The organism is Pseudomonas sp. HOU2, from assembly GCF_040729435.1.
Taxonomy (GTDB): domain Bacteria; phylum Pseudomonadota; class Gammaproteobacteria; order Pseudomonadales; family Pseudomonadaceae; genus Aquipseudomonas.
Window position 1 is genome coordinate 4,872,795 of the sequence record NZ_CP160398.1, and the last position, 55,774, is coordinate 4,928,568.

Sequence of the window (55,774 nt, forward strand, 5' to 3'; positions counted from 1 at the left end):
GACCGTCTGGGGCGTAACGCCATGGATGTACGCCAGACCGTTGAACATCTGGCTACCAATGGTATCCGTGTTCACTGCCTCGCCCTTGGTGGGGTAGATCTAACATCGCCAGCAGGCAAGATGACCATGCAAGTGTTGGGAGCTGTTGCGGAGTTTGAACGTGACTTACTGATTGAGCGCACTCAACAAGGTTTGATCCGTGCCAAGGCAGAAGGCAAGAAGCTGGGTAGGCCCGAGGCCATCAGCACCACAGTAGCAGTGCAACGACTCAAGGCTAAGGACATGACACAGGCTCAGGCGGCTACTGAGCTAGGTGTGGGAATTGCCACCATCAAGAGACATTGGAACAAGGTTTGAGTAGACCTGTAGATCCACATCAGCCCCGCCTTGAGCGGGCTTTGTTGTCTTTGCAGCCCGTGCATCATCGCTGAGGTTGCACGCCTCTGACAGCGCCTGAGTGCGCTACAGACTGACTGTCATTATTTACGAATCAATCCGCTTTGGCTGCTGCCGGTGTCTGACCTGTTCAATACCTCCAGCAAAACCGAGCCAATCTTATTTTTCCACGCCTGCATACAGACGACCCCCCACCCCTTGCAAAGTCTAAAACGGCGGGGGCAAGTGTCTAGAAATATCGCTCTTATGGTGCTGCTACTCGTAGGCCGTCTTCACTCGTAGTAATTCGGCGATCTTTATCAGTGAATCGTGGTTTCTGCGAACCGATAAAGGTTTTGGTATCTGTGCCATATGAGTGAAAGGTGGATTTGAATCTCTTGTCTCGTGGCCGATCCCGTTTAGCTCGCGTGATGCCTCTACAATGTTCTTCCTTGAAGGTAACCGAAACAGGAACGCTGCCAATCGGTAGCAGACAATCACCTCGGCCTTCGATACCAGCTCAGCGGCGTGGTCAAAGACCTTCGCCGATAGCTCCGCATCTTCCAGCCCGTTAGTGAGTTTTCCTCGGTGCCGAAGCAGCGTGTTGGCTGTCAGGCCAATAGCGCCCTTGAACTGTTGCACCGGCTCGATCACGAGTTTCAGCACAGCCTGACTGACAATGAATATGAGTATCCCGCCGAAAATCGTGAGAAGGAACTGTAGCCATTGAAACGCAACGCTTGAGGGCATAACACTCGGCCATGTCTTGGATGAGCTAGAAGATTACCCGGTAGCTTGGCACCGTGCCACTACGTCACAGGTTGGGCCAGGTACGTGGGTAGTTAGTTTAATGCACCGATATCCACCCATGATTCTGGTACGTGTCCCACACTTTTGTAGCGAGATAACACGCTAGGCCAGCAGCCAACAGGAGATTCCGTGCCATGTACCACCAGTGCGACTCTCGTCTTTCATTGAGCCTCATGATGCAGTAGGCACGCACTTGTGGGTCAGGCTCTTCCAGTGCAACAGCATTCATTCGAATCGCTGCAATCGTTGATTCAATCCTTTTGAAACCACAGATCGCGCTGGTGGCGAAGACCAACAGGCTACCAAGCAGGAACGTTTCCTTGTTGATACCTAGCTGGGCGTAGGGGTTGGTTTGGGCGAGGTAGGCACAGATCGCCAACGTCACGCCGAGAATGAAGTAATCCAGTTTGCTGGCCGCTTCGTTGTGAGCGACTTTCAACTGTAGGACTGGGCTGGGCTGTCCTGACATTTTGATTTTCCTAGTTATGGGGAATCACCAACCTGAACAAAGTTGGTGATTCTTCTTCATCGATTACAGATCAAGGACATATTGGAAAGGAGGGCTACGGAAGTGCTGCCTCACGTGCTCCCAGCGCCCGAAGCGCCAGCGAGGGTAATCGTGGACGAAAACACTTTTGGTACGTTGAGACGACGAGCGGTGACGAGGACGTCTGGCCATGAGAAATGGAGCCTCTAGAGAAATTGCAGTGGTGCAATCCTCTGGGCGTGACAACGTACACACAAAGTGTTGTTGACGTGACGGTCACGCTGTTGGCTTAATAACCGCCTGCCCAGATTCATGCGTTTTTCGAAACGTGTGTATCGGGGGTGGTGCGGGTGGATCACGTTCTGTCGCCAAACTTCGCGTGACCACTCGCAAGCATTTCCCTTCTACCGACCTATACGGTCTTCCATATACGACAAAACCCTACATGTAGGGCCTTTTTCGTGCCGTGCTACAAGATAATGCGTTTCAGGGGCGGATTGCAATGTACTGCCTGTGGATAAACCTATGCGTAAATTGTGTAAGAAACGCGGAATTCCCGTGTAGGCCGCGAACCTGCTGCGCTAGACCGTCTGTCACTGTTTTTTCACCGGGAAAAACCCTTCAGCGGATTTTTAAGGGCGCAAACCCTAATACAAAAAAATGGAGTTGCGATAGGGCTATTTGCCCACTAGTTTCCTTCAATGGTGATGTGACAGATGGTGACGCTTATGCACAAACCGTCTTAGGATTACGGTTTTAATGCTATGATCGAATAGCGTTGTATAATGTATAGGAGTAGCCCCAACTCTTGATTCTGTTCCCTACGTTGTAAGCGAAGCTTACGTGTTGACGCCCTCGACCTACGGTCGTCAGTGATCCAGCGATGCCGATGGCATCCGTTTGCACCTAAGCAGAAGAGCAAGGCAAAAGCTGATTTGTGTAGAAGGTGTATGTGGTCGAGGTAGACCGTTAGGTCTGAGGTGTTCCCATTGGTGGGAGTTAGCTCCGACCTTCGGTCAAAGGCATAACCCCGTCAGCGTGCGCTGACATTTAAACAGTACGAATGGTGGGTAGCTTAGCAACGGCGTCGAACTTCTGTTTCGGTGATGATCCATTCGAGTACACGTCGAACGTCACCGTTCCAGTTTCGTGACCTACAAGCTCCTTGATCAGCCTGTCAGGTATGTCTGCCCTCACCAGTGATGTGATAACCGTCGCCCTGATTGAGTGGAATACGCGGGTACGATCAAAGCCCAAGGTGGTTTTCAGCCTACCAAAAGCCTTGCTCAGTGCATCCGACCGAATCCCATATTTGTTATTGCTGCCTGTAGGCACCAGATAGTCGTCCGTAGATGATTCGCTGAGTCGTTCTACTAGTGCCGTTAGGTTGGGATGCACCGGCACCTGTCGAATACCTGCAACGGTTTTCGAGTCCACGATATCGAACATCTTCACACCGTCCACGGTAATCAGATGTTCCTTGCGGAGCTGGCACAGTTCCTCAATGCGAGCGCCGGTGTACCCACCCAGCAAAATCAAGTCTGGTAGCGCGCCGAGATTCTGTTCCTTCGCTGCTTTGTACAGGGTGCCGACTTCCTCAACGGTGAACGCCTTCCGTTTCGCGTCAAGCTTGGCCTTGCCTTTGAGTGTAGGTAGCGTGTGTTTCTCGAACGGGTTCACATGCCCTTTGAAAGCCTGTCGCCACTGTGGCTCATGCGTCATTGCCCATTGCCAGAACTGACTACCAGCGAGTAGGTATTGCTGCTTGGTCTTGCTGCTGAGCTTCATGCCCTGTAGCCAAGAACTCACCGAATCAAAGTCGAGCTTGGTGCCAGTGGTTTGCAGGTGCTCCGACAGATTCAACAGCTTCGATTCCTGCTGATTCACCGTCTTGAGTGCGACGTGATGCTCAAGCCTGTAGTTGCGGAATGAGGCTAGCCGTGCCTTCGTAATCGGCGAACGAGTCTTGTAGCTGGCCGGATCTTTCACCAGCGTTTCCAGTTCTTGGCCCTGCTCAGCAGTGAGCTTGTAGTCAGTGCCAAGACGCTTTTGCAGCATGCCTTTGAGTCCGCGATTCAGTTCGTCCTGAATCTGTACTTTTCCGCCGATTCCATCCTTGAGATGGTCGCTCACAAGCAGCCGTACAGCTTGCATAAAACGGGGGCTGTTCATGAGCCTCGCTCTGAGGGCTGGATCAACATCAGGCAGTGGCGGGGCGGTCTCACCGACAAGTGCTCGCTTTTGCCCTTGGGTGATTGCATCCAAATCTTCGAGGGTCTGCACTACGTCTTCTTGCCAGCCATCTCCCAGCAACTTGCCTTCACGTAAGGCTTTTATCTGACTCTTCCAAGCATGGAGGATGGGCAGACGGCGGAACATGGCCTCTTCTCGCGACCCAGTTCTCAAAGACAGCGAAAGAATACGACGACCGCCGAAAGCCTCTCGCACGTCCTTGGGAATATCCATCCTGACGTGATAGGTGCCGCCTTGTAGTTGCAGATTATTGGCCTTCGGCATAGAAGCACTCTCTGTTTTTCTACGTAGATATTCTACGTAATAGTACCGAGAAAGCCAGTAAATACGGCGTTTATTGGGTCTCTTAGTTGCGAATGGTGAGTCCCTATCTCTCCGCCATTACATAGAAAAAGCCCCGTAGCTGAAGAGCTACGGGGCTTTTTTTTCTGCTCGCTTGAGTGATCAGCAAATCCTGTCGCCGGAACCCGAGGTTGAAAAGTCGATAATCGGATGTGATTCGATTGATGCCGGTTCGTACGTAACTCTCGGAGTCTACCTACAGCTCTATTTCAAATCACTCCTTATCCTGACCTGCGTGCCCAATATTGACCGGAATTCGGATAAAAACACGCCGCTTTTAAAGCCTGGAGGGTGGCGTTGTCCGCTTGTTCAAAGGGGGGCGCTTCATCGATCAGCGATATGAATCGCGATTGTCAATTTTTCCTGCGCGGTATCATGGTGTAATACTATGAACAACAAACAGCTCGGTACGCTCGCAGCTATATTTTCACGACCCACACCCGCCACGTTGGAATGGGCGCGCATCGAGTCTCTTTTCAATGCGGTCGGGGCCAGAACCGTCGAAGGCAATGGTTCGCGAGTTCGGTTTGAATTAAGAGGTGTGGTCGCTACGTTCCACCGACCTCACCCGGATAAAGAAGCAAAGCCCTATCAGGTTCGTGATGCTCGGGCTTTTCTTGAACAAGCAGGAGTCACTCCATGAACGTGATGAATTACAACGGGTATGCCGCCCGAATTGAATACAGTGATGAAGATGGTCTTTTTGTTGGTCATATCGCTGGGATCAAGGACGTTGTAGGTTTTCATGGCGAATCTGTAAAAGAGCTTCGGTCAGCGTTCGAAGAGGCTGTTACTGACTATCTGGAGACTTGCGCAAAACTGGGCCGTGCTCCTCAAAAGCCTTATTCGGGCAATCTCAGTCTGCGTTTGGCGCCAGCTCTTCATGCGACTGTTGCCGTAAAAGCGCAATTGGCTCAAAAAAGCATTAATCAGTGGGTTGCGGATGTTCTTGACCGAGAGGCCCATGCCTAGCTTGATTCGGGTCTGGAGCTTGTACGTCGTTCCCGAACAGAGCAAATAGCCCCGTAGCTGAGAAGCTACAGGGCTTTTTTGTATCTGCGGGCTTTACCAAACACCCGCATCAGCCACTCACGGCTGCGGATGCCCGAGCTTCTGCTTGATCAGGTCATACACTTCCTTGTGCGTCGAGTTGCGCAGGGTGTTGTCCTTGCAAGCCGAGGCCAGGAAGGTCTTAACCTCATCCTTGGCGTGCGGATAGAGGCTGGCGACGTAGTCGGCTTCATGCGTCTGGGTACAGTTGAAGTGCTTGTCGTCTTTCGCTTTGTCTCTAGCCATGATGCGGCTCCTTTTGGGTTTGAACGTCATTTGGCGAAACAGGGCTGGATGGCCCCGTACGCTGAAGAGCGTAGGGGCGCAAAAGTGCTTTGCCAGCGCTTCAGACGAAAAAGGAAGAGGCTGTAGGACGCGGCACCATGCCGGGTGGCCCGGTCAGATCTCCTTCACCGGCGTCTCCCCCTGCACACCCTTGATCAACTCGATCACATGTAAACAGTCGGCCTTGTTTACATAGGATTCGCCACTGGCAATTGTCTCGTGGTTCCCCGCCCGCAGTCTCCAGCGCCATTGGCCTTTGCCGGTGCTCGGGGTGCCTCGGGATTGCCTGTAGATCTCGAAATACATTCAGTTCGCTCCTTGCGATGGTGTTTGCGCCAACCCGTGTGGTGCATCGTCGCAAGCCTAGCGGAGCGAGGTTTTTTCGCTATCGGGCATTTGTTTCCAATCGTTGGCAGATGTTTCTGAAGAGCGCGGGCTAGAGCGCACGCATCGGCGTCTGGATTGGCCAAAATGGCGTCATTTGCACCTTGCAAGGCTATCGACGCTACTGCTTAATACGGGACGGCTCATGGCGTTGAAAATGTTTCGACGACCGACAAACATTATAAAAAGAGCATTCCCTTGACTGAGCATGGAACGGCACAGGCCACACGGGTCACGTTATCGCTGGTTGTCCCGGTTTTTAACGAGGAAGACAGTCTCGACGCGTTCATTCAGCGCATCGATGAAGTCTTTCAGCACCAGGCGTCGATTGTTCTGGAACTGGTGTTCATCAATGACGGCAGTACGGATGCCACACTTGAGCGGCTGCTGGATCGTCAGCGGCACGATTCGCGGCTGCGCATCGTCGATCTGAGCCGCAACTTCGGCAAAGAGGCGGCGTTATCCGCCGGCCTGCAGATCGCCACCGGGCAGATTGTGGTGCCTATCGATGCCGATCTGCAAGACCCGCCCGAAGTCATTCTGCAAATGATCGAGCGTTGGCGCGAAGGGTATGAAGTGGTGCTCGGTCACCGCATCAGCCGCCGCAGCGACACCTGGGCCAAGCAGACGTCGGCGCACTGGTTCTACCGCCTGCACAACAAGATCGCCGAGCAACCGCTGCCGGAAAACGTCGGTGACTTCCGCCTGATGGACCGGTGCGTGGTCGATGCCTTGCTGACCTTGCCCGAGTCCCGGCGCTTCATGAAGGGCCTGTTCGCCTGGGTCGGGTTTCGCACCACTCATGTTGATTACGAGCGGCCCGAGCGCGTGGCAGGGCAGAGCAAGTTCAACGGCTGGCGGCTGTGGAACTTTGCCCTGGAAGGCATCACCAGTTTCAGTACCGAACCGCTGCGGATATGGACTTACATCGGCGCGGTGGTCTCGCTGGTATCTTTTGCCTTTGCCATTTTTATTGTGCTGCGCACGCTGATCCACGGCGTCGACATGCCCGGTTATGCCTCGCTGATGGTGGCCGTGACGTTCCTCGGTGGCCTGCAATTGATTGGCATCGGCGTACTCGGCGAGTACCTCGGGCGCACTTATATCGAATCCAAACGCCGGCCGGTTTTTCTGGTGCGTCGCGTCTACGACCCCAAGGACTGAAACATGGATCTCAAGGAAACCGACATCCTCGGTGACAGCATCGGTGAGCATTGGTATTACTGCTCCAAAGCGGCGGCGACCCGTCGTCTGCTCGGTGATGCGCCAGTTACGCGGATTCTCGACGTGGGCGCCGGGTCGGGGTTTTTCTCGCATCATCTGCTGACGCAAACCTCGGCGCAGGAGGCGTGGTGCGTCGATATCAGCTACCCCGCCGATTCCGATGCGACCACTGCCGGCAAACCGGTGCACTACCGCCGCGATATCGGCGCCATCGACGCCGATCTGGTGCTGCTCATGGACGTACTGGAGCATGTCGACCATGACCTCGGTCTGCTCAAGGCTTACGTTGACAAAGTACCGTCCGGCAGCCGTTTCCTGATGACCGTGCCGGCCTTTCAGTTTCTCTGGAGTGGTCACGACGACTTCCTTGAACACAAGCGCCGCTACACGCTGCCGCAGTTTGAAACCCTGGCCCGTGACGCCGGTTTGACCGTGCAGCGCGGTGCCTACTATTTCGGTGCGGTGTTTCCGATCGCGGCAGCGTTGCGTTTGCTGCCCAAAGGACCGCAGGCCGCGGCACCGCAGTCGCAGCTCAAGCGCCATCATCCGCTGGTCAACGGCGTGCTCAAAACCCTGTGCAGCCTTGAACTGCCGCTGATGGGCAGCAATCGTCTGGCCGGTCTGAGCGTGTTTGTGCTGGCGCGTAAACCGTGACCTCAGCCGACAGATCGGCGTTGATTCAGCGCGGCTTGCGCTTTGCCGTGACCGGTCTGTTCGTCACCGCCCTGCATGCACTGGTGGCGGTGCTGTTCATCAATTTCGTTGCAGCGCAACCGCCACTCGCCAACGGCGTGGCATTTGCCGTGGCGACGGTGGTGTCCTATGTGATCAACACCACCTGGAGTTTTTCGGCCCGTTTGCATGGCAAAACCCTGCTGCGCTTCATGCTGGTTTCCTGTGGTGGATTCTGCCTTGCCATGTTCGTCGCGTGGGCGGCGCAGATCGCCGGGCTTCATTACTTGCTGGGTATCGGCGCCGTAGCGCTGATCATTCCGGCGTTCACCTTTGTGCTGCATAACTTCTGGACGTATCGATGAGGGATCTGAGTAAACATCCGGCCCTCGCGCTGTTGCCGCTGCTGTTGGGCGCGCTGGCGTTTTTTCTGGTGATCGGCCCGCGGGCTCTGGACCCGCAAAACATTGCCTGGCTCAAGGACGGTGATCCGGCGACGCATTACCTGGGTTGGGTATTCTTTCGCCATTCACCCTGGACCTTTCCCCTCGGGCTGAACCCGTCCTATGGGATGGAACTGGGCAGCGCGATCATTTTTTCCGACTCCAATCCGCTACTGGCGCTGCTGTTCAAACCGTTCAATGGCTGGTTGCCGGAGACGTTCCAGTATTTCGGTTTATGGCTGCTGGCGTGTTTCATTCTGCAAGCCTGGTTTGCCTGGAAGCTGCTCGGCTTGATCACCGACAACCCCCTATTGCGCTTGCTCGGCGCCGGGTTCCTGGTGTTTTCGCCGCCGATGTTTCTGCGTACCGGTGGGCATCTTTCGCTGGCCGGGCACTTCCTGATTCTCGCGGCGCTGTATCTGGCGCTCCGCCCGGCACTTGAGCGCCGACGTCTGGCGTGGGGGGCATTGCTCGCCGTGACGGCATTGGTTCACGCGTACCTGTTGGGCATGGTGGCGCTGATCTGGGTCGCGGATCTGGTTGGCAAGTTGTGGGTCGGCAAGCTGACGCGCCGTCAGGTCCTTATCGAGCTGGGCGGCTTGTTCGCGCTGGTGAGCGTGTGCTGCTGGCAGGCGGGTTATTTCAGTATTACCGATGGCGCGGCGGGCGGCGGTTTCGGCTTTTACCGAATGAACCTGCTGTCGCTGGTGGATGCCGACGGCTGGTCGTTTGTCTTGCCAAACATTCCCAACGGCGCAGGCGATTACGAAGGTTTCAACTACCTGGGGCTGGGCGTCCTGTTGCTGGTGCCAGTAGCGGCAATCGCCTGGTACAGAAGTGGTATCTCGTTGAAGGCTTTGCTGTGCAGTCGCCCGTTCCTGTTGTTGGCGTTCATCGGGTTGACGCTGTTCGCCCTGTCGAATCAGATCGGGATCGGCCTGCAGGCGTTCGGCTATCCGCTGCCGAAATTCGTGCTGCGTGCGGCGAGTATTTTTCGCGCTTCGGGCCGGATGTTCTGGCCGGTGTTCTACGCCATCGTGATATTGCTCACCTACCTGGTGGTGCGTGGTTATCGACCGCGTATCGCCATGGGGCTGCTGGCGCTGGGGTTAGTGGTGCAAGTCGCCGACACCCGGATTGCCTGGGCAGGTTTGCGAGCAGCGAAAATGCTGCCCGAAGCCTCAGCCTGGGCCAGCCCGATGCATGATCCGTTCTGGGCCAGTGCGGCGGCGCACTACAAGAATGTCCGTGCCGTGACACCGAAAAATCTGCCGGACCAGTGGCAGGCGATTGCCGATTTTGCCGGCACCCATGGGTTGAAAACCGACGCGGCTTACTTGGGGCGTACGAGCCCCAAGGCGCTGGACAAGCTGTTGCGCACGACGCAAAGCCATCTCGCCAGCGGCCAGTACGACAGCGATTCGCTGTACATCCTTGATGACGACGCGCTGGAGTTGGCGGTACAGAGCATTCACAGCGACACCGATCTGTTGACCCGCGTCGACGACTTTGTCGTGCTGGCCCCGGGCTGGAAACACTGTAATGACTGTCTGGCGATGGTCGATCAGGGGCGAGCGCTGTCGACGATACCCTTGAGCCAGCCGGGACTGGTGCAGACGTTCAACCGCAGCACCCGGCAACTGGTCAAAGGCTGGTCCACACCGGAAGCGTGGGGCACCTGGAGTGATGGACAGGAGGCGGAACTGCGACTGCGCGTCGCTCCCGGATCGCATGCGCTGGTGATTGATGCCCTGGCCTTTGCCATGCCGCCGAACCTCAGTCAGCGAGTGATCGTCAGCATCAATGGTGTGGAGGCGTTGTCGACGCGGCTGACTCAGGTGCAGGGCAATCGGCTGGAAATACCGCTCAGCGCAGCGCAGGCAGCCGAGGAATATCTGAATGTCCGATTGCATCTGCCCGATGCGGTCAGCCCGCAAAAACTCGGCTTCAATGACGATGCGCGAGTCATGGGGTTGGGCTTGAAAACCCTGACGGTTCAGTGAAATTGTCGAACAAACCGCCAATCGTCTGATAGACGCCGATCCCAAGGACTTCATACACTGCCGGCAGTCTGGGGAGCAGGGGCAATGGATGAATCGAAATGAATTACGCAAGGCCGACATCAACCTGATGGTGGTGTTCGAGACCTTGATGCTCGAACGCAACGTGACCCGGGCGGCGGAGAAGCTGTTTCTCGGCCAGCCGACCATCAGTTCGGCGCTCAATCGCTTGCGCGCGATGTTCAATGATCCGCTGTTCATTCGCGTCGGCCATCGCATGGAGCCGACGGCCCGGGCCGAGGAACTGTTCAAGTACCTGTCGCCAGCGCTCGATTCGCTGTCGGTGGCGCTGAGCCTGACCCACGATTTCGACCCGGCCGTGAGCAACATGACGTTCCGCATCGGCCTGTCCGATGACGTCGAGTTCGGCCTGCTGCCACCGTTGCTGCGGGCGCTGCGCCAAGAGGCACCGAGCGTGGTGTTCGTGGTGCAACACGTCGATTACTGGCGCATCCCCGATCTGCTGGCCGCCGGCGACATCACCGTCGGCATCAGCCAGACCCGAGGCCTGCCCGCGAATGCCAAGCGCAAATTGCTGCGGCATATCCAGCCGAGCATCCTGCGCGCCGATGCCTCGGATTCGCCGCTGACCCTCGACGAATACTGTTCGCGCCCGCACGTATTGGTGTCGCACACGGCCAACATCAGCGGCTATGCCGATGAGTGGCTGGCGGAAATCGGCCGCACCCGGCATGTGGTCTTGTCGGTGCCGCAATACAGTGCGCTGCCGGCGTTGCTGGCTGGCACTGACCTGATCGCCAGCCTGCCGGACTACACCGCTGAAGCCATGGCTGCTTCCGGGCTGCTGTTCAAGGAACCGTTCCCATTCAAGACGCCGATGCTGGATCTGTCGATGGTCTGGCTCAGCCACGTCGACAGCGATCCGGCCGAGCGCTGGCTGCGTTCGCGGCTTGAGGCGTTCATGAGTGAACGGCCACTGACCGCGCCCTGAATCCCACCACAAATCTCCCCTGTAGGAGTGAGCCTGCTCGCGATGAGGGTGTGTCAGTCACATCAATGTTGTCTGACACAGCGCTTTCGCGAGCAGGCTCACTCCTACAAGGGTTTGCGTTCGTCTGGTCTGCCTGCTTTGCTCAAAGGCAATAACCTTGGCGGAGGCCGGTCCCCATGAGCATTTCCCGTTCGTTGCTGCGTGGGCGTGGCAGTCTCGACAGCGGCAAGGTTGGCATGGTCGAGCTGTTTTTCGATCTGGTGTTCGTGTTTGCCGTGACTCAGCTCTCGCATTCGCTGCTTGCGCAGTTGTCGATTCTGGGCGCGGTGCAGGTGGCGCTGTTGATGGTCGCGGTGTGGTGGGTGTGGATTTTCACTTCGTGGATCACCAATTGGCTCGACCCGGAAAAACTGCCGATCCGCCTCGGGCTGTTCGGGCTGATGATCGCCGGTCTGTTGCTGTCGTCCTCGATCCCCAAGGCTTTCACCGAGCGTGGGCTGATGTTTGCCTCGGCGTTCGTGTTCATGCAGGTCGGGCGTACGCTGTTTGCGATCTGGGCGGTGCGTGGCGAGTCGCTGAGCATGACCCGCAATTTCCAGCGGATTCTGGCGTGGTTGATGTGCTCCGGCGTGTTCTGGATCGCCGGGGCCTTTCTTGACGGGCAGCAACGTTTGTTGTGTTGGGCGCTGGCGCTGGCGATCGAACTGATTTCACCTTCGTTGTATTTCTGGGTGCCGGGGCTGGGGCGTTCGTCGTTGAGTGACTGGAACGTCGAAGGCAATCACATGGCCGAGCGCTGTGCGCTGTTCGTGATTATCGCTCTTGGTGAATCGTTGCTGGTGACCGGCGCGACGTTCGCCGAGCTGACGCTGAGTACCACCGGGGTCATGGCGTTTCTGGTGGCGGTGCTCGGCAGCATCGGCATGTGGTGGGTGTACTTCGACAGCGGCGCCTAGCGCGCGCATCACCGCATCGCGCATTCGAGCGATCCCGGTCGTCAGGCGCGCATCGCCTACACCTACCTGCACGTGCTGATCGTTGCCGGAGTGATCGTCAGTGCGGTGGCCGACGAACTGGTGCTGGTGCATCCGGATCACGCCAGTGACGCCGGGATCCTGGTGATCGTGGGCGGGCCTTGGCTGTTTCTGTTGGGCAATGCACTGTTCAAGTGGGTCATGTCCGATCGGCCGCTGCCACCCTTGTCGCATGTGGCGGGGCTGGTGTTGCTCATGCTGGCGCTGCCACTGGCGTTGAATCACTGGTTTTCGGCGCTGATGCTCGGGGCGCTGACCACGGCGATCGTGGTGCTGGTAGCGCTGTGGGAAAGCCTGGCATTGCGTCAGGCGTCGGCCTCGATAACCTCGGAAAAAGCCGCAGGAGAGTAGGCCAGCGCTGTGGTATATGTACGACTTTTCTGCCGACCGACTGGAGCACCCCATGCCACACCTGCACATGGAATACACCGCCAACCTGCCGCAGTTGAACGCTGATGTGGCGTTGATCCGGCTCAACAACACGCTGGTGGGTTCCGGTCAGTTCGCTGCGGAGTTCGATATCAAAAGCCGGGCGGTGAAGGTCGAGACCTTCAAGGTCGGTACCGGCATCGGCGAGCGCGCTTTCGTCCATGTGAAACTGGCGCTGCTCAGTGGTCGCTCGCCGCAGATCAAGAAGCAGCTCTCGGATAGCCTGCTGGCGGTGTTGCAGGATTTGTGCGAATGGCCGGCCGGAGTCGAAGTGCAGTTGTGTGTGGAATTGCTCGATATCGACCGCGACTCCTACACCAAGACCGCCATCGGCGTGTAGGACTCAGGCCGCTTCCAGCTCACTGCAGACCTTGATCACCTGCTCCCGCAGCCAGACGTTGGCGCTGTCCTGATCGGCGCTCTGGCTCCACTGCATGTCGAGGGTGAATCCCGGCAGACCGTTCGGCGCCTCGCAGTGATTGAATACCGTCTCTTTGGTCAGCAGGCGCTGGATGCGTCGGGGCAAGGTGAGGATGAAGTCGGTGCCGGTGATCATTTTCAATGCCGCGCTGTAGCTGTTGGAGCGCGCGACGATCTGCCGTTTCTGCGCCTGACGCGCCAGCCAGCCATCGACCATGTTGGTGGTGGAAGTCCACGGCGTCGGGAACACATGGCGCCGCTCGGTGAAGGCCTGCAGGCTCAGGCGCGGCTCCAGCGGCGTGGCGCGTTTGTCGAAGACACAGACCAGATCGTCCTCCAGCAGCATCCGCGATTTAAGGTCGGTGTGGCTGCGGTGGAAGTTGGGGCCGAAACAGATCACCAGGTCGAGACTGCCGTCGCGCAGTTCGTCGGCGGGCACATCGGTCTCGAACTTGTGCATGTTGACCACTACCGGCAAATCGTCGAAGTCGAAACGCTTCAACAGGCGCGGCAACACCAGTTGCTCAAAGTATTCCGGGGCACAGATATTGAAGGTCACCGCTTGCCGGGTCGGATCGAAGGCCGGGGCGCCGGCGTGGCACAGGTTGATGCTTTCGAGGATCTTCTGCACATGACCGTACATGGTGCCGGCCTTGTAGGTGGGACGCATGCCCGTGCGGGTGTTGATGAACAACTCGTCTTCGAAACTGGTGCGCAATTTTTTCAGGCAGTAGCTGACAGTGGACTGGCTGACGCACAGCGTCTCCGAGACATCCGTGACGCTGCTTTGCTCATACACGGCGATAAACACCATGAGGTCCTGCATGTCGAGCTTTCGAAGCAAGTTACTGTTCAGCATCCGTTCCGTCCCGCTGTGCTCCTTGCGCTGAATCCGCGCAAACGTGTGCGCATGATCGTAGCGGAACGATGGTGCCAGGACAAAGCCCTGTAGGACGTTTCGATGTCGCCAGTGGGACAGAAAGTTTTAGTAACACGACGTCGGCAAATAAAGCGCAAAAAGATGGCAACAGGCCTCTAGCCCGGCGGCGGCATTCGGCTTCAACGGATGTATCGGGCGTACTGCCGAGGGTCAAAGCGCAGCACTATCAGCAGCATCACCACCATCACTGCGGTCAGCGACCACCAGGCCCATTCAAAGCTGCCGAGGCGGTCGCGGATGATTCCGGCGAGCAGCGGCGAAAGCCCGGCGATCAAGTAGCCGATGCCTTGCACGAACGCGGTCAGGCTGCCGGCGCGCTGCGGGTTGTCGAGGTGATCGAGCGAGACGATCAGGCTCATCGGAAACAAGCCGCCAATCCCCAGCCCTAACAGACAGGGCCACAGCAAGCTGAGGTGTTGCGGGCTGAGGATCAGTCCGCAGAAGCCGCCGATGATCATCAGCAGCAACGCTGCGAGGACGGCACGGCGATCACGGCTGCGGTTGGCGATGGCCGGCGTCAGCAGCCCGGAAATCACCTCCATGGCGGTCAGAAAACCCAGCAGCAGCCCGGCGTGCTGTTCGCTCCAGCCTTGTTCCACGTAGTACGGCGCCAGCCAGGCGAGTACGCAGGTGTAGGACGCCGTGCCGAGGCCGAAGAAGAGGGCCAGCAGCCAGGCACGGGAATTACGCATGAAGGACTCTTTTCCTACAGGCGTGTTCTGGATGGATGGCGGAATCGACTGTGTCCACCAGGCCAGCAACGCGAGCAAGGCCAATGCCGCCCAGATCGCCAGCCCGATGCGCCAGCTGCCGGTCTGCAGCAGCACCAGCGGCGAGAATGAGGCGGCCAGTGCGGCACCGCCCATGATCGACGTGACATACAGGCCCATGCACAGCGCCACGTTATCGGGGAAGCGTGACTTGATCAGCACCGGCATCAGCGCCTGAATCAAGGCGATACCCATCCCGGCCAGCACCGCGCTGCCAATCAATTGCGGCGCCGAATCGAGCATCAGCCGCGACAGCGTCGCCAGGCCGATGATCAGCAACGACAGGATCACCGTGCGCTGCTCGCCCAGGCGTCGGCTGATGCCTATGCCGAAAAACATCGCCAGCCCCATCGCCATCACCGGCAGCATGGTCAGCAGCGAGGCCGCGCTGAAACTCAGCGGGATATCGCCACGAATCGCCGACAACAATGGCCCGACGGCGGCCATGGACGGGCGCAGATTGAGCGCGACGAGAATGATCCCGAACATCAGCCAGACAGCGGGGCGGGAGGTGGCGCGGACGTTTTCCATCGGCAGACTCTGGATTGCGGAGGCTGTCGATTAGGCGGCGCGGCGCGCCTATCGGCAAATCAGATTTCCCGAGCATTATTTAAAAACTAAATATCACTCTCCCCACTGTAGGAGCTGCCGCAGGCTCCGATCTTTTGATCTTGTTTTTCAAGACCAAGATCAAGATCAAAAGATCGCAGCCTGCGGCAGCTCCTACACGGGACGGATTTATCTTGCCAATCACGCTGTAAGACTATTCTTTCTCTCTGGCAGGACATTTCGTTACAGCTCTGGCCCAGCGCAGGCGCGTAAAACGCCGGCGGCGATATATACTGCGCGCCATTCTTCAAGGGAGAGCCGTGTGGCCATCGATATTCACTGGATTCGCGACAACGAAAGCCTCGCGCAGTTTTGCGCCGAGTGGCAGCAACTGCCGTTCGTTGCCCTCGACACCGAATTCATGCGGGTCGACACCTTCTACCCGATTGCCGGTTTGCTGCAGGTCGGTGACGGCAAACGCGCCTACCTGATCGATCCGCTGACCATCGACGCCTGGCAACCGCTGGCGGCGTTGCTGGAAAACCCGGCGGTGCTCAAAGTCCTGCATGCCTGCAGCGAAGACCTCGAAGTGTTGCTGCGCCTGACCGGCAGCCTGCCGGCGCCACTGTTCGACACACAATTGGCAGCGGCCTACCTGAACCTCGGGTTCTCGATGGGCTATTCGCGACTGGTGCAGGAAGTACTCGGTATCGAGCTGCCGAAGGGCGAAACCCGTTCCGACTGGTTGCAGCGTCCACTTTCCGACACACAAATCAGCTACGCCGCCGAAGACGCGGTGCATCTGGCGGAAGTTTTCGTACAGCTGCGGCCGAAACTGTCTGACGACAAATTCGCCTGGGTGCTGGAGGACGGCGCCGAACTGGTGGCCAACCTGCGCCGCGAGACCGACCCGTACGAGGTCTATCGCGAAGCCAAACTGGCGTGGAAACTGTCCCGCGCCCAACTGGCGGTGCTGCGTGAGCTGTGCGCCTGGCGTGAAAAAGAAGCGCGTGCCCGTGATCTGCCGCGCAACCGCATCGTCCGTGAACACTCGCTGTGGCCGCTGGCCCGCACGCAACCGGACAACCTCGCCGCGCTGGGCAAGATCGAAGACATGCACCCGCGTACCGTGCGTCAGGACGGCCAATTTCTGCTTGATCTGATCAAGCGCTCTGGCAGTGTGGGGCCTGATCAATGGCCGCCGGCGGTGCCGGAACCATTGCCGGTCGAAGCGGCGGCGCTGATCAAGCAACTGCGCGCCCTCGGCCAGGTCGAAGCTGAGCGTTTGGGTATCGCACCGGAACTGATGCTGCGCAAGAAAACCCTCGAAGCGCTGGTCAAAAGCGGCTTCCCCGAGGGCCCATATCAATTGCCTGAGTCGCTGCGTGGCTGGCGCCGCGAACTCATGGGCCAGAAGCTGCTCGACAGCCTGGCCACCGCCGGAGAACAGCCTTGAAACGTATTTGCTCCATTTACCAAAGCTCCAAGCGAAGCGGAATGTACCTTTATGTGCTCAAGAGCGATGCGCTTGAGCGCGTACCCGAGGCACTGATGGCTGCTTTCGGCAAGCCGAAACATTCGTTCGATCTGGTGCTGTCGCCTGAGCGCAAGCTGGCCAGCGAGGACATCGTCGTGGTCCTGGAAAACCTCGACAAGCAGGGCTACCACCTGCAGATGCCACCGGCCGAGGACGAGTACATCGAACACCTGCCCGAAGAATTGCTGCGACGCAACGACCCGGTCTGATCTGCGAGGCCCTGTTCTGGGCCTCTTGCCACCCTGGAACTGATTTTACGGCGACGACCGCCACGAAGGAGTACGGCTCTTTCGGCGGTTGCCTGCACGGTTTGCGAAAGGTTTGAAGATGCGCGTTCTGATTGCTGAACACGACCACGCGGTGTACGCCCGGCTGCTGCGTCAGGCGGCCCCCGAACTTGAAGTACTGACCAGTGGCGACTCTGCCGAACTGGCCCGTCAGGCGGCCGATTGCCCGGTGTGGCTGGGGCAGCCGGATCTGCTGGCGACCCTGCTGCGTCAGGGCCATCAACCGCAATGGCTGCAATCGACCTGGGCCGGCATCACGCCGCTGCTCGCCGACGGTCTGCGCCGCGATTACCGTCTGACCCGCGCGGTGGGGATCTTCGGTCAGGTGATGGCCGAATACGTGCTGACCTACATGCTCGGTCACGAGCGTGAAGTGCTGGCGCGGCTGGTCAGCCAGGTCGAGCGCAAGTGGGACAACCGCACCGGCCAGAGTCTGGTCGGGCGCAAGGTGCTGATCGTCGGCACCGGCGATATCGGCCAGAGCGTGGCGCAGTTTCTGTTGCCGTTCGGCGTCGAGTTGTACGGCATCGCCAGCAGCGCGCGCGAGCAGGCGCCGTTCGTCGAAGTCGGCTCGATGGCCGATCTGCCGCGACTGGTGGGGGAGGTCGATTACGTGGTCAACCTGCTGCCGAATACCGAACACACCCACGACATTTACGACGCGGCGCTGTTCAAGCAATTCAAACCGACCGGTTTGTTCATCAACGTTGGGCGCGGCGTGGCGGTGGTTGATGCGGATCTGGTCGAAGCCCTGAAGGAAGGGCATCTGGCCGGTGCGGTGATCGACGTCTGCCGTCAGGAGCCGCTGCCGCAACGCCATCCGTTCTGGACCGCTTGGGGCCTGCTGCTGACCGGGCACAGCTCGGCACCGACGTCGCCGGCGTTAATGGTGCAGTTGTTTGTCGACAACCTGAAGGCGTATCAGGCGGGAGAGGCGTTGCGCGGGGAAGTGGATTTCAACCGCGGATATTGAATCCACCGCGATATCTGTAGGAGTGAGCCTGCTCGCGATGAGGGTGTGTCAGTCGACATTGATGCTGTCTGACACTCCGCCATCGCGAGCAGGCTCACTCCTACAGTGGTTTTTGCGTTGTGGCTTAAAGGGTGAAGCTGCCTTCCGCCGCCAGCTCACTCAGCGGACGACGCGGGCTCGGTTCTTCACGGGCCTGCAGGTACTCGGCCAGAGTTGCCTTGTCACCCAGCTTGCCGATAGCGACCGCCGCATGCAGCGCATAACCTTCTGGAATATTCAGCTCCTTGCGGGTCAGCTCCTGATCGAAACCGGCCATGCCGTGGGTGTGCCAGCCGCTGATGCTCGCTTGCAGCGCCAGGTGGCCCCAGGCCGAACCGGTGTCGAAGGTGTGCCACAACGCCGGGGACTCTTCACTGGCACCGGGTGCGGTGAACGTGGTTTTCGACATCACGATCACCAGCGCCGACGCGTGTTGCGCCCAGCTGCGGTTGAACTCGTTCAGTAGACCCAGGAAGCGCTGCCAGTTCGGCGTATCGCGACGCGCATACAGAAAACGCCACGGCTGCGAGTTGTACGCCGACGGCGCCCAGCGTGCGGCTTCGAAAAAGCTCAGCAGGGTTTCTTCCGGGATCGCTTCGCCAGTGAAGGCGCGGGGCGACCAGCGGTCGGTGAACTGCGGGTGAATGGCGTAATCGGCAACGCGAGGGTTGGCACTCATCGAAGATTCCTTGCTGTGTTTGCGTCATGAATTCGTGGCAAAACCCTACTGGGCGGCGATTCTGCTGACAAGCGCGATTTACCGACAGTCGCCAGCGCTTGGCCCGCAGGGCCTTGGGCACTAGACTGGCGGCCTTTTCACCACCTGATGTTGATGCTTGAGCCATGGCCGCCAAAGTCGAACCGTTCTGGAAACGCAAAACCCTCGAGCAACTGGATCACGAGGAATGGGAATCGCTGTGCGACGGCTGCGGTTTGTGCTGCCTGCAGAAACTCGAAGATGAAGAAGACAACAGCGTCTATTACACGCGCATCGCCTGCAAACTGCTGGACCTGAAGACCTGCCAGTGCAGCGACTACCCGAATCGCATCAAGTTTGTCCCGGACTGTATCCAGCTCACTCCGGGCCAGGCCGAAGAATTCAAATGGCTGCCGCCGACCTGCGGTTATCGGCTGGTCAGCGAGGGCAAGGATCTGCCGTTGTGGCACCACCTGGTGTGTGGCGACCGTGACGCCGTGCATCACGAACGGATTTCCCAGTCCGGGCGCATGCTCGCCGAAGGCAGCGTGCCGGAGGATGACTGGGAAGATCACCTGATTTTTCGCGCCGGTTAAACACCGAGGGTTTCCAGGATTCAACAAGGAGTGTGTATGGCTGGGGGATTGCTGCGGGCATCGCTGATCGGCCTGCTGGCGCTAAGCGCACCGGTGTGGGCGGCGAAGAAAGTCGATCTGGATTACCACGTGCGCCTGTTGCCGCAAAGTGATCAGGCCGAAGTGCGCCTGACCCTGGCCAAAGGCGAGGCGGTGCGAAGTCTCGATTTCGACCTCGGCGACGGCAGCCACTACAGCGACTTCAAGGCCGACGGCCAATGGCTGCTGACCCCGGGCAAGTTGGCCCGTGGCGTGTGGCGGCCCGCGAGCGAAAAGGCCAGCCTGACCTACCGCGTACGCATCAGCCACGGCCGCAAGAACGGCACGTTCGACACGCGCATGACGCCGAGTTGGGCGTTGATGCGTGGCGACGAATTGGTGCCCCCTGCAAAACTCGATCAACAGGATGGCACTGAACTGGTCGCGCGCCTGCAATTCGAATTGCCTGAAGGCTGGAACAGCGTCGAAACCGCCTGGCCGCGCATCGGCAAGAACAAATTCCGCATCGACAACCCGTCCCGCCTGTTCGATCGCCCGACCGGCTGGATGCTCGCCGGTCATCTCGGCAGCCGCCGCACGCGTCTGGGCGAAACCGAAGTCACCGTGGCTTCGCCGCAAGGGCAGGGCATGCGGCGCATGGATGTGCTGACGCTGCTGACGTTCGTCTGGCCGCAGGTGCAAGCGGTCTATCCCCGGCATCCGAAAAAACTGCTGATCGTCGGCGCCAACGACCCGATGTGGCGCGGCAGCCTCGGTGCGCATGAGTCCATTTACCTGAACACGCGGTTGCCGCTGGTCAGCGAGAGCGGCAGCAGTGCGCTGGTGCGTGAGCTGGCGCAGGTGTTCGGGCGGATCAATGACGAACAGCGCAGCGACTGGATCAGCGAAGGTCTTGCCGAGTATTACGCGATCGAACTGCTGCGGCGTGCCGGGGGCATGAGCGATGAACGCTATCAGGCGTTGCAGGTGAAATTGACCCGGGACAGTCAGAAAGTCACGACCCTGCGCGGCGAGCAGATCAGCGCGGCGCAGCTTGCAAAAGCGGTAATTATCTTGCAGGAACTGGATCGCGAGATTCGTCTGAAGACGCGGAACAAACGTTCGCTGGATGATGTGTTGCGCGGGGCGATGCATCTGGGGACGGTGAGTACCAAGGAATTTGTGCAACTGGCCGAGAGTGTTCTGGGCGAGTCTTCCAAAGTCCTCGATACCGCGTTGTTGCAGTAAAGATCAAAAGATCGCAGCCTGCGGCAGCTCCTGCACCAATCTCTGCAGGAGCTGCCGCAGGCTGCGATCTTTTGCTTTTAAACCCCGGCTTTCGGCGATTTCACCGAATCGTTGCCGGTCACCGTCGCGGTGCTGGTCGCCGCCTCGGCATTGGCCTTGAGCTGGCTCAGTTCTTCCCCCGCACGCTCGATCTTCGCCCGCACGTTGTTCATGTCCTGACGGCTTTTCTCCAGCAGGCTTTTCACTGAGCTGTGCCCGGTGATGCCACGGGCCATCGCCACGCCGCCAATCGCCACCTGAATCAGACCGAACACGCCGCCACGGCGCAGGCCCTTGCCGACCATGATCACGCCACCGGCCAGCGAGCCGATGCGCTCCCAGCCCTGGACGTTCTGCTCGGTCGGGCTCTGGAACGGGGTGGAATCGATACGTTGGACGCGTTTGAGTTCGGTCATGATCTGTCTCCCAGGCAATGTGCAATAGATAGATAAGCTGACTGCCGCAGCGGCCGGCTCGTTCCATCGGATGTGCGACGTTTCAGCGGAATTTCGGCCCGGAGCGGGTATTCAGGCCCTTGGCCATGCGGTCGTAGAGCACGACGTTGACCGTGGCGGCGAGGTTCATGCAGCCAGTGGTCGGGATGTACACCACGTCTTCGCACCAGTCGCGGATCTCTTTGTCCAGCGAGCCGTCTTCCGGGCCGAAGATGTATAGCGCACGGTCCGGGTGGGTGTATTCCGGCAGCGGGCGGGCGCCCTCGACCAGTTCCACGGCGACCGGGACGCAGTTGAGCGGGAGGATCTTTTTCAGGTCGTCGATGCCGATCAGCGGAATATCGTAGTGCACGCGTTTGGTGTCGGTGACGAAATCGGCGGCGCGTTCATAGCGCTTGCCGGTGTAGAACACCGACGCCACGCCGTAACAGCCTGCGGCGCGCATCACCGAACCGACGTTCTCCGGTGATTTGGGGTTGTACAAACCAATGCAGCTGTAACGTTTGTCTGCCACGAGCGGGGTGCCTTCGGGAAAAAGAGGGCGATTATACGGGGATTGGGGGAGGGCGGGCAGATTCGAGATCTGTGGTGTCTGGTCTGGCCTCATCGCTGGCAAGCCAGCTCCCACAGGTATCTCGGGTGTTCACAAAATTTGTGAGCGACCAAAATCATTGTGGGAGCTGGCTTGCCAGCGATGAAGCCAGTTCAGGCGCTGAAGATCTTCAGTCTTCTTTTTTCATCAACCCGGCGAGGGCGGCAAACGGGTTGTGCGTGGCCTTGGCGATTTTCGGCGTGCTCAGCGAGCCGTCGCCGAAGTATTGCTGGTCGGTGTAGCGCGAGTGTTCGTTGTCGTGGCAGTACAGGCACAACAGCTCCCAGTTCGAGCCGTCCTGTGGGTTGTTGTCGTGGTTGTGATCGCGGTGGTGCACGGTCAGTTCGCTCAGGCGCTTGCCGGAAAACTCACGGGCGCAGCGGCCACACACGTGCGGGTACATTTTCAGGGCCTTGTCGCGGTAGCCCATTTCCTTGTCGCGCTGGTTGTCGGCAAGGATGCGATCGAGCTTCGACGTGTTGGTCGGGGTGGACGAACTCATGGGTTCACCTTTGTAAAAAAGACTGATGACGGTTATGTGCAGAGTTTAGCTCAGCCCTTGAGCTTCTCGGCAATCCAGATCGTGTGGCGGGTGCCCTTGTTGCCGTGGGCGAAGACCTGGACTTCTTCGGCCTTGAAACCGGCCTTCTTCAATTTGTCGGAAAACTGCCGGTCGGCGCTGGCCGACCATACCGCCAGCACGCCCTTGGGTCGCAGGGCCTTGGCGCAGGCGTTGAGGCCAGCGGCGGAGTACAGCCAGCTGTTGGCCTTCTGGGTCAGGCCTTCGGGGCCGTTGTCGACGTCGAGCATGATCGCGTCGAAGCCGTTCGGCTCGCTTTGCAGCACCTTGGCCACGTCGTCCTGACGGATCACCGTGCGCGGATCGAGCAGCGGTCGCCCGGACTTTTCACCGAGCGGCCCACGGTTCCACTCGACCACGCCGGGCACCAGTTCGGCGACCACCACTTCGGCGCTCTTGCCCAGGTGCTTGAGCGCCGAGGCGAGGGTAAAGCCCATGCCCAGACCGCCGATCAATACTCGCGAATTCGGCCTGCCGGCGACCTTGCGGCAGGGAATCTCGGCCAGCGCATCTTCGGAACCGTGCATGCGCGTGTTCATCAATTGCCCGCCGTCGCCGCCCTGGATCTTGATGACGAAATCCTCGCCATACTCGAACAGGCACAGGGCGCCGCCGTTGTCAGGGATCGGCGTGGTGTCGAGCAGAACGAAACGTTTCATGGAAATCTCTACAAGGGGGAAGGCAAGCAGGCCCGTTGGGAGTAGCCTGAGCACAGACTAAAGGCCAAACGGAGCCCTTGATGAAGCGCACCATTCTAACGGTCATTGCCCTGGCCGCGCTCTCGATTACTGCAGTGCAGGCGCAGCAGACCATTCCGGTCAGCCCGACGCCGCAACCCGGCTCGCCGGGAACCGCCACGCCGACGCCGTATCCGCAAATCACTCCGATCAGCGCACCGAAGGCCGGTGCCGGCAGTGGCAGCCCACCGCTGGTGCCGATCGAAATGCCCAGCCCGCCGAGCAAGGATCAACCAGTGCCGGGCATCGAGCCGAGCGGCAGCAAGGCCAAATCCCCCGGCGGTTAAACCTGTTGCGCCGCCAGTTGGCCGTCGGCCATGCGCAGGCGTTTGGAAAGGGACACGGCGAGGGCACGGATGATCTTCGCGGCGATCTTCGGCGCGTCGTTGAGCATTTTTTCCAGCGAGTCCTTGCCCAGGTTCAGCAGTTGGCAGTTGCTCGCCGCGATACAGGTGGCCGAACGGCGTTCGCCGTCGAGCACGGCCATTTCGCCGAACGCCCGCCCGCTGCGCAGGGTGGCCATGGTGATGACCTGACCGTCGGGGCCAGTTTTTTGCACCGCGACCTGGCCGGTGTGGAGGATGCACATGAAACTGCCGGCATCACCCTCACGGAAAATCGCCTCGCCCTCAGCCACGGTGCTGATGCTGAAGTAGCCCGAGGCCGCGGCAAAGTCCGCCAGTTGCAATTGATCGAACAGGCCACAGTCCATCAGCCAGTCGCGAATTTCGTTGTTCAGCAGGGTGGGTTCTGACATGTCATTGCGGTCTTTATTGTTTTCACTGATTCCAGGCTTACACCGTCCCACTGTAGGAGCTGCCGCAGGCTGCGATCTTTTGATCTTTGATTTTTTGAAAGACAAGATCAAAAGATCGCAGCCTTCGGCAGCTCCTACAGGGATCTGTGGTGTATCGGCCTCTTGGGTCTGGAGTTAAGACCCAAGTGACCGACGGAGTTCCTCAGGCCAGGCCCAAAACCTTGAACACAAATGCATATTCGAGCGCTACGTCACGTAATCCCTGATAACGCCCGCTCATGCCGCCATGTCCGGCACCGAGTTCGGTCTTGAGCAGCAGCAGGTTGTCGTCGGTCTTGGTCGCGCGCAGTTTCGCCACCCACTTGGCCGCTTCCCAGTACTGCACGCGGCTGTCGTTGTAGCCGGCGATCACCAGAGTTGCCGGATAATTCTGCGCGGTGACGTTTTCGTACGGCGCGTACGCCTTGATCCGCTCGTAGACGTCCGGCTCTTCAGGGTTGCCCCACTCGTCGTATTCGGTGACGGTCAACGGCAAGTCCGGGTCGAGCATGGTGTTGAGCACGTCGACAAACGGCACTTCAGCAATCGCGACGCCGAACAGGTCCGGACGCTGATTGAGCACCGCGCCAATCAACAAGCCGCCAGCGCTGCCACCACTGATCGCCAGTTTCTCGGCGGTGGTGATGCCGTTGAGGATCAGGAATTCGGCGCAGGCAATGAAATCGCTGAAGGTGTTGTGCTTGTGTTCCTGCTTGCCGGCGCGATACCACGCCTCGCCCAGCTCACCGCCGCCACGCACGTGGGCGATGGCGAAGGCCATGCCGCGATCCAGCAGGCTCAGGCGCGCGTGGGAAAACCACGGATCGAGACTGGAACCGTAGGCGCCATAACCGTACAGATACAGCGGCACCGGTTTGCCGACCATTTCGCGTTTCATCACCAGACTGATCGGCACCTGCGTACCGTCCGGCGCCGTGGCCCACAGGCGTTGGCTGACGTAGGCGTCGGCGTCGAACGGGCCGAGCACCGGGGTTTCTTTCAGGACGGTTTGCTCGCCGCTGGCAAGGATCAACCGGCGCACCTGCGCCGGACGATTCAGCGCCTCATAACGCAGACGGATACGGTCGCTCTCGAACTCCAGACTGTTCTGCACATAGAGGCTGTAGGCCGCATCCGGCAGTTGCACGCGATACGGCATCTGCCCTTGCGGGTGAACTTCGATGACCGGCAAGCCGCCTTCGCGCAGGCTCAGGGTCATGGCTTCGGCGTTCAGCGTCACGCCGTCGAGCATCACCGTGTCACTGTGCGGAACCAGTTGCTGCCAGTCGGCTTCGCTGGGCACGACACCGGTGTCCGGGGCCTGATACAGGGCGAAGTTGATGCCGTCGCGATTGGTGCGGATGAACCACGTCCACACGCCATCCAGCGCGCCGTGGTCGACATCGTATTCGTGATCTTCGACCCGTGGCGCCATGCAAGTGAAGGGCAGGTGCGGCTGATGCGCGTCCAGCGCCCAGACTTCACTGGTGGTCTTGCTGCCCAGGGTCAGCAGCAATTGCTGCTCGGAACTGGAACGGTAGCAATGCAGGAAGAAACGTCCGTCCGGCTCGTGGAACACCTCTTCGGCGGCGGTGCCGTCGAGGCGATAGCGATACAGTTTGTGCGGGCGATGGGTGTCGTCGAGCACGCCGAAGAACAGGGTCAGGCTGTCGTTGGCCCAGGTCATGCTGCCGTCGCAGTCCTGGAATTCCAGTTCGCTGACCTTGTCATTGGCCAGTTCCTTGACGAACAGCGTGTAGATCTCGTCGCCCGAAGCGTCGACGCTGTAGGCCAGACGCTGGTGGTCGGGGCTGATGCTGAACGCGCCGAGCGAGAAGAAGCCGCCGTTGGCCAGCACGTTCGGGTCGAGCAGCAGTTGCTCGCGGCTTTCGTCGAGGGTCAGGCTGTCGTCGGCCGGACGCGGGCAGCGGTAATGGCGGGCGTATTCGTCACCCGCTGTGGTGCGCGTGTAATACAGGTATGGGCCCCATGGCGAGGGCAGGGACAGGTCGGTTTCGAGGATCCGGCCCTTGATCTCTTCGAACAGGCTTTCGCGCAAGCCGGCCTGATCGGCGGTTTGCGCTTCCTGATAGGCATTTTCGGCCTTGAGGTAGTCGAGCACCGCGTCGGTGTCGCGTTCCTGCAGCCAGGCATACGGGTCGGCACCGGCAGCCTTGCGGGCGATCGGGGCGCGGATGACGTGGGCGGATTCGGGCATGGAAGGCTCTCGGACAATTTTCGGGAATAGGGTGATCGCAAGTCTTGAGACTGCCGCTTTCCCTGTAGGAGTGAGCCTGCTCGCGATGACGGATTACCAGACAACATCGATGTTGAATGGGCTGACGCCATCGCGAGCAGGCTCACTCCTACAGGTCGTGTGTCTATTGGGACAAGCCTGACAGGCGAAAAGTCGTTACTATAAGCGCCTCTTTGCCTGCCTTGCCATGGACACCATGACCGAGAACGACTATCTGATCGCCTGGGGCCTCTACGCCTTTGCCGCTGTGGGCTGCCTGTTGGTATGGATGCGCCTGACCCGCTGGATGTGGCGCTGGCTGCGCGAGCCGCTGCGGGTGCTGATGGCGGTGTTGCTGTTCAGCCCGACCATCATTGACCCGGTGAAAGCCAAGGTCGCGCCGTCGATCGCCATCACCGCGCTGGACCTGGCCTTCAAGGTCGGCAACAACGCGTGGCGGGCGATTTCCGATCTGTTCATGTACGGCATGATTGCGTTCGGCATTTACCTGATTTTCGTGTTGATCCGCTTCCCGATCGAACGCGCCTCGCGCGCCCGTCGCGAGCAGGCCGAAGCCGCCAAGGCCGCGGCGCGTGCCGATGATCGCGACGACGATCAGCCGTTTGGCGGGGCCGGTGATGACCGTTACGGTCGCCCGCCGGTGCCGAACAATCCGCAGCGCATGCGCGTCGAGCCGCGTCTGTAATCACGAGAGTCAGCACATGTGTGAACTACTGGGCATGAGTGCCAACGTGCCGACCGATATCGTGTTCAGCTTCACCGGCCTGATGCAGCGCGGCGGGCGTACCGGCCCGCACCGCGACGGCTGGGGCATCGCCTTCTATGAAGGCCGCGGCTTGCGTCTGTTCCAAGACCCGGCCGCGAGCAGCGAATCAGAAGTCGCCAATCTGGTGCAGCGCTATCCGATCAAGAGCGAAGTGGTCATCGGCCACATTCGTCAGGCCAACGTCGGCAAGGTCTGCCTGTCCAACACCCACCCGTTCGTCCGCGAACTGTGGGGGCGTAACTGGTGTTTCGCGCACAACGGCCAGCTCGCCGATTTCACCCCGATCAAGAGCTTCTACCGCCCGGTGGGCGACACCGACAGCGAAGCAGCGTTCTGCGATCTGCTCAACCGGGTGCGTGCAGCCTTCCCCGAACCGGTCGATATAGAAGTGCTGCTGCCGGATCTTGTCGCTGCCTGCGCCGAATATCGCAGCAAAGGTGTGTTCAACTGCCTGCTCAGCGACGGCGACTGGCTGTTCTGCTATTGCTCGACCAAACTGGCACAGATCACCCGGCGCGCACCGTTCGGCCCGGCGCGGCTCAAGGATGTCGATGTGATCGTCGATTTCCAGGCGGAAACCACGCCCAACGACGTGGTCACGGTGATCGCCACCGAGCCTTTGACCGAAAATGAAACCTGGACCCGTTACCAACCGGGCCAATGGAGCCTGTGGCGACGCGGCGAATGCGTCAGCCAGGGCACGACCGAATAAAGGATCTCTCCTCGATGTTGCTCAGTTATCTACGGCTGGTGTTGTTTGCGGCGGGCCTGTTGATCGGTGTCCAGGTGCCGGGATTCATCAACGATTACGCGAAACGTGTCGAAGCCCATTTGATCGAAGCGCAGACCGGTCTGCGCGGCTTCCAGGGTACCGCCGAGCAGTTCTTCAAGGGCGACTTGCAGGCGCTGGTCGCGCATTACCGCGCCAGTGACGATCCGGTATTTCGCAGCGATGCCGACAGCCTGAGCACCTTGCTCAACCGCCAGATAGCACTGGATAAACAGTTCCAGGCGATGCAGGGCCCGTGGTACATCCGTTTCCTGCAAGTGGTGCTGGCCGCCGACCCGGACATCCGCAAAGAAACCTGGAACGGCTACAGCTACCAGATCCTGCTGACCCCGGAAGCGATGATCTGGGGCATGAGCGGCGCGTTGCTGCTGTCGTTCGGCATCGAGTGCCTGATTCGTCTGATTGACTGGGTGGTGCTCGGTGGGCGCCGTCTGCGCCAGAGCCGGCCGATTGAAGACCGCGACGTGCGCGGGTTGTAAGGCTGGCCAAACCCCTGTGGCGAGGGAGCTTGCTCCCGCCCGGCTGCGCAGCAGTCGTAAACCTTTGAACTCAATTGTCCTGAATGATTGGGATGTCTGGTTTTGGGCCTGCTTCGCAGTCCAGCGGGAGCAAGCTCCCTCGCCACAGGGTGTCAGGCACTCAAGACAATGTAGTTTTCACCGACCTTGCGCGCATACCCCGCCAGCACCTGCTGACACAACGTCACCATTTCCTCGACCCATTCCACGCCAACTCGCCACGACACCACCACCTGCAGATTCGGTGGTCGCTGGTCGATGTCGAGCAAGGTCAGTTCACCCCGGGCCAGTTCCTCGGCCACCAGCACCGGTGGCAGTACGCCAATACCAAAACCATCGCGTAACAGCCGAGTAATCGCCGACACCGAATTCACGCAATTCAGGCGCGGCGCCAGCACACCGTTGGCCTGCATCAGCGCCAGTAGATCCTGATGCGGCCGGGAGTTTTTCGAGTAGGTGATGAGCCGTTCCTGGGCCAGTTCGCCGAGGTCGGCGTAGTCGCGGTTGTAGATCGAGTTGCTGGCGACGATCCAGCCCAGCGGATGGCTGGCCAGCTCCAGACTGCGCACGCTTTCGTGGCGCACCAGATCGGTTTGCAGAACGATGTCGAGAAAGCCTTTTTGCAGCTGATCGCAGAGGTTCAGCGAGGTATCCGCCACCAGCTCGATTTCCACCCGTGGATACAGATCGGTCATCTGCGCCACCAACGGGCTGAGCCAGGTGTGGATCACCGTGTCCATCACACCGATGCGCACCCGGCCGACCTTGCTCGAACGGGTCTCGATCGATTGCTTGAGGGCTGACATCGTATCGAGCATCTGCTCGGCATAATCCAGCACTTTCAGGCCTTCGGGCGTCAGGCTGACGCCGCGTGAATCACGCAGAAACAGCTTCACCCCCAGCTCGCCTTCGAGCACCGCGATGCGGCTGGAAATCGACGCCTGGGTGGTGAACAGCTTGTCGGCGGTCAGGCGAAAACTCTTCAGCCGGGCGACCCAGACAAAGGTCTCGAGAAACTTCAGGTTCATGGCAACGGCTCGGGTGACAAATTTTTCTTATGCCTAAGGCGGGTTTTTATTCGTTGGACGCAGCAGGGCCGGGCGACGAAAAATCGGCGCATCCGGTTCCCACGATAGGCGTCGTCGGAACTTCGAACAAGACCAATAAAAGCCTGCGGAGACTTGCCATGCGTGCGCCCGACACCCTCGACCTCCCCAAGAGCACGGCCCGCCCCGGCCCGTTCGACTGGTATCGCAACATCAATCAGCAAGAGCGTCGTACCTTCTGGAGCTGCAAGATCGGCTATGGCCTGGACGGCATGGACACGCAGATGCTCAGCTTCGTGGTGCCGACCCTGATCGCCATGTGGGGCATCACCACCGGACAGGCCGGGCTGATTCACACCAGCACCCTGATCGCCTCGGCCATCGGCGGCTGGGTCGCGGGGATTCTCTCCGACCGCATCGGCCGCGTGCGCACCCTGCAACTGACGGTGCTGTGGTTCGCCTTCTTCACGTTTCTTTGTGGTTTCGCGCAGAACTACGAACAGCTGCTAATCGCTCGCACCCTGATGGGCTTCGGTTTCGGCGGCGAATGGACCGCCGGCGCGGTGCTGATCGGTGAAGTGATCCGCGCCAAGGATCGCGGCAAAGCGGTGGGCATGGTGCAATCCGGCTGGGCGCTGGGGTGGGGGCTGACGGCGATTCTGTATGCGTTGCTGTTCTCGGTGTTGCCACCGGAAGATGCCTGGCGAGCGCTGTTCATTCTCGGCATCGTCCCGGCGATTTTCGTGATCTTCGTCCGGCGTCTGGTGAAAGACCCGGAGATCTATCGCGAAGCCAAGGCTGCACAAACTCCGCAGAATCCGGCGAAGTTCTACGAGATCTTCGCCCCGGGCATGCTGTTCACCACGTTCCGCGCTTCCTTGCTGACCACCGGGGCGCTCGGCGGTTACTACGCGATCACCTCGTGGCTGCCGACCTTCCTGAAGAATGAACGCGGCTTGAGTGTGCTGGGCACTGGCGGGTATCTGGCGATGGTGATCGTCGGTTCCTACGTCGGCTATGTGATCAGCGCCTATCTGACCGATCTGCTGGGACGGAAAAAGAACTTCATCCTGTTTGCGGTCGGCTCGTTCACCATCGTTCTGCTGTACACGCAGATGCCGGTCAGCAACGGGGTGATGCTGTGGTTGGGCTTTCCGCTGGGCTTCTTCGCCTCGGGGATTTTCAGCGGCATGGGCGCGTTTCTCACCGAGCTGTTTCCGACGCGGATTCGTGGCTCAGGGCAGGGCTTCTGCTACAACATCGGTCGGGCGCTGGCGGCATTGTTTCCGCTGTTGATTGGTTTGCTCAGCCAGAAAGTCCCGTTGAGTGTGGGTATCGGCGCGTTTGCTGCGGTGTCCTACGGCGTGGTGATCCTCGCCGCATTGAGCCTGCCGGAGACCCGTGGCAAGCAACTGGATGCGCAGTAACTGATAACCTGCCGGGCAAGCGTCCTACAGATAAAAAGACAAGAAGCTACAGGAGTGTTCACCGTGAGCCGCCTGCTATTGAATTGCGACATCGGCGAGAGTTTCGGCAGCTGGACCATGGGTCTGGACGCCGAGGTCATGCCCTTCATCGACTGCGCCAACGTGGCCTGCGGCTTCCATGCCGGTGACCCGAGCATCATGCGCAAGACCGTCAGCCTGGCGTTGAGCCACGGCGTGCAAATCGGTGCACACCCGGCCTATCAGGATCTGGTGGGTTTCGGCCGGCGTTCCATGGTCTATTCCGCCCAGGAACTGCAAGACATCCTGCATTACCAGATTGGCGCCCTCGACGGCATCTGCAAGGCGCAGGGCGGGCGAGTCAGTTACGTCAAACCGCACGGCGCGATGTACAACGACATGATGGCCAACCCGGCGCAGTTGCGGGCGGTGATTCAAGCTGTGGCGGCTTACGATCGCACGTTGCCGCTGATGCTGATGGCCACCCGTGACAACGCGGCGGCGCAACAGCTCGGTGACGAATACGGCGTGACCCTGTGGTTCGAAGCCTTCGCCGACCGTGCCTACGACAGCGCAGGTCGACTGGTTTCGCGGCAACTGCCAGGCGCGGTGCATCACCAGCCAGAAAAAATCATCGAACAGGCCCTGACCATCGCCCGTGGCGGCGACCTCGTCGCCAGCGACGGCAGTGCGCTGCACCTGCAGGCCAACACCTTGTGCGTGCATGGCGACAACGCCAGTTCGGTGGCCGCCGTGCAGCGCATTCGCGAGGCCCTGAATCAGCAGAGCGCGCCATGAACCCACGGATTGAAGTGGTGGCCCTGGACTGCCTGATGCTGCGCCTGTTCGATGAAATTGCCGAAACCAACATGCCGTGGATGCTCGCCGCCAGTGAGCGTTTGCGCACGGTATTTGGCGCGCAGTTGATCGATCTGGTGCCGTCCTACACCACGTTGATGGTGCATTACGATCTGAGCGCGCTGAGCCCGAGTCAGGCGCGTGAATTGATCGCTGAAGCGCTGATCGATCTGTCGCCGAATGCGCGCACCGGCGGCCAGTGCCATGTGTTGCCGGTCTGGTACGACCTGAGTGTCGGCCCCGAACTGAGCCTGCTGGCGCAGCGCAGCGGGTTGGCGGTGGAGGAGGTGATTCGTCGGCACAGCGCTCGCGAATATCAGGTGTTCGCCCTTGGCTTCGCACCGGGATTCGCCTTCATGGGGTTGGTGGAAGAAATCCTCGCGGCGCCACGTCTGGACACCCCGCGCAAGAAAGTCGCGGCCGGCAGCGTCGGCATCGCCGAGCGGCAGACTGCGGCTTATCCGGTGGTATCCCCCGGCGGCTGGAACCTGATCGGCCGCACCCCGGCGAAACTGTTCGACCGCCATCGCGACGGCTACAGCCTGATGCAGCCCGGCGACACCGTGCGTTTCGAAGCGGTGAGCCACGCCGAGTTCATCAACTTGGGCGGCGATGACACACCGCTGGAGGCGCAGGCATGAGCCGACTGACGATTGAAGCCAGCACACCGCTGTGCCTGTTGCAGGACGCCGGGCGCTTTGGCGTGCGCCATTTGGGCGTGACCCAGGGCGGCGCGGCGGACTGGTGCTCGATGAGCTGGGCCAACTGGTTATTGGGTAACGGATTAAATGCGCCGGTGATCGAAATCACCCTCGGCGGGTTTGCCGTGGTGGCGCAGGAAGATTGCCTGCTGGCGCTGGCCGGGGCGGATCTCGGCGCGCAGATTGACGGGCAGGCGCTGGCGCCGTGGCGCAGTTTCAAACTGGGCAAGGGCCAGACATTGAGGTTCGCTCAACCGCTGCTCGGCGCCCGGGCTTATCTGGCGGCGCCCGGTGGTTTCGACGCGCCGCAGGTGCTGGGCAGCAGTGCCACGGTGGTGCGTGAAGAACTCGGTGGTCTTGATGGCATGGGGTTGCCGTTGGCCAAGGGCGCGACGTTGAGTTATCGCGGTGCGGTTCTGCAGGTGCGTGAAGTGCCGCTGGCGCATCGACCTGATTTGCGCCTGAATACGCCTTTGGATCTGGTGCTCGGTGCACAGATCGGCCAGTTCAGCGGGCAGAGTCTGTTCGATGTGTTCAACAGTCCGTGGACGCTCGACAGTCGTGCTGATCGCATGGGCATTCGATTGTTGGGCACCACGTTGCAGTATCAGGGCCGGCCGATGATTTCCGAGGGCATTCCGCTGGGCGCGGTGCAGGTGCCGCCGGATGGACAGCCGATTGTCTTGCTCAATGATCGGCAGACGATTGGCGGGTATCCACGGTTGGGAGCGTTGACGCCGCTGGCGCTGGCGCGGCTGGCGCAGTGTCTGCCGGGGGCGCAGGTGCGGTTGCGGCCGGTGGTGCAGGACGTCGCGCACCGGGAGCACATCGAATATCTACAGCGGTTTTAGATGTGGCGAGGGAGCTTGCTCCCGCTGGGGCGCGAAGCGGCCCCCTCTAATCTGAAAAAAGTATGGGACTGCTACGCAGTCCAGCGGGAGCAAGCTCCCTCGCCACGCACTCATTGGATTATTTGGACAAAAACCGCATCCCTTCTTCCAACCCGCGCAGGGTCAACGGATACATCTGATCCTCGATCAAATCGCGCACGATATTGGTCGACGAGGTATAGCCCCACGTGTCCTTCGGGTACGGATTGATCCAGATAAGCTTCTTGTACTTCTCCATGAAGCGCTGCATCCACAGGTAGCCCGGCTCTTCGTTCCAGTGCTCGACGCTGCCGCCGGCCTGGGTGATTTCATAGGGCGCCATGGCGGCGTCACCGATGAAGATCACTTTGTAGTCGGCGCCGTACTTGTGCAGCAGATCCTGCGTCGAGAAACGCTCTGACGTGCGGCGCATGTTGTTCTTCCACACCGACTCATAAATGAAGTTGTGGAAGTAGAAGTACTCCAGATGCTTGAACTCGGTCTTGCAGGCCGAGAACAGCTCCTCGCAGATCTTCACGTGCGCGTCCATCGAACCGCCGATGTCGAACAGCAGCAACAGCTTGACCGTGTTGCGCCGTTCCGGACGCATCTGGATATTCAGCAGGCCGGCGTCTTTGGCGGTGTGGTCGATGGTGCCGTCGATGTCCAGCTCTTCCGCCGCACCCTGACGGGCGAATTTACGCAGACGACGCAGGGCGACCTTGATGTTGCGCGTGCCCAGCTCCACCGAATCGTCGAGGTTCTTGTACTCGCGCTGATCCCAGACCTTGACCGCTTTGCCCTGACGCTTGCCGGCATCGCCGACCCGAATGCCTTCCGGATTGAAGCCGCCGGAACCGAACGGGCTGGTGCCGCCGGTGCCGATCCATTTGTTGCCGCCGGCGTGGCGCTCTTTCTGTTCTTCCAGACGTTTCTTGAACTCTTCGATCAGCTTGTCCAGACCGCCGAGGGACTGGATCTGCGCACGTTCCTCGTCGGTCAGCGAACGCTCGAACTCCTTGCGCAGCCAGTCTTCGGGAATCAGCGCCTGCAGGTGATCGTCGAGTTTTTCCAGGCCATTGAAGTAGGCGCCAAACGCGCGGTCGAACTTGTCGAAATGCCGTTCGTCCTTGACCAGAATCGCCCGCGACAAGTAGTAGAACTCGTCCATGTCAGCAAAGGTCACGCGCTGCTTCAGCGCGTTGATCAGGTCGAGCAACTCGCGCACCGATACCGGCACTTTGGCTGCACGCATTTCATTGAACAGGTTGAGCAACATGGCATCAGCCTCTTAGCGAGAACCGCGACGGCTCATGAACGCCAGGCGCTCAAGCAACTGCACGTCCTGCTCGTTCTTCACCAGCGCACCGGCCAGCGGTGGAATGGCCTTGGTCGGATCGCGCTCGCGCAGCACTGCTTCGCCGATGTTGTCGGCCATCAGCAGCTTCAACCAGTCGACCAGTTCCGAGGTCGACGGCTTCTTCTTCAGGCCCGGCACCTTGCGCACGTCGAAGAACACGTCCAGCGCTTCGCTGACCAGGTCCTTCTTGATGTCCGGGTAGTGCACGTCGACGATTTTCTGCAGGGTGCTGCGGTCGGGGAAGGCGATGTAGTGGAAGAAGCAGCGGCGCAGGAAGGCGTCCGGCAGCTCTTTCTCGTTGTTGGAGGTAATGATGATGATCGGGCGCTTCTTGGCCTTGATGGTCTCGTCGATCTCGTAAACGTAGAACTCCATCTTGTCGAGTTCTTGCAACAGGTCGTTGGGGAACTCGATGTCAGCCTTGTCGATTTCGTCGATCAGCAGAATCACCCGCTCCTCTGACTCGAAGGCCTCCCAGAGCTTGCCCTTCTTCAGGTAGTTGCGCACATCGTGGACTTTTTCGTTGCCCAGTTGCGAGTCGCGCAGACGGCTGACCGCATCGTACTCGTACAGACCCTGATGGGCCTTGGTGGTGGACTTGATGTGCCAGGTGATCAGCTTGGCGCCGAACGATTCGGCCAGTTGCTCGGCGAGCATGGTCTTGCCGGTGCCGGGTTCGCCCTTGACCAGCAGTGGCCGCTCCAGGGTGATGGCGGCATTGACCGCCAGCTTCAGGTCATCGGTGGCGACGTAGGCCTGGGTGCCTTCGAACTTCATCTGCTAATCCTCGAACGGTAACGCCGACCTGCGCGGGCAGGGCGGGGGCGAAAAAATCGGATGCCCCGACTATAACGCGCAGCCCGGTCGACTGTGAACGCAGACGGCTTATTCAGTCTCTGAATGGGGCGTCACATGTTGACTCGGTTTCGGCCAGAGGCCAGTATTCAGGTATCGCCGATTTGGCGATAGCCTGTCGGGCATGACGACTAAATACCGATTTCGCGACAAATACCGCATTCAGTTACGTGAGAAGGATCACCCGCCACCCCATGTCCACTTGATCGGTGGCGGAGTGGACGTGATGCTGAGCCTTGAAACCGTCGAAGTCATGACGGGCAAGGCACCGCCGCTGATTATCAAGGAAGCGCTGGCTTGGGTTGCGGCTCATCAAGTGCAACTGCTGGAGGACTGGAAACGATGTTACCCATGAAAAGGCCTCGTCTGACGGCTGTGCAGGCACTGTCAGGTTTTCGATTGAAACTGACCTTTATTGATGGTCAGGATCTGACCCTTGACCTGAGCCGAGACATCCACGCTTATCCAGGTCTGCAACCATTGCTTGATCCCGAAGTGTTTGCGGCTGCGACCCTTGACGACAATGGCTGGACGGTCGAATGGCTTGAGCGCGATATACAGATTGGCGCAGACACGCTTTATATGGATGCGCTGGCCCAAAACACTGTCGATGAAAACACTCGGATTTTCATCGATTGGCGTGCACGTACCGGACTCTCACTGAATCAGGCAGCCGAGGCGCTGGGTGTCAGTGCCCGCAGCATCAGCCGATACAGTAATGGGCGGGAGGCGGTGCCAAGGTCATTAGCCTTGGCTTGTCTTGGTTGGGACTCATTGCAGCAAAAGTCCACGCTGGCGGCTGAAGAATCTGGTCGATATGTCGTTAATCGTAAGAATTAGCCCGCATCCGGCTTCGGCCGCTCATACCTCGCATTAAAGGCTTGAATGAAGCCATTGCGCAAAATCTGCAAAAACGCTTCGAATGCGCTGATGTTTTGCTGATGCACGTTGCCGCTGAGTTCGACCTTGGTGGCGAACTGGTTTTTGGCCTGGTTCTTCAGCACGGTTTCCGTGCCGCCGACGATGGCCTCCCAGACGGAGCGGAAGATGCTCTTGTCCTTGTTCTCCACGTCCTGCTGCCAGTTGAACACCTCGACATCGCGCAAAAGCGGTTTGATGTAGCCGCTGACCTGGGCTTTTTTCGCCTGGGCTTCGATCACGACGTCACCATGCCCGGCGTTGAAGTCGAACTTGCCGTAGGCCGAGGCGAAGTCGTTCATGCTCTTGAGTTCGATGTCGCGGGCGCGCAGGCGGAACTGGAAGTCCTCGAAATTGCTCAGCGGATCGAAAGTGGCCGTGGTTTCCAACGGTGCGTGGCCGAGCAGCTTGGCCTTGCCTTCGAAACGGGCATCGCGCTTGCCCTGTTTGTCGACCACGTTAGTCAGGTTGTAGATGCTGGCCTCGACGTTGGTGGCGTTCATGTTGACCGGCGGCTTGGAGTTGAAATTGCGGAAACTGATCTTGCCGTCATGGATCTGCACCTCGTCGAGGGTGATCGGCAGCAACTTGCCCAGTTGCGCCCGCCAGTCGGTGCCTTTACCGGTCTGGGAATTCTGCTTGTTGGCTCCGCCGTCGACGAAGTTGATCTCGGGATTGAAGAACTGCACCTGTGCCACCACGGCATGGTCGTACCACAGCGAGTGCCAACTGACCGCCAGATCGATCACGGGTGCGTTGACGAACGGCACCGGCACCTTGCCGTCGACCTTGACGATTTTCAGCCCGTTGATCTTGTAGGCGCCGCGCCACAAGGCCAGATCGACATCGGTGATCTGGCCGCGGTAATCACCCATGTCGGCCAGTTTGCCGTTCAGGTAATCGCGCACCACGTAGGGCAGGGCAATGTGCAGGGCGATCAGCAGCACAACGACGACGACAAAGATCCCTATTGGCCAGCTATAGCGACGCTTCATGGCAAAAATTCCCTGACGATGTAAGCGATTGACTGTGGCGCGGCGCAGACGTTCGACCCGACTGGACTGCGCCCGGCAACAGGCATACCTTGGAACGCTGAATTCAATGCTGCATAAGGACCCAGCCATGAGCCGTATTTTTGCTGACAACGCCCATTCCATCGGCAACACGCCGCTGGTGCAGATCAACCGCATCGCGCCGCGTGGCGTGACCATCCTGGCCAAGATCGAGGGGCGCAACCCCGGTTATTCGGTCAAGTGCCGGATCGGCGCGAACATGATCTGGGACGCCGAAAGCAGCGGCAAACTCAAACCGGGCATGACCATCGTCGAGCCTACCTCCGGCAATACCGGTATTGGCCTGGCTTTTGTTGCGGCAGCTCGCGGTTATAAATTGATGCTGACCATGCCGGCTTCGATGAGTATCGAACGGCGCAAGGTACTGAAGGCGCTGGGCGCAGAGCTGGTTCTGACTGAACCGGCCAAGGGCATGAAAGGCGCGATCGAGAAGGCCGCCGAAATTGTTGCCAGCGACGCCGACAAATACTTTATGCCGTCGCAGTTCGACAATCCGGCCAACCCGGCGATTCATGAAAAAACCACCGGTCCGGAAATCTGGAACGACACCGATGGTGCGGTGGATGTGCTGGTGGCCGGCGTCGGGACGGGTGGCACCATCACCGGCGTGTCGCGGTATATCAAGAATACCCAGGGCAAACCGATCCTGTCGGTGGCAGTGGAGCCGGTGTCTTCGCCGGTGATCAGCCAGGCGCTGGCGGGTGAAGAGATCAAGCCGAGCCCACACAAGATTCAGGGGATTGGCGCCGGTTTCGTGCCGAAGAACCTCGATTTGTCGATGGTCGATCGCGTGGAACAGGTCACCGATGACGAGTCCAAGGCCATGGCGCTGCGCCTGATGCAGGAAGAAGGGATTTTGTGCGGTATCTCGTGCGGCGCGGCCATGGCCGTAGCGGTGCGCCTGGCCGAGAAGCCGGAAATGCAGGGCAAGACCATCGTGGTGATTCTGCCGGACTCCGGTGAGCGCTATTTGTCGAGCATGTTGTTCAGCGATCTGTTCACCGAACAGGAGAATCAGCAGTAGTCCAATTGACTCAGATCAGCCGGGGTTCAGGATCGTTATGCTAATAAATGCTTTGTTGCGCAATTCTTAACACTGAATCTTGGGTTGGGCGGGTTTTTCCCGAGGCCGGTAGTGTTTATCATGGCCGGCTGCCATGCCGGGTAACGGGCATTGCGCAGCGTTGTCTTTATTCAAGGAGTCGTTGATGACCTTTTCGTTAGCCGCCAAGGTGTTGGTGTTGCTGCTGTTTGTGGGCAGCATCCTCTATGTGCATTTGCGCGGCAAGGCGCGTTTGCCGGTCCTGCGTCAGTTTGTCAACCACTCGGCGCTGTTCGCTCCGTACAACGCGCTGATGTACCTGTTCTCCGGTGTGCCGTCCAAGCCGTATCTGGATCGCAGCAAGTTTCCGGAACTGGATGTGCTGCGCGATAACTGGGAAACCATTCGCGACGAAGCCATGCACTTGTTCGACGAGGGCTATATCCGCGCCGCCGAAAAGAACAATGACGCCGGTTTCGGCTCGTTCTTCAAGAAAGGCTGGAAGCGTTTCTACCTCAAGTGGTACGACAAACCGCTGCCGTCGGCCGAAACCCTGTGCCCGAAAACCGTGGCGCTGGTCAGTGCGATACCTAACGTCAAGGGCGCCATGTTCGCGCTGTTGCCGGGTGGCAGCCACCTGAATCCGCACCGTGACCCGTTTGCCGGCTCCCTGCGTTATCACCTGGGCTTGTCGACGCCGAACTCCGACGATTGCCGGATCTTCGTCGACGGTCAGGTCTACGCCTGGCGCGACGGTGAAGACGTGATGTTCGACGAGACCTACGTGCACTGGGTCAAGAACGAGACCGAACAGACTCGCGTCATCCTGTTCTGCGACGTCGAACGGCCATTGAGCAACCGTCTGATGACCCGCATCAACCGCGCCATCAGCGCCTGGTTGGGACGCGCCACCGCGCCGCAGAACCTTGACGACGAACGTGTCGGCGGCATCAACCAGGCCTACGCCTGGAGCAAGAACTTCAGCGACCGGTTCAGCGGCGTGGTCAAACAGTGGAAGCGCCGCAATCCCAAGGCTTACCGCGTCCTGCGCCCGGTGCTGGCGGTGGTGGTGCTGACGCTGCTGGGGTATTGGCTGTTTGGCTGAGGCCGGATGTTGAAATAAAAAAACCGCTCCTTGTGAGCGGTTTTTTATTGTCTGTGAGTCAGCGGCGTCCAGCGAGAACGTTGGGTTCGTCTTCTATGCCTGTAATCAGTAGTTGCAGAAAACGCTGCTGATTGGCAGATAGCTTGGAGGAGACAATCGTTCCTTCCGTTTTGGTTGATCTTTTCCTGGTGGGGGATTTCTTGACTGATTTGCGCATGTTCCCTCCCTCATTGATCATTACTTGAGCTGTTTTCACCATACGTTACTCTCCACTGCGAGGACAAGACGACCTTCCAAATCAAATTTGAAGCCGAGCTTTGCGTAAACAGGAATTGCTCCCTGCATCGGCTCCTGGACTTCTATGAAGTTGCTACCGATTATTTGGGCGAATTCATCGATGACCATCATCGCCAAGGTCCCGATACGATTTTTCAGCGGGTGAGAATTCCCGGGTCGCCCTTCCAATCGGACGATTCGAATACGTTGGCGGCTTTTGTTCGGATTGACGAAACACAGTCCGCAAAGCTGTTCTTCAAACCAGATCGCGATATCCAGAGACAGGGGTTCTCGTGACTTCCATGCGGCAACTTCTCGCCAGCAAAAAAGTGGATTCTCCCAAAGCTCGAACGCGCTCAGTGCTATGGCATCAATGGGTTCGAAGCGTACTTTCGACAAGTCTTGCCCTGCTGGAAGCTGTAATAGAGCTTTAGCGATGCTTGCCTGTTTCCTGGCCTGCGACTTGTACAACTGATACCGCAAATATGTCCGTTCCCTTGGCATGTGATCCCGAGCATTCCCTGTCTCCCCATCAGTGGGCCTATCCGTTGCTCATCAGCCTATGCGCCTGCCATTGAGCTGTCCCTGCTGGCCCTTTGTCCAAATCGTTGCAATCCATGTCCCGCGCTGGTTATAGTCGGCGCTCGTGAATCAGCTGATTCACGTTTCAATCCCGTCAAAAAAGATCAGTCCCGATGCCTGCATTCCTCATCAACGCGGTAGTCGATTCAGCGGTCAACGCTGGCGTCGTGCCGTGCGGGAATCAGCAGCCCGGGCAGATCAGTCATTACCCTCCACCTGTCAGTAGCACGCCGGTGTGCGCAGTCGTATCACCGCCGGGCGTTGGCGTTTCGGGCTGATCGGCATTCTCTGCTGACCCCTGCGCCCGCCAGAACAACTACTGAATTTCAGCTACGGCTGAGTTGGCTATGTGCCTGACTACAGGTGGTATTCATGTTTGTCCTTTCTAAAAAGTCCGCGCTCGCGGCGACGTCCACGAGCCTGTTCGTTCTGCTGTGGAGCAGCGGGGCGATCTTCTCCAAATGGGGGTTGGCCCACGCTTCGCCCTTTGCCTTTCTGCTGATTCGCTTTGTGATTGCGCTGTGTGGGTTGCTGCTGTTGGCGCCGCTGCTCAAGTTGAAGTTGCCCAAGGGCGGCAGGCCGATGCTGTTTGCGATTGCAACGGGCGTGGTGTTGTTGGGGGCGTATCAGATTTTCTATCTGCTGGCCCTCAACACCAGAGTCACGCCGGGGGTGATGGCGACCATCATGGGCGTACAGCCGATCCTCACAGTGGTGCTGATGGAGCGCCAGCGCTCGGCGAGCCGGATGTTCGGCCTGGCGCTGGGGCTGGCCGGGCTGATCATGGTGGTTTACCAGGGGATCGGTCTGGCCGGGATGTCCTGGGCGGGCATGCTGTTCGGCCTGCTGGCGCTGGCGAGCATGACTCTGGGGTCGATCATGCAGAAACGCATCACCGACAATCCCCTCGGCACGCTGCCGGTGCAGTACCTGGCCGGGCTGCTGTTGTGCGCGATGTTCGTGCCGTTTCAGCCGTTCCACTTTGAACACAGCGCAGGTTTCATCGTGCCGGTGTTGTGGATGGGGCTGGTGGTGTCGGTGCTGGCGACGCTGTTGCTCTATCGCCTGATTGCCCGGGGCAATCTGGTGAATGTCACCAGTCTGTTCTATCTGGTGCCGGCGGTGACGGCGGTGATGGATTACCTGATTTTCGGCAATCGTCTGGCGGCGTTGAGTGTGCTGGGGATGCTGTTGATCATTGTGGGGCTGGCGTTTGTGTTCCGTAAATCCAGCTGATCTGTAAACCGATGGCGGCTGTTCGGCCGCCATCGCGAGCAGGCTCACTCCTACATTGAGAATGCCTTCAACTGTAGGAGTGAGCCTGCTCGCGATAGTTATCTCAATAACGCAACGAGTCTAACCGGCGGTCGCGGCAGCAGGCTTCACCTCCGCCGGCTTCAACACCAGCCACAGCGCCAGCGCAATCAACACTCCGCCATACAGGTGCGCCATCGACAATGGCTCATCCAGCAGCAACGCGCCCCACAACACGCCGAACGCCGGAATCATGAAGGTCACGGTCATCGATTTGACCGGGCCGATGGAGCTGAGCAGGCGGAAATAGATGATGTAGGCAAATGCCGTGCAACCCAGACCCAGGCCCAGCAGCGACAGCCAGACATTCCACCCGCCCCAGCTTGCCGGTGGCGCGGTGATCACGCTGTAGCCGAACAGCGGCAACAGAAACAGCGAGGCGCCGAGCATGCTGCCCACCGCCGAAAGGCGACTGTCGAGCCCGCCGCTATGGTCCAGCCAGCGACGGGTGAGAAATCCGGCGAAACCGTAGCAAGTGGTGGCGAGCAGGCAGGCGAGGGCGCCCATCAGCAATTGCAGATCGAAAGCCACGGGACCTGCGCGCGTCAGCACGCCGACACCGAACAGGCCGAGAAACACACCCGTCAGTTTCGCGGCAGTGAGTTTTTCACTGAAAAACAGCCCGCCAATCAACACGCCCATCAGCGGCGTAGTGGCGTTGAAGATCGCCGAGTAACCGGCCGGCAGCACTTGCGCCGCCACCGAATACAGCGTCGCCGGGATCCCCGAGTTGATCACCCCGAGCAACATCACGGTCTTCAGCTTGCCCTTGAAATCCCAGCTGATGCGCATCAGCCCGAGAATCACCAGCAGACCGACGGCCGCAATCGATACGCGAAAGAACGCGGTCGGAATGGTGCCGATCACTGGCGCAATAATGCGCATGAACAGAAAGCTCGCGCCCCAGATGGCTGCCAGCGACAGCATGCGGAAAATATCGACAGCGCTCACGATGGCACTCCTTCCTTGATCGGGACGAGAGTGTTGCCGAGCGCCCCGTCGATGGCAACCGTCAATCGGGCATTTAATTTTTCATTCAGAGCACGAAGCGCGTGACCAGGCCGTTGAGGTCGATCGCCAGGCGCGACAGTTCCTGACTGGCAGCGGACGTTTGGGTAGCGCCGGCGGCAGTCTGGGTCGAGAGGTCACGAATGGTCACCAGATTCTGGTCAACCTCACGCGCCACCAGTGCCTGTTGTTCGGCAGCACTGGCGATCACCAGGTTGCGCTGGTTGATCTGCGCAATCGACGCGGTGATTTTCTCCAGCGCCTGACCGGCACTGTTGGCCCGACGCAACGTGTGGCTGGCCTGCTCGGCACTGCTTTGCAGCGCACCGACGGTGGCACCGGTGCCTTGCTGGATGCTGCTGATCATCAGCTCGATTTCTTCGGTGGAGTTCTGCGTACGTAGCGCCAGCGAGCGCACTTCATCGGCGACCACTGCAAAGCCGCGTCCGGCCTCACCGGCACGCGCCGCTTCGATGGCGGCATTGAGCGCCAGCAGGTTGGTTTGCCCGGCGATGCCGCGAATCACCTCCAGCACCTTGCTGATGTCCTGAGCCTGAGTGGCGAGGCCTTCGGCCTGTTCCGACGCACCCAGCACTGTGCTGACCAGTTCCTGAATCGAGCTGATGGTTTCGCTGACCTGCACATGCCCGTGTTTGCTGTCTTCGTTCGAGGCCTCGGAGGCCTCGGCGCTGGACACTGCATTGGCCGCAACTTCATCCACCGCCGTGCTCATCTCGGTGACGGCGGTGGCGGCCTGTTCGATCTGATCGTTCTGTTGTTGCAGGCCACGGGTGCTTTGCTCCATCACCGAGCTCATTTCTTCGGCGGCGGAGGCCAGTTGCTGCGCCGATTCGCTGATGCCGCGGATGGTCGAGCGCAGGTTGTTCTGCATCTCGGCGAGGGCGCTGAGCAACTGCGCCGCCTCATCGCGACCGTGATCGGCAATCTGGCCGCTGAGGTCGCCGGCGGCAATTTTTTGCGCGACGGACAGGGCCTGATTGATCGGTGCGGTGATGCTGCGGGTCAGCAGCCAGGCCAGCAACAGGGTGGCGATCAGGGCGACCACGATGATCGTCGCGACAATCCACAGCGCCTGCTGATAAACCCCGGCAGCAGCTTCGGCGGCGCTGTCGGCGCCTTGCTGGTTGAAGCTGATCATCTGCTCCAGCGTCTTGTCGAGGATCCGGCCCTGTGGCGCCAGTTCATTGTTCAAGCGGGCATAGGCCTGTTCACTTTGCCCGGCGTCGATCTGAGCGATGATCTGGTCAAGGATGCTCATGTATTTGGCGACGTCGCCATTCAAACCGTCGAGCATCGCCCGCTCTGTATCGCTGGCCAGCAGCGTGGTGTGATCCTTCAGGCGCTTGGACAATTCTTCGCGCTGCACCTTGATGAGGCCTTTGCTTGTGTCGCGTACCGCCGGCTGGGTGCTGGTGATCAGGCGCAGGGATTCAAGGCGGATGTTGGCGATGTTCGCCGCCGCATCGTGAATGCTCTCGATACTGGGCATCCACGATTCCTCGATCACCGTTGCGCTCTCACGCAGGTTTTTCATCTGGCCCAGGCCGAACAGGCCGACCACCACCAGCAGGCCGGCCAATACGGCAAAACTCAAACTGGCGCGCAAACCGATGCGCAGATTGCGGATAGACATCAATGTGCTCCTTGATCTATGAGGAAGAGGTCGTCCTCTTGGACCGAGGATCTTGTTGTGAGGCGGGTGCTGGCGGGTGTATATCAAAGTGCCACTATTTTGGTAAGACCAATCTGTGGGTAGTTCTTCTATTGGATCGACAGGGTGGATCACAGCGGTAAAACCGCGAGCCAGAGCAGCGGGGCGGTGATTGGATCCGAACCCCAGAGAATTCGCGGGCTGGCGCGGGGCGGCAGGCGAGACTGAGTGGGCGGTTAATTGACCGAACGGTCGACTCAAAAAACTTTGCTAAAAACTGTGTCGCTGTACAACCCTGCCGCGCTTTTGGCAGAAATTGCACTTCTCCTGCACGGGCATCCGTGGCTAAGCTCAGGCACAGATTTCCACTTGCACGCCGAGGTCTCATCTATGCCGCAGCAATGGCCAGCCACCGACATCGCCCGCATGATCCTCGACGGCTTTGATGATTACCGCGAGCATTTCCGGCGCATTACCGACGGTGCGCGTGAGCGCTTCGAGCAGGCGCGCTGGCAGGAGACGCAGACCGCGTCGGCGGCGCGGATCAACCTCTACGAGGAAAAGGTCGGCGAAACCATTGCCCGCCTGCGCGAGTACTTCGACGATGAGACGCTGATGAATGTCAGTTGCTGGCCGTTGGTCAAAAGCGCCTACATCAGCGTGATCGACCTGCGCTTCGACGATGAGCTGTCCGAGACCTGGTACAACTCGATCTTCTGCGGGCTGTTCAGCCATGACCTGATCAGCGATGGCTGCATGTTCATCCACACCACCCGGCCAAGCCTGCGCCGCGCCCGGGCTGCGCAAACCCGCACCTACAAGCCGCAAGGGCAGTTGTCATCGATGCTCGCGAGCATCTTTGCCGACTATCGCTTCAGCGAGGATTACGCTGATCTGCCCGGCGACCTGCAGCGCCTCGAGTCGCAACTGCGCGAGAACCTGCCGGACTGGGTGTGCAAAGACCCGGAGCTGAGCGTCGAGTTGTTTTCCTCGGTGCTGTACCGCAACAAGGGCGCGTATCTGGTCGGGCGCATCTACACCCGTGACGAGCAGTGGCCGCTGGTGATTCCATTGCTGCACCGCGAAGGCCGCGGGATTCAGATCGACGCGCTGATCACCGACGAAGCCGACGTGTCGATCATTTTCTCTTTCACCCGTTCGTATTTCATGGTCGATGTGCCGGTGCCGGCAGAGTTCATCGGCTTCCTGCGGCGCATCCTGCCGGGCAAACACATCGCCGAGCTGTACACCTCGATCGGTTTCTACAAGCACGGCAAATCCGAGTTCTACCGGGCGCTGATCAATCATCTGGCCAACACCGACGACCAGTTCATCATGGCCCCGGGCGTGCGCGGCATGGTCATGAGCGTGTTTACCCTGCCGGGCTTCAATACCGTGTTCAAGATCATCAAGGACCGTTTCTCGCCGTCGAAAAACGTCGACCGCGCAACGGTGATCGAAAAGTACCGACTGGTGAAAAGCGTCGACCGGGTCGGACGCATGGCCGATACCCAGGAGTTCGCCGATTTCCGCTTTCCCCTGAGCAAGTTCGATCCGGCGTGCCTGGAGGAACTGCTGGAAGTCGCGCCATCGACGGTCTCGGTCGAAGGCGACACGGTGCTGATCCGCCACTGCTGGACCGAGCGCCGCATGACCCCGCTCAACCTCTATCTGGACAACGCCAACGAAGCTCAGGTGCGCGAAGCGCTGGAAGATTACGGGCTGGCGATCAAGCAACTGGCGGCGGCCAACATCTTTCCCGGTGACATGTTGCTGAAGAACTTCGGCGTCACCCGTCATGGTCGGGTGGTGTTCTACGACTACGACGAGATCTGCTTCCTGACCGAAGCCAACTTCCGCCACATCCCCGCGCCGCGTACGCCCGAGGACGAAATGGCCTCCGAGCCGTGGTACTCGATCGGGCCGCTGGATGTGTTCCCCGAAGAGTTTCCGCCGTTCCTGTTCGCCGATGCCGGGCAGCGCAAACTGTTCGATCAACTGCATGGCGAGCTGTACAACGCTGATTACTGGAAGGGTTTGCAGGAGGCGATTCGCGCCGGCAAGGTCATCGACGTCTTCCCCTATCGCCGCAAAGGCCTCGACAACGAATAATCCCGGAGCATGACGAATTTGTGGCGAGGGAGCTTGCTCCCGCTGGGCTGCGAAGCGGCCCCGAAACCATCCGCCGCGTCCTGTCAGTGACCTCCCGACAACCGGATTACGATTGCTGCGCAACCGAGCGGGAGCAAGCTCCCTCGCCACAGTAGGAGGCAAATCTGCGACAATCGCCCCCCTGCATAAACAGACGACCGAATTGCGTACCCGATGACCGACGAATCGCCCTCCATCGACAAACTGCTGAAAAACCTCGATCACGCCATGCTCGCCGACCGTCACCGGCTGCGGCGGCAGTTGCTTGAGCTGCGCAAGAAACCCGACGAGGCCAAGTTGGCCCAGTGGGTGGCGCGCATGCAGGCGTCCTGTGATCAGGTGCTGGCGCGCCGTGCCAGCCTGCCGGTGATTCGTTACGACGACAGCCTGCCGATCGCCGCCAAGCGCGACGAAATCAAGGCCGCGCTGGAGAAGCATCAGGTCTTGATCATCGCCGGCGAAACCGGCTCGGGTAAAACCACCCAGTTGCCGAAAATCTGCCTGGAAATCGGTCGCGGCCAGCATGGTCTGATCGGCCACACTCAGCCGCGCCGAATCGCTGCGCGCAGTGTCGCCAGCCGGGTCGCCGAAGAACTCGGTACGCCGCTCGGTTCGCTGGTTGGCTATCAGGTGCGCTTCGAGGATCAAAGCGATTCCAACACCCTGATCAAGCTGATGACCGACGGTATTTTGCTGGCGGAAACCCAGAACGATCGCTACCTCGAGCGCTACGACACGATCATCGTCGACGAAGCCCACGAACGCAGCCTCAACATCGACTTCCTGCTCGGTTACCTGAAAACCCTGCTGCCGCGTCGTCCGGATCTGAAAGTCATCATCACCTCGGCGACCATCGATCTGGAGCGCTTCTCCAAACATTTCGATGATGCGCCGATTGTCGAGGTCTCCGGGCGCACTTTCCCGGTAGACACCTGGTATCGCCCGCTGACCCTGGAGCAGGACGAAGAGGGCAACCGCGTCGAGGACGATCTGACCGTGGATCAGGCGATCCTCGCCACCCTCGATGAAATTGCCTCCTACGAGCGCAGCGAACGCCGCAGTCCCGGCGATGTGCTGGTGTTCCTGCCCGGCGAGCGCGAGATTCGCGATGCTGCCGACATGCTGCGCAAGGCCCAGCTCAAGCACACCGAAATCCTGCCGCTGTACGCGCGCCTGTCGCCGGCCGAACAGCAGCGGATTTTCCAGTCGCACCCGGGGCGCCGCGTGGTGCTGGCGACCAACGTTGCCGAGACTTCGCTGACCGTGCCGGGCATCCGTTACGTGATCGACAGCGGCACCGCGCGCATCAGTCGCTACAGCTATCGCGCCAAGGTTCAGCGATTGCCGATCGAAGCGATTTCCCAGGCCAGCGCCAATCAGCGTAAAGGTCGCTGCGGCCGGGTCGAGCCGGGGATCTGTGTGCGCCTGTACAGCGAGGAAGATTTCCTCGGTCGCCCGGAATTCACCGATCCGGAAATTCTGCGTACCAACCTTGCCGCCGTGATCTTGCAGATGCTGCACCTGCGCCTCGGCGAAATCACTGCGTTCCCGTTCATCGAACCGCCGGACGGCAAGGCGATCAGCGACGGTTTCAACCTGCTGCAAGAACTCTCGGCGGTGGATCGCGACAGTCAGCTGACCCCGCTCGGCCGTCAGTTGGCGCGCCTGCCGGTAGACCCGCGCATGGGCCGCATGCTGCTCGAAGCGGCAAAACTCGGCAGCCTGCAGGAAGTGCTAATCGTTGCCAGCGCCATGTCGATTCAGGATCCGCGCGAGCGTCCGCCGGAGCGTCAGCAAGCAGCCGATCAGGCCCACGCACAATGGAAAGACACCGATTCGGACTTCGCCGGACTGGTCAATCTGTGGCGTGGTTTTGAAGAGCAACGCCAGGCACTGACCGCCAGTCCGCTGCGTAACTGGTGCCGGAAGAATTTCCTGAATTACCTGCGTCTGCGCGAGTGGCGTGATTCCCATCGCCAGTTGAGCCTGATCTGCCGCGACATGCAGCTGAGCCTCAACAAGGAACCGGCGGATTACCCGAAACTGCACAAAGCGGTGCTGGTCGGCCTGCTCAGTCAGATCGGTCAGAAAACCGAGGACGGCGATTACCTCGGCGCCCGTCAGCGGCGCTTCTGGATTCATCCGTCGTCGGGCATCGGCAAGAAGCGTCCGCAGTGGCTGATGACCGCCGAACTGGTGGAAACCACCAAGCTCTACGCGCGCATGGTCGCCAAGATCGATGCCGACTGGATCGAGCCGCTGGCCGGGCACCTGATCAAGAAAAATCACTTCGAACCGCACTGGGAGAAGAAGCGCGGCCAGGTCGTGGCCTACGAGCAGATCACCCTGTTCGGGCTGATCGTGGTCGGTCGCCGCCCAGTGCATTACGGCCCGGTGGATCCGGTGGTCTCGCGTGAGCTGTTTATTCGCGAAGGTCTGGTGCGTGGCGAGATTCAGTCGAAAGCCAAGTGCCTGACCGCCAACAAGCAGTTGCTCGAACAGCTCGACGAGCTGGAAGCCAAGGCCCGGCGCCGCGACATCCTCGCTGACGAAGAAACCCTGTACGCGTTCTACGATGCGCGCTTGCCGGCGGAGATTCATCAGACCGCGACGTTCGACAGCTGGTATCGGGTCAACAGTCAGAAAGACCCGCAACTGCTGATCATGCGCGAAGAAGACGTACTGGCTCGCGAGGCCAGTGAAGTCACCGCGCGCGACTACCCGGACACGCTGCACATCGGTGATCTGGAACTGGCGCTCAGTTATCACTTCGAACCCAATCACCCGCGCGACGGCGTGACCCTGCGCGTGCCCGCGCCGCTGCTGCCGATGCTGCCGCCGGAACGCCTGGAATGGCTGGTGCCGGGGCTGATCGAGGCCAAGTGCATAGCGCTGGTGCGCAATCTGCCGAAAGCCTTGCGCAAGAACTTCGTGCCGGTGCCGGATTTCATCAAGGCGGCGTTGCAGCGCATGACCTTCGCTGAAGGCTCATTGCCGCAAGCGCTCGGTCGCGAGTTGCTGCGCATGACCGGTGCGCGCGTCAGCGATGAAGCATGGGCGGAAGCGGCGCAGCAGGTCGAAAGCCATCTGCGGATGAACCTGGAAATTGTCGACGGCCAGGGCAAGTTCCTCGGCGAGGGCCGCGATCTGGCGGAGCTGACCGCGCGTTTTGCCGAAGCCAGCCAAGCGGCATTGGCCGTGCCGCAGAGTGCGAAAAGTCAGCAACCGGTGGAGGCCAAGGTCTTCGCCCCGGTGGCGGAAAAGACCCAGCAGAAGATCGCCGGCCTGTCGATGACGGTCTATCCGGCGCTGGTGGAGGAGGGCGGCACGGTCAAGGAAGGGCGGTTCTCGACCCCGGCTGAAGCCGAATTCCAGCATCGCCGCGCCTTGCAGCGCCTGCTGCTGCAGCAACTGGCCGAGCCGGCGAAGTTCCTGCGCAGCAAGCTGCCGGGCATCACCGAGTTGGGCCTGCTGTATCGCGAGCTGGGCCGAGTGGATGCGCTGGTCGAAGACATTCTGCTGGCCAGCCTCGATAGCTGCATTCTTGAAGGTGAAGACCCGTTACCCCGTGACGGCGCCGGGCTGGCGGCATTGGCTGAGCGCAAACGCGGCAGCTGGACCGAACACGCCGAGCGCGTGGCGCGGTTGACGCTGGAGATTCTCAAGCTGTGGCACGGCCTGCAAAAACGCTTCAAGGGCAAGATCGATCTGGCGCAGGCTGTGGCGCTGAATGACATCAAACAGCAAATCAGCAATCTGGTGTATCCGGGGTTCGTCCGGGAAACGCCGATGCAATGGCTCAAGGAGCTGCCGCGCTATCTGAAGGCGGTCGAGCAGCGTTTCGAGAAGCTCGGCGCGCAGGTGCAGAAGGATCGGGTCTGGAGCGGCGAACTGGCCGGCCTCTGGGCGCAATACCAGACCCGTGCCGCCAAGCATGCCCAGGAAGGCAAACGCGATCCGCAGCTTGAGCTGTACCGCTGGTGGCTGGAAGAGTACCGGGTATCGCTATTCGCCCAGCAATTGGGGACAAAAGTGCCGATCTCGGACAAGCGGCTGAGCAAGCAGTGGAGTCAGGTCGAGGCCTGATCCCAAACCCGCATCCCCCCTGTAGGAACTGCCGCAGGCTGTGATCTTTTGATTTTGCTTTTTAAAAGATCAAGATCAAAAGATCGTCCGATCGCGGCCCGAGCCTGCGGCAGCTCCTACAGGGAGTGCGTTTTGCGGGAGAATGCGCCAAAAGCCAAGGTTTATGGCAAACTTCGCGACCATAAACGCCGGTTTCGTGACCCAGAGCCTTCGGCCGGGTCACGTGGCGGAATAAAGCGATGCCAGATCAGCGTCCCCCGGACGGGAATAGACCCTTTGTGTGTTGGTACGTCGGTGCCAGCGCTTTCTGCCTGAACAGATTAGAGAAACGACCATGCATAACGTCGTCATCAGCGGCACCGGCCTGTACACCCCGGCCAACAGCATTTCCAACGAAGAGCTGGTGCAGTCTTTCAATACCTACGTCGCGCAGTTCAACGCCGACCACGCCGACGCCATCGCCAGCGGTGAAATCCAGGCGCTGACCGAATCCAGTGCCGCTTTCATCGAAAAGGCCTCGGGCATCAAGAGCCGCTTTGTCATGGACAAGGACGGCATCCTCGATCCTGCACGCATGGCCCCGCGTCTGCCGGAGCGTTCCAACGACGAATGGTCGGTACTCTGCCAGATGGCCATCGGCGCCGCCGAACAGGCGCTGCAACGCGCCGGCAAGACCGCCGCCGACATCGACGGCGTGATCGTTGCCTGCTCCAACCTGCAGCGCGCCTACCCGGCGATCGCCATCGAAGTCCAGGAAGCACTGGGCATTCAGGGTTTCGGTTTCGACATGAACGTCGCCTGCTCCTCGGCGACCTTCGGCATTCAGGCCGCGGCCAACAGCGTGCAACTGGGCCAGGCCCGGGCGATACTGATGGTCAACCCGGAAGTCTGCACCGGGCACCTGAACTTCCGTGACCGCGACAGTCACTTCATCTTCGGTGACGCCGCAACGGCGGTGATCATCGAACGCGCTGACCTGGCGACGTCCAAGTACCAGTTCGACGTGGTCAGCACCAAACTGCTGACCAAGTTCTCCAACAACATCCGCAACAACTTCGGCTTCCTCAACCGTGCTGCGGAGGAGGGCATCGGTGCCCGTGACAAGCTGTTCGTGCAAGAAGGCCGCAAGGTGTTCAAGGACGTCTGCCCGATGGTTGCCGAGCTGATCGGCGAGCACCTGGAGGAGAACAAACTCAACGTCGGCGACGTCAAGCGCTTCTGGCTGCACCAGGCCAACCTGAGCATGAACCACCTGATCGTGCGCAAGCTGCTGGGCCGTGAAGCCTCCGAAGAAGAAGCACCGGTGATCCTCGACACCTACGCCAACACCAGCTCGGCGGGTTCGGTGATTGCCTTCCACAAATATCAGGACGATCTGGCCAGTGGTTCGCTGGCGGTATTGAGCTCGTTCGGCGCCGGTTACTCGATCGGCAGCGTGATCCTGCGCAAACGCTGAGGCACCCGCCCTTGTGGCGAGGGAGCTTGCTCCCGCTGGAGTGCGTAGCGCTCCCAAAACCGGCGATTGCGGTCTTGCTGAAGAACCGCAATCGCCGGTTTTGCGTCTGCTGCGCAGCCGAGCGCGAGCAAGCTCGCTCGCCACAGGGTCGAGTGCGTTAACGTTAATCGGTATTTGCAAACGAGGCGTGCATGGCCGCAACGGACGACACCCAACTGCTCGAACGCCTGCTCGCCGGTGAGCAAAAGGCTTTCAAGGAACTGGTCAGCACCTATCAGAGCGCCATGCGCGCCGTGGCGTATGCCATCGTCGGCCAGCGCCATGTTGAAGAGGTGGTGCAAGATGCCTGGCTTTCGGTGGTGCGCCATATCGGCAGCTTCGAGGGCCGTTCCAGTCTCAAGACCTGGCTGCTGACCATCACCGCCAACTCGGCGAAGAGCCGCTACAAACAGAACCGCCGCGAAGTGTTGCTGGATGATCTGCCGTCACCCCATGGCACCATCGACGACGATCGTTTTTCTCCCGGTGACGGTCATTGGCTGGTGGCGCCGTTCGCCTGGCATCAGGACACCCCGGAAGCCTTGCTCACCGAAAGCGAATTGCGTGATTGCCTGGAGCACACCTTGCTCAGCCTGTCGGAATTGCAAAGCAGCGTGTTGCTGCTGCGCGAACGACAGGGCCTGGAGCTGGAAGAGATCTGTAATCTTCTGGAGATCTCGCTCTCCAATGTCCGGGTGCTGCTGCATCGGGCGCGGCTGAAAGTCTTCGCCACGGTGGAGCATTTTGAGGAGACCGGCGAATGCTGACCTGCAAGGAACAAGTGGCACGCTCCAGCGATTATCTCGATGGCCAGTTGAGCTTTCGCGAGAAACTGATGGTGCGCCATCACCTGATGTTCTGCCCCAACTGCCGGCGCTTCATTCGTCAGATGCGTTTGATGCAGGCCACGTTGAAGGCGATGCCGGAGAGGCCGCAAGAGGGGGTGGACGCGCTGGCCGAACGCCTGGCCGAGCAACGCCGCAAGGATAATCTCCTGTAGGAGCTGCCGCAGGCTGCGATCTTTTGATCTTGTTTTTGAAGATCAAAAGATCGCAGCCTGCGGCAGCTCCTACAGGTTTTTTTTTGCATCCTGCAGAAATAGCCCGGCGCGGACGACACGAACGGATGATGGGGATCGTCCCGCCCGCGTCAGGCTAGAGGGTGACGCGTTTTAGAACTTGGCTTCCGCATCCAGTTGCAGGGTGTTGGTGTCTGCGTCACGCTGGGTACGGCTGGAGAAGTCGGCCTTGGTCAGGAAGTACGTGGCGCCGATGGCGAAGTTCTTGTCGATGTCGTAACCGACCTTGAACTTGTGCCCACGGGAACCGGTGGTGCCGTTGGCGAAGTCGGAGTCGGTAAACGCGCCGACCACGGCGTCACGCTGTACGTCGCGATAGTTGTAGTCCAGATTCAGACCGAAGACTTTCGACTTGGCGCCGACCAGCCACGCGGTATCGGCGTCGGTCACGGCGTCGTTGTTCTTCACGTATTGACCGTAGAACGACAGCGGCATTGGCAGACCGCCGATGTCGATCTGGCTGAAACCTTCGTACAGACGGAACTCGTTGTTCGCCGAGTTGCCGTTGACCGACAGCGCGCACGGTGTGGACGTCCCGGTGCAGCGGCTGTCTTCGTCGTTCTGGTAGGCGTAGACGCTGCCGCCCAGGGTCAGTTTCAGGTTGTCGGTGATCGCAAAACGGCTGCCCAATTGACCGGCAGTCAGACGCAGGTCGTGGCGGAACTGCACGCCTTCGCCGTCGACGTTGTCCTTGAGGGTGTAGTTACCCAGGCTGCCGAACAGTTCGGCGCTGCTGCCCAGTGGGTATTTGTAGGTAACGGCCAGACCTTCCGGGTTGATGTCGCTGTCCCAGATCACGTCACCCATGCTGACCCACGGTTGCAGCATCTTGCCGCCGATCACGTGCAGGTTCTTGATTGCGTCCGGGTGGTAGTCGATGTAACCGAGGTCGAGCCAGATCTGCTTCTTGTCGAAGTAGTTGTCCATATCCTGGTTGGTCGAGCGGGCATCGTCGCCGCCGCCGGTGGCGATACGAATACCGGTGTCCACTTGCGGGTTGATCTCGGTGTAGGCACCCAGACGTGCGCGGATACGCTGGCGATCCTTGTCACGACCACCGTTGTTGGATTCGCCGTCGATCTTGACGGTCTCCTGACGAATACGCACGTCACCCTTGAACTGGGTCTTGGCGGCCCAGGCGAGTTTCTGGTCGAAGGAGCTCAGCTCGTTGGTTTTCTTCGCGGTCGCCGCGATCTGCTCGTTGGTCTCTTGCTGCGCCTGTTGCGCGATTTGCTGAGCCTTCTGATCCTTGGCCAGTTCAGTCTGCAGTTCGACGTACTGCGCCTGGGAAATGGAACCGTTAGCCTTGAGCATGTCGAGCAGTTTGGCGTCGACTGCAGCGCTGGCCGGAACGCTCATGGCCAGCAACAGGCCACCGCACAGGGCCGCCGCAGTTTTCGTGGAAGCAAGACGCATAGCAATCTCCGAAGATGAGAGGGGATGGCTGAACCATCCTGGGTACACCGACGCGCACGTCGGAAAACAGTGTCCGGGTAGAACCCGGCGCTCTAAAAACAGGAGCGAGTATCGCGATGGTTTATGACAGAGCAGTGGCTAAGTGATGTCATGTCGATGACGATACAAAGTTGTCCTGAACTATTGATCTAGAGCGCTGTCGTCCGAATGCTCGTGTGCAAAGGGCAGCGATAAGCGATACTCGCGGGGCTTTGAAGCCCGGAAGTGGAGAGTCAGTGGATGCCGTTGCAACGCCTGCAAAGCCTGTCAGAAATCGCCCCGGCGACATGGGACGCGTTGGTGCCCGAGAACCAGCCGTTTTTGCGCCATGCGTTCCTCAGTGCACTGGAAGACAGCGGCAGCGTCGGCCCGCATACGGGGTGGCAAGCCGAGCATCTGCTGCACGTCGAAGATGATCGGCTGATCGCGGCATTGCCCAGTTATCGCAAGTGGCATTCCTACGGTGAGTACGTGTTCGATCACGGTTGGGCCGATGCCTGCGCCCGGGCCGGCATCGATTACTACCCCAAGTTGTTGAGCGCTGTGCCGTTCAGCCCGGTAAGCGGCCCTCGGCTGTTGGCGGCAAAGGTCGAGGACGGTTTCGAGTTGCTGAAAAGTCTGCCGGGCTATCTGGAAATCGAAGAACTTTCCAGCGCGCACATCAACTTCACCGATCCGTTCACCGACGCCGCGATGGCCGAGCAGCCGGGTTGGCTGCAGCGCATCGGCTGTCAGTATCACTGGCAGAATCGCGGTTACCGGGATTTCCAGGATTTTCTCGACGTGCTCAGTTCGCGCAAGCGCAAGCAGATGCGCAAGGAGCGCGAACAGGTGGCGGGGCAGGGCTTCGAGTTCGAATGGCTGCAGGGGCGCGAACTGGACGAGTCGCAATGGGATTTTGTCTACGCCTGCTATGCCAACACCTACGCGGTGCGGCGTCAGGCGCCGTACTTGACGCGCGAGTTTTTCAGCCTGCTGGCT

The 55,774-nt window shown here is 59.8% G+C and carries 56 protein-coding genes and 1 pseudogene (2 of these 57 only partly in view); 34 read left to right on the plus strand and 23 right to left on the minus strand.

Translation table 11 applies throughout. The annotated features are described in order from the left end of the window. Positions 1-357, plus strand: the 3' portion of a protein-coding gene (locus ABV589_RS22080) for a recombinase family protein (RefSeq protein ID WP_367083650.1). 213 nt of this gene lie to the left of the window's left edge; only the last 357 of its 570 coding nucleotides appear in the window; the start codon falls outside the window, past its left edge; it ends in the stop codon at positions 355-357. A gap of 294 nt (positions 358-651) precedes the next feature. Here the strand turns inward: ABV589_RS22080 and ABV589_RS22085 are convergent, their stop codons facing one another. From ABV589_RS22085 to ABV589_RS22095, 3 genes are all read right to left on the minus strand, one after another. Continuing rightward, on the minus strand, positions 652-1,125 hold the full coding sequence (locus tag ABV589_RS22085; protein WP_367083652.1) for a hypothetical protein: 474 nt from the start codon (positions 1,123-1,125) through the stop codon (positions 652-654). 97 nt (positions 1,126-1,222) lie between these two features. Continuing rightward, on the minus strand, positions 1,223-1,654 hold the full coding sequence (locus ABV589_RS22090; RefSeq protein ID WP_367083654.1) for a hypothetical protein: 432 nt from the start codon (positions 1,652-1,654) through the stop codon (positions 1,223-1,225). A gap of 1,068 nt (positions 1,655-2,722) precedes the next feature. Continuing rightward, entirely contained in the window at positions 2,723-4,189 is a 1,467-nt protein-coding gene (locus ABV589_RS22095; protein ID WP_367083656.1) for a site-specific integrase, read from the minus strand. A gap of 466 nt (positions 4,190-4,655) precedes the next feature. On the opposite strand from ABV589_RS22095, the gene ABV589_RS22100 reads away from it, so the two are divergent. Together ABV589_RS22100 and ABV589_RS22105 are read left to right on the plus strand one after the other, a co-directional pair. Further along, a complete protein-coding gene (locus ABV589_RS22100; protein WP_081730304.1) occupies positions 4,656-4,910 on the plus strand; it encodes a type II toxin-antitoxin system HicA family toxin in 255 nt (84 codons plus the stop codon). After that, complete coding sequence (locus ABV589_RS22105) at positions 4,907-5,239, plus strand: type II toxin-antitoxin system HicB family antitoxin (RefSeq protein ID WP_047598089.1); 333 nt, start codon at positions 4,907-4,909, stop codon at positions 5,237-5,239. The genes ABV589_RS22100 and ABV589_RS22105 overlap by 4 nt, the downstream gene beginning before the upstream one ends. 117 nt (positions 5,240-5,356) lie before the next feature. Here the strand turns inward: ABV589_RS22105 and ABV589_RS22110 are convergent, their stop codons facing one another. Further along, complete coding sequence (locus ABV589_RS22110; protein WP_027614505.1) at positions 5,357-5,563, minus strand: hypothetical protein; 207 nt, start codon at positions 5,561-5,563, stop codon at positions 5,357-5,359. A gap of 153 nt (positions 5,564-5,716) precedes the next feature. Continuing rightward, on the minus strand, positions 5,717-5,908 hold the full coding sequence (locus ABV589_RS22115) for a DUF1508 domain-containing protein (protein ID WP_007963291.1): 192 nt from the start codon (positions 5,906-5,908) through the stop codon (positions 5,717-5,719). 276 nt (positions 5,909-6,184) lie between these two features. On the opposite strand from ABV589_RS22115, the gene ABV589_RS22120 reads away from it, so the two are divergent. The 7 genes and pseudogenes from ABV589_RS22120 to ABV589_RS22150 all read left to right on the plus strand — a co-directional run bounded on the left by ABV589_RS22120 (position 6,185) and on the right by ABV589_RS22150 (position 13,140). After that, entirely contained in the window at positions 6,185-7,150 is a 966-nt protein-coding gene (locus ABV589_RS22120) for a glycosyltransferase family 2 protein (protein WP_367083658.1), read from the plus strand. Between the two features lie 3 nt (positions 7,151-7,153). Continuing rightward, complete coding sequence (locus ABV589_RS22125) at positions 7,154-7,864, plus strand: methyltransferase domain-containing protein (RefSeq protein ID WP_367083660.1); 711 nt, start codon at positions 7,154-7,156, stop codon at positions 7,862-7,864. After that, positions 7,861-8,247: a GtrA family protein gene (locus ABV589_RS22130; RefSeq protein WP_007963294.1), complete on the plus strand. Its 387-nt coding sequence runs from the start codon at positions 7,861-7,863 to the stop codon at positions 8,245-8,247. The genes ABV589_RS22125 and ABV589_RS22130 overlap by 4 nt, the downstream gene beginning before the upstream one ends. Then, on the plus strand, positions 8,244-10,328 hold the full coding sequence (locus ABV589_RS22135; protein WP_367083662.1) for a DUF6311 domain-containing protein: 2,085 nt from the start codon (positions 8,244-8,246) through the stop codon (positions 10,326-10,328). Before ABV589_RS22130 ends, ABV589_RS22135 begins: the two co-directional genes overlap by 4 nt. An 88-nt stretch (positions 10,329-10,416) precedes the next feature. Then, positions 10,417-11,337, plus strand: coding sequence for a LysR substrate-binding domain-containing protein (locus ABV589_RS22140; protein ID WP_027614510.1), 921 nt, complete (start codon positions 10,417-10,419; stop codon positions 11,335-11,337). 176 nt (positions 11,338-11,513) lie between these two features. Next, positions 11,514-12,722 (plus strand): annotated as a pseudogene (locus tag ABV589_RS22145) (low temperature requirement protein A). Positions 12,723-12,774: 52 nt separating this feature from the next. Next, complete coding sequence (locus ABV589_RS22150; RefSeq protein ID WP_007963304.1) at positions 12,775-13,140, plus strand: 5-carboxymethyl-2-hydroxymuconate Delta-isomerase; 366 nt, start codon at positions 12,775-12,777, stop codon at positions 13,138-13,140. A 3-nt stretch (positions 13,141-13,143) separates the two neighbouring features. Here ABV589_RS22150 and ABV589_RS22155 read toward each other — a convergent pair whose 3' ends face one another. Both ABV589_RS22155 and ABV589_RS22160 read right to left on the minus strand, forming a co-directional pair. Continuing rightward, complete coding sequence (locus ABV589_RS22155; protein WP_007963305.1) at positions 13,144-14,079, minus strand: LysR family transcriptional regulator; 936 nt, start codon at positions 14,077-14,079, stop codon at positions 13,144-13,146. A gap of 200 nt (positions 14,080-14,279) precedes the next feature. Continuing rightward, positions 14,280-15,461 carry a cyanate transporter gene (locus ABV589_RS22160; protein ID WP_367083665.1) on the minus strand — a complete coding sequence of 394 codons (1,182 nt, stop codon included), beginning with the start codon at positions 15,459-15,461 and terminating at the stop codon, positions 14,280-14,282. A 340-nt stretch (positions 15,462-15,801) separates the two neighbouring features. On the opposite strand from ABV589_RS22160, the gene rnd reads away from it, so the two are divergent. The 3 genes from rnd (at position 15,802) to ABV589_RS22175 (ending at position 18,276) form a co-directional block, all read left to right on the plus strand. Continuing rightward, positions 15,802-16,935 carry a ribonuclease D gene (gene rnd, locus ABV589_RS22165; RefSeq protein WP_027614515.1) on the plus strand — a complete coding sequence of 378 codons (1,134 nt, stop codon included), beginning with the start codon at positions 15,802-15,804 and terminating at the stop codon, positions 16,933-16,935. Next, a complete protein-coding gene (locus ABV589_RS22170) occupies positions 16,932-17,225 on the plus strand; it encodes a YcgL domain-containing protein (protein ID WP_007963308.1) in 294 nt (97 codons plus the stop codon). The genes rnd and ABV589_RS22170 overlap by 4 nt, the downstream gene beginning before the upstream one ends. Before the next feature lie 118 nt (positions 17,226-17,343). Further along, positions 17,344-18,276, plus strand: coding sequence for a D-2-hydroxyacid dehydrogenase (locus ABV589_RS22175; protein ID WP_007963309.1), 933 nt, complete (start codon positions 17,344-17,346; stop codon positions 18,274-18,276). A gap of 124 nt (positions 18,277-18,400) precedes the next feature. On the opposite strand, the gene ABV589_RS22180 is transcribed toward ABV589_RS22175, so the two are convergent. Then, positions 18,401-18,994 carry a nitroreductase family protein gene (locus tag ABV589_RS22180; protein WP_367083668.1) on the minus strand — a complete coding sequence of 198 codons (594 nt, stop codon included), beginning with the start codon at positions 18,992-18,994 and terminating at the stop codon, positions 18,401-18,403. Positions 18,995-19,158: 164 nt separating this feature from the next. Here ABV589_RS22180 and ABV589_RS22185 point away from each other — a divergent pair, with 164 nt between their 5' ends. Next, positions 19,159-19,608: a YcgN family cysteine cluster protein gene (locus ABV589_RS22185; protein WP_027614519.1), complete on the plus strand. Its 450-nt coding sequence runs from the start codon at positions 19,159-19,161 to the stop codon at positions 19,606-19,608. Between the two features lie 36 nt (positions 19,609-19,644). Continuing rightward, positions 19,645-20,874, plus strand: coding sequence for a hypothetical protein (locus ABV589_RS22190; RefSeq protein WP_367083670.1), 1,230 nt, complete (start codon positions 19,645-19,647; stop codon positions 20,872-20,874). Positions 20,875-20,951: 77 nt separating this feature from the next. Here ABV589_RS22190 and ABV589_RS22195 read toward each other — a convergent pair whose 3' ends face one another. The 4 genes from ABV589_RS22195 to ABV589_RS22210 form a co-directional block, all read right to left on the minus strand. Further along, on the minus strand, positions 20,952-21,329 hold the full coding sequence (locus ABV589_RS22195) for a DUF2892 domain-containing protein (protein ID WP_041070334.1): 378 nt from the start codon (positions 21,327-21,329) through the stop codon (positions 20,952-20,954). 82 nt (positions 21,330-21,411) lie between these two features. After that, the gene (locus tag ABV589_RS22200) at positions 21,412-21,882 is read right to left on the minus strand and encodes an RNA methyltransferase (protein ID WP_007911337.1); all 471 of its coding nucleotides are present in this window, start codon (positions 21,880-21,882) and stop codon (positions 21,412-21,414) included. Positions 21,883-22,090: 208 nt separating this feature from the next. Beyond that, positions 22,091-22,462, minus strand: a complete 372-nt coding sequence (locus tag ABV589_RS22205) for a YajD family HNH nuclease (protein WP_003222612.1) — start codon at positions 22,460-22,462, stop codon at positions 22,091-22,093. 50 nt (positions 22,463-22,512) lie between these two features. Further along, on the minus strand, positions 22,513-23,199 hold the full coding sequence (locus ABV589_RS22210; RefSeq protein ID WP_047598150.1) for a spermidine synthase: 687 nt from the start codon (positions 23,197-23,199) through the stop codon (positions 22,513-22,515). Positions 23,200-23,279: 80 nt separating this feature from the next. Between ABV589_RS22210 and ABV589_RS22215 the strand changes: the two genes are divergently transcribed. Beyond that, positions 23,280-23,564, plus strand: coding sequence for a hypothetical protein (locus ABV589_RS22215; protein ID WP_367083672.1), 285 nt, complete (start codon positions 23,280-23,282; stop codon positions 23,562-23,564). On the opposite strand, the gene ABV589_RS22220 is transcribed toward ABV589_RS22215, so the two are convergent. Both ABV589_RS22220 and ABV589_RS22225 read right to left on the minus strand, forming a co-directional pair. Further along, entirely contained in the window at positions 23,561-24,034 is a 474-nt protein-coding gene (locus ABV589_RS22220) for a cyclic nucleotide-binding domain-containing protein (protein WP_007969596.1), read from the minus strand. The genes ABV589_RS22215 and ABV589_RS22220 overlap by 4 nt on opposite strands. A 202-nt stretch (positions 24,035-24,236) precedes the next feature. After that, a complete protein-coding gene (locus ABV589_RS22225) occupies positions 24,237-26,291 on the minus strand; it encodes a S9 family peptidase (RefSeq protein ID WP_367083674.1) in 2,055 nt (684 codons plus the stop codon). Between the two features lie 226 nt (positions 26,292-26,517). On the opposite strand from ABV589_RS22225, the gene ABV589_RS22230 reads away from it, so the two are divergent. From ABV589_RS22230 to ABV589_RS22240, 3 genes are read left to right on the plus strand one after another with little or no spacing between them, the layout of a single operon-like run. Beyond that, positions 26,518-27,015, plus strand: coding sequence for an MFS transporter (locus ABV589_RS22230; protein WP_367083675.1), 498 nt, complete (start codon positions 26,518-26,520; stop codon positions 27,013-27,015). A gap of 16 nt (positions 27,016-27,031) precedes the next feature. Beyond that, entirely contained in the window at positions 27,032-27,808 is a 777-nt protein-coding gene (locus tag ABV589_RS22235; protein ID WP_007969599.1) for a class II glutamine amidotransferase, read from the plus strand. A 14-nt stretch (positions 27,809-27,822) separates the two neighbouring features. After that, positions 27,823-28,365 carry a DUF2937 family protein gene (locus tag ABV589_RS22240; RefSeq protein ID WP_064586452.1) on the plus strand — a complete coding sequence of 181 codons (543 nt, stop codon included), beginning with the start codon at positions 27,823-27,825 and terminating at the stop codon, positions 28,363-28,365. A 152-nt stretch (positions 28,366-28,517) separates the two neighbouring features. Here the strand turns inward: ABV589_RS22240 and ABV589_RS22245 are convergent, their stop codons facing one another. Beyond that, positions 28,518-29,432, minus strand: coding sequence for a LysR family transcriptional regulator (locus ABV589_RS22245; RefSeq protein ID WP_367083678.1), 915 nt, complete (start codon positions 29,430-29,432; stop codon positions 28,518-28,520). A 158-nt stretch (positions 29,433-29,590) separates the two neighbouring features. Between ABV589_RS22245 and ABV589_RS22250 the strand changes: the two genes are divergently transcribed. The 4 genes from ABV589_RS22250 (at position 29,591) to ABV589_RS22265 (ending at position 33,305) form a co-directional block, all read left to right on the plus strand. Beyond that, positions 29,591-30,877 carry an MFS transporter gene (locus ABV589_RS22250; protein WP_007969604.1) on the plus strand — a complete coding sequence of 429 codons (1,287 nt, stop codon included), beginning with the start codon at positions 29,591-29,593 and terminating at the stop codon, positions 30,875-30,877. 63 nt (positions 30,878-30,940) lie between these two features. Next, entirely contained in the window at positions 30,941-31,693 is a 753-nt protein-coding gene (locus ABV589_RS22255) for a 5-oxoprolinase subunit PxpA (RefSeq protein WP_367083680.1), read from the plus strand. Beyond that, positions 31,690-32,394 (plus strand): allophanate hydrolase subunit 1, encoded by a 705-nt coding sequence (locus ABV589_RS22260; RefSeq protein ID WP_367083682.1) that lies wholly within the window; start codon positions 31,690-31,692, stop codon positions 32,392-32,394. Before ABV589_RS22255 ends, ABV589_RS22260 begins: the two co-directional genes overlap by 4 nt. Next, positions 32,391-33,305, plus strand: coding sequence for a biotin-dependent carboxyltransferase family protein (locus ABV589_RS22265; protein ID WP_367083684.1), 915 nt, complete (start codon positions 32,391-32,393; stop codon positions 33,303-33,305). Before ABV589_RS22260 ends, ABV589_RS22265 begins: the two co-directional genes overlap by 4 nt. Positions 33,306-33,423: 118 nt before the next feature. On the opposite strand, the gene ABV589_RS22270 is transcribed toward ABV589_RS22265, so the two are convergent. Then, the gene (locus ABV589_RS22270; protein ID WP_027614532.1) at positions 33,424-34,602 is read right to left on the minus strand and encodes a VWA domain-containing protein; all 1,179 of its coding nucleotides are present in this window, start codon (positions 34,600-34,602) and stop codon (positions 33,424-33,426) included. Between the two features lie 12 nt (positions 34,603-34,614). After that, a complete protein-coding gene (locus tag ABV589_RS22275) occupies positions 34,615-35,460 on the minus strand; it encodes a MoxR family ATPase (RefSeq protein WP_003222636.1) in 846 nt (281 codons plus the stop codon). Positions 35,461-35,662: 202 nt separating this feature from the next. On the opposite strand from ABV589_RS22275, the gene ABV589_RS22280 reads away from it, so the two are divergent. Together ABV589_RS22280 and ABV589_RS22285 are read left to right on the plus strand one after the other, a co-directional pair. Then, the gene (locus ABV589_RS22280) at positions 35,663-35,893 is read left to right on the plus strand and encodes a DUF4160 domain-containing protein (RefSeq protein WP_097086717.1); all 231 of its coding nucleotides are present in this window, start codon (positions 35,663-35,665) and stop codon (positions 35,891-35,893) included. Further along, complete coding sequence (locus tag ABV589_RS22285) at positions 35,881-36,378, plus strand: helix-turn-helix domain-containing protein (protein WP_367083686.1); 498 nt, start codon at positions 35,881-35,883, stop codon at positions 36,376-36,378. Before ABV589_RS22280 ends, ABV589_RS22285 begins: the two co-directional genes overlap by 13 nt. On the opposite strand, the gene ABV589_RS22290 is transcribed toward ABV589_RS22285, so the two are convergent. Continuing rightward, on the minus strand, positions 36,375-37,451 hold the full coding sequence (locus ABV589_RS22290; RefSeq protein ID WP_367083688.1) for a DUF748 domain-containing protein: 1,077 nt from the start codon (positions 37,449-37,451) through the stop codon (positions 36,375-36,377). The two genes, ABV589_RS22285 and ABV589_RS22290, sit on opposite strands and share 4 nt — an antisense overlap. Positions 37,452-37,578: 127 nt before the next feature. Between ABV589_RS22290 and cysK the strand changes: the two genes are divergently transcribed. After that, positions 37,579-38,553 (plus strand): cysteine synthase A, encoded by a 975-nt coding sequence (cysK, locus tag ABV589_RS22295; RefSeq protein WP_007969612.1) that lies wholly within the window; start codon positions 37,579-37,581, stop codon positions 38,551-38,553. Positions 38,554-38,737: 184 nt separating this feature from the next. Next, on the plus strand, positions 38,738-39,676 hold the full coding sequence (locus ABV589_RS22300) for an aspartyl/asparaginyl beta-hydroxylase domain-containing protein (RefSeq protein WP_367083690.1): 939 nt from the start codon (positions 38,738-38,740) through the stop codon (positions 39,674-39,676). A gap of 58 nt (positions 39,677-39,734) precedes the next feature. On the opposite strand, the gene ABV589_RS22305 is transcribed toward ABV589_RS22300, so the two are convergent. Then, positions 39,735-39,893 carry a hypothetical protein gene (locus ABV589_RS22305; RefSeq protein WP_329699363.1) on the minus strand — a complete coding sequence of 53 codons (159 nt, stop codon included), beginning with the start codon at positions 39,891-39,893 and terminating at the stop codon, positions 39,735-39,737. 35 nt (positions 39,894-39,928) lie between these two features. After that, positions 39,929-40,351: a hypothetical protein gene (locus ABV589_RS22310; protein ID WP_367083692.1), complete on the minus strand. Its 423-nt coding sequence runs from the start codon at positions 40,349-40,351 to the stop codon at positions 39,929-39,931. A gap of 555 nt (positions 40,352-40,906) precedes the next feature. Here ABV589_RS22310 and ABV589_RS22315 point away from each other — a divergent pair. Continuing rightward, the gene (locus tag ABV589_RS22315; RefSeq protein ID WP_367083694.1) at positions 40,907-41,770 is read left to right on the plus strand and encodes a DMT family transporter; all 864 of its coding nucleotides are present in this window, start codon (positions 40,907-40,909) and stop codon (positions 41,768-41,770) included. A 120-nt stretch (positions 41,771-41,890) separates the two neighbouring features. On the opposite strand, the gene ABV589_RS22320 is transcribed toward ABV589_RS22315, so the two are convergent. Both ABV589_RS22320 and ABV589_RS22325 read right to left on the minus strand, forming a co-directional pair. Next, complete coding sequence (locus ABV589_RS22320) at positions 41,891-42,799, minus strand: DMT family transporter (RefSeq protein ID WP_367083696.1); 909 nt, start codon at positions 42,797-42,799, stop codon at positions 41,891-41,893. Positions 42,800-42,884: 85 nt separating this feature from the next. Further along, positions 42,885-44,510, minus strand: coding sequence for a methyl-accepting chemotaxis protein (locus tag ABV589_RS22325; protein ID WP_367083698.1), 1,626 nt, complete (start codon positions 44,508-44,510; stop codon positions 42,885-42,887). Positions 44,511-44,918: 408 nt separating this feature from the next. Between ABV589_RS22325 and aceK the strand changes: the two genes are divergently transcribed. From aceK to ABV589_RS22350, 5 genes are all read left to right on the plus strand, one after another. Beyond that, positions 44,919-46,640, plus strand: a complete 1,722-nt coding sequence (gene aceK / locus ABV589_RS22330; RefSeq protein WP_367083700.1) for a bifunctional isocitrate dehydrogenase kinase/phosphatase — start codon at positions 44,919-44,921, stop codon at positions 46,638-46,640. Positions 46,641-46,853: 213 nt separating this feature from the next. After that, positions 46,854-50,765: an ATP-dependent RNA helicase HrpA gene (gene hrpA / locus ABV589_RS22335; RefSeq protein ID WP_367083702.1), complete on the plus strand. Its 3,912-nt coding sequence runs from the start codon at positions 46,854-46,856 to the stop codon at positions 50,763-50,765. A 334-nt stretch (positions 50,766-51,099) separates the two neighbouring features. After that, a complete protein-coding gene (locus tag ABV589_RS22340; protein ID WP_367083703.1) occupies positions 51,100-52,221 on the plus strand; it encodes a beta-ketoacyl-ACP synthase III in 1,122 nt (373 codons plus the stop codon). A 191-nt stretch (positions 52,222-52,412) separates the two neighbouring features. Further along, positions 52,413-53,027 (plus strand): RNA polymerase sigma factor, encoded by a 615-nt coding sequence (locus ABV589_RS22345; RefSeq protein WP_183781704.1) that lies wholly within the window; start codon positions 52,413-52,415, stop codon positions 53,025-53,027. Next, positions 53,021-53,260, plus strand: coding sequence for a zf-HC2 domain-containing protein (locus ABV589_RS22350; RefSeq protein WP_367083705.1), 240 nt, complete (start codon positions 53,021-53,023; stop codon positions 53,258-53,260). Before ABV589_RS22345 ends, ABV589_RS22350 begins: the two co-directional genes overlap by 7 nt. Positions 53,261-53,431: 171 nt before the next feature. Here ABV589_RS22350 and ABV589_RS22355 read toward each other — a convergent pair whose 3' ends face one another. Further along, a complete protein-coding gene (locus ABV589_RS22355; protein WP_123586864.1) occupies positions 53,432-54,754 on the minus strand; it encodes a putative porin in 1,323 nt (440 codons plus the stop codon). A gap of 279 nt (positions 54,755-55,033) precedes the next feature. Between ABV589_RS22355 and ABV589_RS22360 the strand changes: the two genes are divergently transcribed. Then, positions 55,034-55,774, plus strand: the 5' portion of a protein-coding gene (locus tag ABV589_RS22360; protein ID WP_367083707.1) for a GNAT family N-acetyltransferase. 384 nt of this gene lie beyond the right edge of the window; only the first 741 of its 1,125 coding nucleotides appear in the window; it begins with the start codon at positions 55,034-55,036; its stop codon lies beyond the right edge, outside the window.

Bases quoted from the DNA above. Each gene is read 5' to 3' on its own strand.
- ABV589_RS22085 (WP_367083652.1), bottom strand. From the start codon at position 1,125: ATGCCCTCAAGCGTTGCGTTTCAATGGCTACAGTTCCTTCTCACGATT.
- ABV589_RS22090 (WP_367083654.1), bottom strand. From the start codon at position 1,654: ATGTCAGGACAGCCCAGCCCAGTCCTACAGTTGAAAGTCGCTCACAAC.
- ABV589_RS22095 (WP_367083656.1), bottom strand. From the start codon at position 4,189: ATGCCGAAGGCCAATAATCTGCAACTACAAGGCGGCACCTATCACGTC.
- ABV589_RS22100 (WP_081730304.1), top strand. From the start codon at position 4,656: ATGAACAACAAACAGCTCGGTACGCTCGCAGCTATATTTTCACGACCC.
- ABV589_RS22105 (WP_047598089.1), top strand. From the start codon at position 4,907: ATGAACGTGATGAATTACAACGGGTATGCCGCCCGAATTGAATACAGT.
- ABV589_RS22110 (WP_027614505.1), bottom strand. From the start codon at position 5,563: ATGGCTAGAGACAAAGCGAAAGACGACAAGCACTTCAACTGTACCCAG.
- ABV589_RS22115 (WP_007963291.1), bottom strand. From the start codon at position 5,908: ATGTATTTCGAGATCTACAGGCAATCCCGAGGCACCCCGAGCACCGGC.
- ABV589_RS22125 (WP_367083660.1), top strand. From the start codon at position 7,154: ATGGATCTCAAGGAAACCGACATCCTCGGTGACAGCATCGGTGAGCAT.
- ABV589_RS22135 (WP_367083662.1), top strand. From the start codon at position 8,244: ATGAGGGATCTGAGTAAACATCCGGCCCTCGCGCTGTTGCCGCTGCTG.
- ABV589_RS22140 (WP_027614510.1), top strand. From the start codon at position 10,417: ATGAATCGAAATGAATTACGCAAGGCCGACATCAACCTGATGGTGGTG.
- ABV589_RS22150 (WP_007963304.1), top strand. From the start codon at position 12,775: ATGCCACACCTGCACATGGAATACACCGCCAACCTGCCGCAGTTGAAC.
- ABV589_RS22155 (WP_007963305.1), bottom strand. From the start codon at position 14,079: ATGCTGAACAGTAACTTGCTTCGAAAGCTCGACATGCAGGACCTCATG.
- ABV589_RS22160 (WP_367083665.1), bottom strand. From the start codon at position 15,461: ATGGAAAACGTCCGCGCCACCTCCCGCCCCGCTGTCTGGCTGATGTTC.
- ABV589_RS22175 (WP_007963309.1), top strand. From the start codon at position 17,344: ATGCGCGTTCTGATTGCTGAACACGACCACGCGGTGTACGCCCGGCTG.
- ABV589_RS22180 (WP_367083668.1), bottom strand. From the start codon at position 18,994: ATGAGTGCCAACCCTCGCGTTGCCGATTACGCCATTCACCCGCAGTTC.
- ABV589_RS22185 (WP_027614519.1), top strand. From the start codon at position 19,159: ATGGCCGCCAAAGTCGAACCGTTCTGGAAACGCAAAACCCTCGAGCAA.
- ABV589_RS22190 (WP_367083670.1), top strand. From the start codon at position 19,645: ATGGCTGGGGGATTGCTGCGGGCATCGCTGATCGGCCTGCTGGCGCTA.
- ABV589_RS22195 (WP_041070334.1), bottom strand. From the start codon at position 21,329: ATGACCGAACTCAAACGCGTCCAACGTATCGATTCCACCCCGTTCCAG.
- ABV589_RS22205 (WP_003222612.1), bottom strand. From the start codon at position 22,462: ATGAGTTCGTCCACCCCGACCAACACGTCGAAGCTCGATCGCATCCTT.
- ABV589_RS22210 (WP_047598150.1), bottom strand. From the start codon at position 23,199: ATGAAACGTTTCGTTCTGCTCGACACCACGCCGATCCCTGACAACGGC.
- ABV589_RS22215 (WP_367083672.1), top strand. From the start codon at position 23,280: ATGAAGCGCACCATTCTAACGGTCATTGCCCTGGCCGCGCTCTCGATT.
- ABV589_RS22220 (WP_007969596.1), bottom strand. From the start codon at position 24,034: ATGTCAGAACCCACCCTGCTGAACAACGAAATTCGCGACTGGCTGATG.
- ABV589_RS22225 (WP_367083674.1), bottom strand. From the start codon at position 26,291: ATGCCCGAATCCGCCCACGTCATCCGCGCCCCGATCGCCCGCAAGGCT.
- ABV589_RS22230 (WP_367083675.1), top strand. From the start codon at position 26,518: ATGGACACCATGACCGAGAACGACTATCTGATCGCCTGGGGCCTCTAC.
- ABV589_RS22235 (WP_007969599.1), top strand. From the start codon at position 27,032: ATGTGTGAACTACTGGGCATGAGTGCCAACGTGCCGACCGATATCGTG.
- ABV589_RS22240 (WP_064586452.1), top strand. From the start codon at position 27,823: ATGTTGCTCAGTTATCTACGGCTGGTGTTGTTTGCGGCGGGCCTGTTG.
- ABV589_RS22245 (WP_367083678.1), bottom strand. From the start codon at position 29,432: ATGAACCTGAAGTTTCTCGAGACCTTTGTCTGGGTCGCCCGGCTGAAG.
- ABV589_RS22250 (WP_007969604.1), top strand. From the start codon at position 29,591: ATGCGTGCGCCCGACACCCTCGACCTCCCCAAGAGCACGGCCCGCCCC.
- ABV589_RS22260 (WP_367083682.1), top strand. From the start codon at position 31,690: ATGAACCCACGGATTGAAGTGGTGGCCCTGGACTGCCTGATGCTGCGC.
- ABV589_RS22265 (WP_367083684.1), top strand. From the start codon at position 32,391: ATGAGCCGACTGACGATTGAAGCCAGCACACCGCTGTGCCTGTTGCAG.
- ABV589_RS22270 (WP_027614532.1), bottom strand. From the start codon at position 34,602: ATGTTGCTCAACCTGTTCAATGAAATGCGTGCAGCCAAAGTGCCGGTA.
- ABV589_RS22275 (WP_003222636.1), bottom strand. From the start codon at position 35,460: ATGAAGTTCGAAGGCACCCAGGCCTACGTCGCCACCGATGACCTGAAG.
- ABV589_RS22280 (WP_097086717.1), top strand. From the start codon at position 35,663: ATGACGACTAAATACCGATTTCGCGACAAATACCGCATTCAGTTACGT.
- ABV589_RS22285 (WP_367083686.1), top strand. From the start codon at position 35,881: ATGTTACCCATGAAAAGGCCTCGTCTGACGGCTGTGCAGGCACTGTCA.
- ABV589_RS22290 (WP_367083688.1), bottom strand. From the start codon at position 37,451: ATGAAGCGTCGCTATAGCTGGCCAATAGGGATCTTTGTCGTCGTCGTT.
- cysK (WP_007969612.1), top strand. From the start codon at position 37,579: ATGAGCCGTATTTTTGCTGACAACGCCCATTCCATCGGCAACACGCCG.
- ABV589_RS22300 (WP_367083690.1), top strand. From the start codon at position 38,738: ATGACCTTTTCGTTAGCCGCCAAGGTGTTGGTGTTGCTGCTGTTTGTG.
- ABV589_RS22305 (WP_329699363.1), bottom strand. From the start codon at position 39,893: ATGCGCAAATCAGTCAAGAAATCCCCCACCAGGAAAAGATCAACCAAA.
- ABV589_RS22315 (WP_367083694.1), top strand. From the start codon at position 40,907: ATGTTTGTCCTTTCTAAAAAGTCCGCGCTCGCGGCGACGTCCACGAGC.
- ABV589_RS22325 (WP_367083698.1), bottom strand. From the start codon at position 44,510: ATGTCTATCCGCAATCTGCGCATCGGTTTGCGCGCCAGTTTGAGTTTT.
- aceK (WP_367083700.1), top strand. From the start codon at position 44,919: ATGCCGCAGCAATGGCCAGCCACCGACATCGCCCGCATGATCCTCGAC.
- hrpA (WP_367083702.1), top strand. From the start codon at position 46,854: ATGACCGACGAATCGCCCTCCATCGACAAACTGCTGAAAAACCTCGAT.
- ABV589_RS22340 (WP_367083703.1), top strand. From the start codon at position 51,100: ATGCATAACGTCGTCATCAGCGGCACCGGCCTGTACACCCCGGCCAAC.
- ABV589_RS22345 (WP_183781704.1), top strand. From the start codon at position 52,413: ATGGCCGCAACGGACGACACCCAACTGCTCGAACGCCTGCTCGCCGGT.
- ABV589_RS22350 (WP_367083705.1), top strand. From the start codon at position 53,021: ATGCTGACCTGCAAGGAACAAGTGGCACGCTCCAGCGATTATCTCGAT.
- ABV589_RS22355 (WP_123586864.1), bottom strand. From the start codon at position 54,754: ATGCGTCTTGCTTCCACGAAAACTGCGGCGGCCCTGTGCGGTGGCCTG.